At 58.3% G+C, this 42,282-nt stretch carries 39 protein-coding genes and 1 tRNA gene; 5 read left to right on the plus strand and 35 right to left on the minus strand.

Features of this window, described 5'->3' with window-relative positions:
• Nucleotides 1-126 precede the first annotated feature (126 nt).
• The 12 genes from H6A20_RS10975 to H6A20_RS11030 form a co-directional block, all read right to left on the minus strand.
• Complete coding sequence (locus H6A20_RS10975; RefSeq protein WP_204907168.1) at nucleotides 127-588, minus strand: MarR family winged helix-turn-helix transcriptional regulator; 462 nt, start codon at nucleotides 586-588, stop codon at nucleotides 127-129.
• A gap of 25 nt (nucleotides 589-613) precedes the next feature.
• Nucleotides 614-1,723 carry an NAD(P)H-dependent flavin oxidoreductase gene (locus H6A20_RS10980; RefSeq protein WP_204907169.1) on the minus strand — a complete coding sequence of 370 codons (1,110 nt, stop codon included), beginning with the start codon at nucleotides 1,721-1,723 and terminating at the stop codon, nucleotides 614-616.
• 9 nt (nucleotides 1,724-1,732) lie between these two features.
• Nucleotides 1,733-3,427, minus strand: coding sequence for an acetyl-CoA carboxylase carboxyltransferase subunit alpha (locus H6A20_RS10985; protein WP_338106689.1), 1,695 nt, complete (start codon nucleotides 3,425-3,427; stop codon nucleotides 1,733-1,735).
• A gap of 18 nt (nucleotides 3,428-3,445) precedes the next feature.
• Nucleotides 3,446-4,807 (minus strand): acetyl-CoA carboxylase biotin carboxylase subunit, encoded by a 1,362-nt coding sequence (locus H6A20_RS10990; protein WP_204907171.1) that lies wholly within the window; start codon nucleotides 4,805-4,807, stop codon nucleotides 3,446-3,448.
• A 24-nt stretch (nucleotides 4,808-4,831) separates the two neighbouring features.
• Entirely contained in the window at nucleotides 4,832-5,260 is a 429-nt protein-coding gene (gene fabZ / locus H6A20_RS10995) for a 3-hydroxyacyl-ACP dehydratase FabZ (protein ID WP_204907172.1), read from the minus strand.
• 15 nt (nucleotides 5,261-5,275) lie between these two features.
• Complete coding sequence (gene accB / locus H6A20_RS11000; RefSeq protein ID WP_204907173.1) at nucleotides 5,276-5,749, minus strand: acetyl-CoA carboxylase biotin carboxyl carrier protein; 474 nt, start codon at nucleotides 5,747-5,749, stop codon at nucleotides 5,276-5,278.
• A gap of 16 nt (nucleotides 5,750-5,765) precedes the next feature.
• A complete protein-coding gene (fabF, locus tag H6A20_RS11005; protein WP_204907205.1) occupies nucleotides 5,766-7,004 on the minus strand; it encodes a beta-ketoacyl-ACP synthase II in 1,239 nt (412 codons plus the stop codon).
• Entirely contained in the window at nucleotides 7,004-7,744 is a 741-nt protein-coding gene (gene fabG / locus H6A20_RS11010; RefSeq protein WP_204907174.1) for a 3-oxoacyl-[acyl-carrier-protein] reductase, read from the minus strand. The genes fabF and fabG overlap by 1 nt, the downstream gene beginning before the upstream one ends.
• Before the next feature lie 51 nt (nucleotides 7,745-7,795).
• Nucleotides 7,796-8,728 (minus strand): ACP S-malonyltransferase, encoded by a 933-nt coding sequence (fabD, locus tag H6A20_RS11015; RefSeq protein ID WP_204907175.1) that lies wholly within the window; start codon nucleotides 8,726-8,728, stop codon nucleotides 7,796-7,798.
• Nucleotides 8,721-9,659 (minus strand): enoyl-[acyl-carrier-protein] reductase FabK, encoded by a 939-nt coding sequence (gene fabK / locus H6A20_RS11020; protein ID WP_204907176.1) that lies wholly within the window; start codon nucleotides 9,657-9,659, stop codon nucleotides 8,721-8,723. The genes fabD and fabK overlap by 8 nt, the downstream gene beginning before the upstream one ends.
• Before the next feature lie 51 nt (nucleotides 9,660-9,710).
• Nucleotides 9,711-9,935, minus strand: a complete 225-nt coding sequence (gene acpP / locus H6A20_RS11025) for an acyl carrier protein (protein ID WP_204907177.1) — start codon at nucleotides 9,933-9,935, stop codon at nucleotides 9,711-9,713.
• 77 nt (nucleotides 9,936-10,012) lie between these two features.
• Nucleotides 10,013-10,978, minus strand: a complete 966-nt coding sequence (locus H6A20_RS11030; protein ID WP_204907178.1) for a beta-ketoacyl-ACP synthase 3 — start codon at nucleotides 10,976-10,978, stop codon at nucleotides 10,013-10,015.
• Between the two features lie 252 nt (nucleotides 10,979-11,230).
• On the opposite strand from H6A20_RS11030, the gene H6A20_RS11035 reads away from it, so the two are divergent.
• On the plus strand, nucleotides 11,231-12,076 hold the full coding sequence (locus tag H6A20_RS11035) for a DUF368 domain-containing protein (RefSeq protein ID WP_204907179.1): 846 nt from the start codon (nucleotides 11,231-11,233) through the stop codon (nucleotides 12,074-12,076).
• 93 nt (nucleotides 12,077-12,169) lie between these two features.
• Here the strand turns inward: H6A20_RS11035 and sdaAA are convergent, their stop codons facing one another.
• Together sdaAA and sdaAB are read right to left on the minus strand one after the other, a co-directional pair.
• Complete coding sequence (gene sdaAA, locus H6A20_RS11040) at nucleotides 12,170-13,045, minus strand: L-serine ammonia-lyase, iron-sulfur-dependent, subunit alpha (RefSeq protein WP_204907180.1); 876 nt, start codon at nucleotides 13,043-13,045, stop codon at nucleotides 12,170-12,172.
• 22 nt (nucleotides 13,046-13,067) lie between these two features.
• Nucleotides 13,068-13,739, minus strand: coding sequence for an L-serine ammonia-lyase, iron-sulfur-dependent subunit beta (gene sdaAB / locus H6A20_RS11045; protein ID WP_204907181.1), 672 nt, complete (start codon nucleotides 13,737-13,739; stop codon nucleotides 13,068-13,070).
• 169 nt (nucleotides 13,740-13,908) lie between these two features.
• Between sdaAB and H6A20_RS11050 the strand changes: the two genes are divergently transcribed.
• Nucleotides 13,909-13,991: transfer RNA gene (locus tag H6A20_RS11050), tRNA-Leu, on the plus strand.
• A gap of 188 nt (nucleotides 13,992-14,179) precedes the next feature.
• Here the strand turns inward: H6A20_RS11050 and H6A20_RS11055 are convergent.
• The 15 genes from H6A20_RS11055 to H6A20_RS11125 form a co-directional block, all read right to left on the minus strand.
• Nucleotides 14,180-15,904 carry a [FeFe] hydrogenase, group A gene (locus tag H6A20_RS11055; RefSeq protein ID WP_204907182.1) on the minus strand — a complete coding sequence of 575 codons (1,725 nt, stop codon included), beginning with the start codon at nucleotides 15,902-15,904 and terminating at the stop codon, nucleotides 14,180-14,182.
• Nucleotides 15,898-17,730, minus strand: coding sequence for an NAD(P)-binding protein (locus H6A20_RS11060; protein WP_204907183.1), 1,833 nt, complete (start codon nucleotides 17,728-17,730; stop codon nucleotides 15,898-15,900). The genes H6A20_RS11055 and H6A20_RS11060 overlap by 7 nt, the downstream gene beginning before the upstream one ends.
• Nucleotides 17,711-17,884, minus strand: a complete 174-nt coding sequence (locus tag H6A20_RS11065) for a hypothetical protein (RefSeq protein ID WP_204907184.1) — start codon at nucleotides 17,882-17,884, stop codon at nucleotides 17,711-17,713. Before H6A20_RS11065 ends, H6A20_RS11060 begins: the two co-directional genes overlap by 20 nt.
• Nucleotides 17,885-17,899: 15 nt before the next feature.
• Nucleotides 17,900-20,191, minus strand: a complete 2,292-nt coding sequence (locus tag H6A20_RS11070) for an adenosylcobalamin-dependent ribonucleoside-diphosphate reductase (protein ID WP_204907185.1) — start codon at nucleotides 20,189-20,191, stop codon at nucleotides 17,900-17,902.
• 88 nt (nucleotides 20,192-20,279) lie between these two features.
• Entirely contained in the window at nucleotides 20,280-20,915 is a 636-nt protein-coding gene (locus H6A20_RS11075) for an endonuclease III domain-containing protein (RefSeq protein ID WP_204907186.1), read from the minus strand.
• A 21-nt stretch (nucleotides 20,916-20,936) separates the two neighbouring features.
• The gene (locus H6A20_RS11080) at nucleotides 20,937-22,028 is read right to left on the minus strand and encodes a DUF3878 family protein (RefSeq protein WP_204907187.1); all 1,092 of its coding nucleotides are present in this window, start codon (nucleotides 22,026-22,028) and stop codon (nucleotides 20,937-20,939) included.
• Nucleotides 22,025-22,684 carry a YkgJ family cysteine cluster protein gene (locus H6A20_RS11085; protein WP_204907188.1) on the minus strand — a complete coding sequence of 220 codons (660 nt, stop codon included), beginning with the start codon at nucleotides 22,682-22,684 and terminating at the stop codon, nucleotides 22,025-22,027. The genes H6A20_RS11080 and H6A20_RS11085 overlap by 4 nt, the downstream gene beginning before the upstream one ends.
• Before the next feature lie 18 nt (nucleotides 22,685-22,702).
• Nucleotides 22,703-25,846, minus strand: a complete 3,144-nt coding sequence (locus tag H6A20_RS11090; protein WP_204907206.1) for a UvrD-helicase domain-containing protein — start codon at nucleotides 25,844-25,846, stop codon at nucleotides 22,703-22,705.
• Between the two features lie 116 nt (nucleotides 25,847-25,962).
• Nucleotides 25,963-26,811, minus strand: coding sequence for an Rpn family recombination-promoting nuclease/putative transposase (locus H6A20_RS11095; protein WP_338106691.1), 849 nt, complete (start codon nucleotides 26,809-26,811; stop codon nucleotides 25,963-25,965).
• Between the two features lie 293 nt (nucleotides 26,812-27,104).
• Nucleotides 27,105-27,287, minus strand: coding sequence for a type II toxin-antitoxin system antitoxin (locus tag H6A20_RS11100; RefSeq protein WP_204907190.1), 183 nt, complete (start codon nucleotides 27,285-27,287; stop codon nucleotides 27,105-27,107).
• A 39-nt stretch (nucleotides 27,288-27,326) separates the two neighbouring features.
• Nucleotides 27,327-28,316 carry an SPFH domain-containing protein gene (locus tag H6A20_RS11105; protein ID WP_204907191.1) on the minus strand — a complete coding sequence of 330 codons (990 nt, stop codon included), beginning with the start codon at nucleotides 28,314-28,316 and terminating at the stop codon, nucleotides 27,327-27,329.
• Nucleotides 28,317-28,468: 152 nt separating this feature from the next.
• A complete protein-coding gene (locus tag H6A20_RS11110; protein WP_204907192.1) occupies nucleotides 28,469-28,663 on the minus strand; it encodes a hypothetical protein in 195 nt (64 codons plus the stop codon).
• Nucleotides 28,664-28,739: 76 nt separating this feature from the next.
• Nucleotides 28,740-29,228: a prolyl-tRNA synthetase associated domain-containing protein gene (locus H6A20_RS11115; protein WP_338106692.1), complete on the minus strand. Its 489-nt coding sequence runs from the start codon at nucleotides 29,226-29,228 to the stop codon at nucleotides 28,740-28,742.
• Nucleotides 29,225-29,452, minus strand: a complete 228-nt coding sequence (locus H6A20_RS11120; RefSeq protein ID WP_204907194.1) for a hypothetical protein — start codon at nucleotides 29,450-29,452, stop codon at nucleotides 29,225-29,227. The genes H6A20_RS11115 and H6A20_RS11120 overlap by 4 nt, the downstream gene beginning before the upstream one ends.
• 4 nt (nucleotides 29,453-29,456) lie before the next feature.
• Nucleotides 29,457-32,519, minus strand: a complete 3,063-nt coding sequence (locus H6A20_RS11125) for a SpaA isopeptide-forming pilin-related protein (protein ID WP_204907195.1) — start codon at nucleotides 32,517-32,519, stop codon at nucleotides 29,457-29,459.
• 287 nt (nucleotides 32,520-32,806) lie between these two features.
• Between H6A20_RS11125 and H6A20_RS11130 the strand changes: the two genes are divergently transcribed.
• Entirely contained in the window at nucleotides 32,807-33,712 is a 906-nt protein-coding gene (locus tag H6A20_RS11130; protein WP_204907196.1) for a DegV family protein, read from the plus strand.
• Nucleotides 33,713-33,718: 6 nt separating this feature from the next.
• Here H6A20_RS11130 and H6A20_RS11135 read toward each other — a convergent pair whose 3' ends face one another.
• The 3 genes from H6A20_RS11135 to H6A20_RS11145 are packed head-to-tail and all read right to left on the minus strand — an operon-like array spanning nucleotide 33,719 to nucleotide 35,988.
• On the minus strand, nucleotides 33,719-34,084 hold the full coding sequence (locus H6A20_RS11135; RefSeq protein WP_204907197.1) for an MGMT family protein: 366 nt from the start codon (nucleotides 34,082-34,084) through the stop codon (nucleotides 33,719-33,721).
• Nucleotides 34,085-34,117: 33 nt separating this feature from the next.
• Entirely contained in the window at nucleotides 34,118-34,951 is an 834-nt protein-coding gene (locus tag H6A20_RS11140; protein WP_204907198.1) for an HAD hydrolase family protein, read from the minus strand.
• Nucleotides 34,952-34,953: 2 nt separating this feature from the next.
• Nucleotides 34,954-35,988, minus strand: a complete 1,035-nt coding sequence (locus H6A20_RS11145) for a threonine aldolase family protein (protein WP_204907199.1) — start codon at nucleotides 35,986-35,988, stop codon at nucleotides 34,954-34,956.
• Nucleotides 35,989-36,168: 180 nt separating this feature from the next.
• On the opposite strand from H6A20_RS11145, the gene H6A20_RS11150 reads away from it, so the two are divergent.
• Entirely contained in the window at nucleotides 36,169-38,463 is a 2,295-nt protein-coding gene (locus tag H6A20_RS11150) for a glycoside hydrolase family 3 C-terminal domain-containing protein (protein ID WP_204907200.1), read from the plus strand.
• Between the two features lie 454 nt (nucleotides 38,464-38,917).
• Here H6A20_RS11150 and H6A20_RS11155 read toward each other — a convergent pair whose 3' ends face one another.
• The 3 genes from H6A20_RS11155 to H6A20_RS11165 are packed head-to-tail and all read right to left on the minus strand — an operon-like array spanning nucleotide 38,918 to nucleotide 40,767.
• Nucleotides 38,918-40,198, minus strand: coding sequence for a glycoside hydrolase family 3 protein (locus H6A20_RS11155; RefSeq protein ID WP_204907201.1), 1,281 nt, complete (start codon nucleotides 40,196-40,198; stop codon nucleotides 38,918-38,920).
• A 14-nt stretch (nucleotides 40,199-40,212) separates the two neighbouring features.
• Nucleotides 40,213-40,407: a DUF6472 family protein gene (locus H6A20_RS11160; protein ID WP_204907202.1), complete on the minus strand. Its 195-nt coding sequence runs from the start codon at nucleotides 40,405-40,407 to the stop codon at nucleotides 40,213-40,215.
• A complete protein-coding gene (locus H6A20_RS11165) occupies nucleotides 40,408-40,767 on the minus strand; it encodes a molecular chaperone Hsp90 (protein WP_204907203.1) in 360 nt (119 codons plus the stop codon).
• Nucleotides 40,768-40,987: 220 nt separating this feature from the next.
• On the opposite strand from H6A20_RS11165, the gene H6A20_RS11170 reads away from it, so the two are divergent.
• Nucleotides 40,988-41,848: a phosphoribosylaminoimidazolesuccinocarboxamide synthase gene (locus tag H6A20_RS11170; protein ID WP_204907204.1), complete on the plus strand. Its 861-nt coding sequence runs from the start codon at nucleotides 40,988-40,990 to the stop codon at nucleotides 41,846-41,848.
• Nucleotides 41,849-42,282: the final 434 nt, after the last annotated feature.

The raw sequence follows: 42,282 nt of genomic DNA on the forward strand, positions 1-42,282 counted from the left end.
ATCAAACGGATGGTATATATAAAACAAGGGTGAAAAGCTTATTTTTCAAGCCTTTCACCCGTTCTTATCATAGAAGAATCCTATTTACAGACTTTTCTTCACAGGCTCTTTTACACTCATCTTATATCATTTCCTGCCGTCCTGTTTTCCGCTGTATCCACGGAAGAATTCCGCCAGACCGTCCAGCGTCTTCACAAGCACCGGGATCTCGTCCTCGGAGAGTTTATCGAGGATGGCTCCGGTCATCTGCCGGTGATAGTCCTCATGGTGCCGGTAGGCTTTGACGCCTTTCCCTGTCAGTCTCACAAAGACGACCCGCCGGTCCCTCTCGCTGCGGTGTCTCTCCACGTAGCCCTTGTTGACAAGGCTGTTCATGGCGGTCGTAAGCGATCCAACCGTGATATTCAGCTTTTTGGCGATGGCGGACATATTGTTTCCCTCGCCCGGACCGACGGCCTCAATGACGTGCATGTCGTTGTTCGTCAGATCCTTGAATTCCTCTGTGATGATCGCCTTCTCCTCCAGCTCCCAGATCTCGTGGAACAGATTGACAAGGATATCATTGATGGCTCTGTATGCGTCCTCCATGAACATTTTCCTCTCTGAAATCGTTTTACAGGATCGACCGGATCACGTCCCGGACCGTCCGGATCCGGTCTGCCTTCCAGGCGTTTGCCCCACAGAAGAGAAGCGCGTCGTCCACCTCTCCCTTTGCCGCGTGCACAAGTGCGTCTGTGATGCAGTAGGGGATCGCCGCCGGATCGCAGTTTTGCAGGCAGCGGTGGCATGGGCTGTGGGGGATCTTCTCCCCGGCCATGACCCGCTCCATGAACCGGTTGCGGATCGCCCGTCCCGGCATGCCAACCGGGCTTTTCACGATCACAATATCGTCCTTTCCTGCCCGGATATAGGCCTCCTTATAGCGGATATCCGCATCGCACTCCAGGGTTGGGACAAGACAGCTGGCCACCTGCACGGCGTCCGCCCCCAGGGCAAACGCGCGGTCCGCGGCCTCCCTGCTGTCAATGCCGCCAGCCAGGGCTACGGCAATCTTCTGTCCATATTTTCCCTCATAAGAGCGGACTGTGTCAAGGATTTCCCGGATCTCTTCCTCATAACTCTCCGAAACGCAGGCGTCCCCCCGGCCGCTCTCCTTCGTATATCTCTCAAGCTGTTCCCTGTCAAAGCCCAGATGCCCGCCGGCCAGCGGTCCCTCTGCCACGATAAGCTCCGGCATACGCCCGAACTTTCTGTCCCAGTATCTGAGGACCACACGGGCCGCCTTTCCGGTAGATACGATCGGCGCAAGAGCCGGCGCATCTGCCCTGCCGGCTTCCCTTGCCGCCTCCCCGGCGATCCGGGGCAGCTCCATGGGGAGCCCTGCCCCGGAGATGATGAGGTCGGCCCCGGCCTGCACCGCGGCTTTCACATACGCCTCATACTCTCTGGACGCGACCATGATGTTAAATCCAATGACGCCGTCAGGGGAGAGGGCCCGCGCCCGGTCAAACTCTTTCTTTACAGCCCGCAGGTTCGCCGCCAGGGGATCCCGGTCAAAATCCGGCTCCCGGTAGCCGATCTGGGCAGTGGAGATGATCCCTGCGCCGCCTTCCTTTGCCACAGCGCCGGCCAGGCCGCCCAGGCTGATGCCAACGCCCATGCCGCCCTGGATGAGCGGCAGCCGGGCCTCTTTCGCCCCGATCTTCAAAGGTTCTCTTTCCATCACTTTCTCCTACATCCGGCGGAACCGCTCATACCGCCTCTGTGTCCGTTCTCCGGTCTCCATGGCGCTGTAAGTCTCCAGGAACCGCTCCATCGCATCCGCAAGGGGCGCGGTCACCTCCCCAAGAGTAAGCACCGTATAATGTTCCGGCTCAGGAATGACCTTCTCGACGATCCCGGCCCTGCACAGATCCCGGGCCGTCAGCTTCATGACGCCCGCCGCCTCCCTGGCCCTGGAGCTGTCCTTCCACAGGATGCTGGCAAAGCCTTCCGGCGAGAGGATGGAGTAGATGGAATTCTCCAGCATCCACACCTCGTCCGCCGTGGCCATCGCCAGAGCGCCGCCGCTGCCGCCCTCCCCGATGATGACGGAGAGGACCGGCACTTTCAGGCCGGACATCTCACAGATATTCCGCGCAATGGCCTCGCCCTGTCCTCTCTCCTCGGCCTCCAGGCCGCAGAAAGCTCCCGGCGTATCCACAAAGCAGATGACCGGGCGGCCAAACTTCTCTGCCTGCTTCATAAGACGCAGCGCCTTCCGGTATCCGTCGGGAGAAGGCATACCGAAGTTTCGCTCGATGTTCTCTTTTGTGGTCGTCCCCTTGGCCTGGGCGATCACGGTCACAGGCCGGCCGCGGAATCTGGCGATGCCGCCGATGATGGCCCTGTCATCCGCATAGTACCGGTCCCCGTGGAACTCCATGAAATCAGTGAACAGACTTCCAATATAGTCAGAGGCAACCGGCCGGTCCTTCATGCGGGAGATCTGCACCCGATCCCATGCGGAGAGCCCGCCCTCTTCGTCCTTAACCGTCTCCTGCCGTTCCTCTCCGGCAGAAATCCCGCCGGCAGGCGCGCTCCCTTTCTGATGCATCTTCAGGATCTCGGCAAGGACTGTCTTCATCTCCTCCCGCTCTACGATCCGGTCAAGGAAGCCGTGCTCCAGAAGGAACTCCGCTCTCTGAAATCCTTTGGGCAGCTTCTGCCCGATAGTCTGCTCGATGACCCTCGGGCCCGCAAATCCGATGAGCGCCTTCGGCTCCGCCAGGATGATGTCCCCCAGCATGGCAAAGCTTGCCGTCACGCCGCCGGTGGTAGGGTCCGTAAGCACGGAAATATAGAGAAGCCCTGCGTCGCTGTGCCGTTTGAGCGCAGCGGACGTCTTCGCCATCTGCATAAGAGAGGTGATCCCTTCCTGCATCCTGGCTCCGCCGGAACAGGCGAACAGGATGACCGGCAGTTTCTCCTGCGTGGCGCGCTCCACAGCCCTTGTGATCTTCTCGCCTACCGCCCAGCCCATGCTGGACATGAGGAAACGGCCGTCGCAGACGCCCAGTACAGTCTCCATGCCGTGGATCTTCGCCTTCCCCGTCACAACAGCTTCCTTCAGACGGGTCTTCTCCTGCACAGCATGCAGCTTCTCCGGATAACCCCTGTAGTCCATGGGGTTTTCGCCCGCCAGATCGTGATCCCACTCTTCAAATGTTCCCTCGTCCGCGACCATCTCAATGCGGCGGTATGCGTGGACCCGGAAATACCCGCCGCACTTCGGGCAGATATAGTACCCCTTCTTCACATCCTCCGCAATGATGGCAGCGCCGCATTTATTGCACTTTCGCAGCAGCCCTTCGGGCACTTCAGGCCGCCTGTCCCGCAGGGAAATGTATCCTTTTCTCGAAGACAGGGCCGCTGTCTTTTTAAACATATTTTCTAATTTCATTTTTTACGCTTCTCTCCTGGCCTTCTCAAAGGTCCCGATAAACTCAATGTCCGTGTTTCCCGCGATAAAATCCGGATCGCTCAGTATCTCATACTGGTAATCCACGTTTGTGTCAATGCCCTCGATGATGACCTCCCCCAGGGCGCTTTGCATCTTGCGGATGGCCTCGTCCCTGTTCTTCGCCCAGACGATGAGCTTGGCGATCATGGAATCATAGTAGGGCGGGATCGTGTAGCCGCTGTAGATGGCGGAGTCGATGCGGATCCCCTTGCCCCCCGGCAGATACATGTCTGTGATGGTGCCGGGCGAGGGACGGAACCCCCTGGCCGGATTTTCCGCGTTGATCCTGCACTCGATGGCATGGCCGGTCAGCTTCACATCCTCCTGACGGTAGGAAAGCTCCCTTCCTGCCGCAATGCGGATCTGCTCCTTGATGAGGTCGATGCCGGTCACCCACTCGGTCACCGGATGCTCCACCTGGATCCTTGTGTTCATCTCCATGAAGTAAAAGTTCCCGCTCTTCTCCAGCAGGAACTCAATGGTCCCCGCATTCATGTAACCCGCCGCTTTCGCCGCCCGCACGGCCGCCTCGCCCATGCGGTTCCTGAGTTCGTCCGAGATGGCTTCGCAGGGGGATTCCTCGATCATCTTCTGGTGGTTCCTCTGGATGGAGCAGTCCCTCTCCCCCAGATGGATCACATGGCCGTGGCTGTCCGCCAGGATCTGGAACTCGATGTGGCGCGGGTGCTGTACGAAGTGCTCGATGTACATAGTGTTATCCCCGAACGCCATCTGCGTCTCCTTCTGGGCTGTCCGGAAACTGTTCTCAAACTCCTCCGGCGTCTGGGCCACGCGCATCCCCTTGCCGCCGCCGCCGAGGGCCGCCTTGACGATGACCGGATAGCCGATCTCGGCCGCGATCTTCGCGCCCTCCTGCGCGTCGTAGACCGGCTCTTTGCTGCCCGGGATCACCGGGACGCCGGCAGCCATCATGGTATTTCTCGCCTCCTGCTTATTGCCGAGTCTGGCGATCACGTCCGAACCCGGTCCGATGAAGGTGATGTGGCACTGTTCACAGAGCTCTGCGAACTTGCTGTTCTCGGACAGAAATCCGAACCCGGGGTGGATGGCGTCCGCGCCGGAAATGATGGTGGCGCTGATGATCCGGTCCATGCTCAGGTAGCTCTCCGCGGAAGCCGCAGGCCCGATGCAGATTGCCTCGTCCGCGAGCTGCGTGTGGAGCGCTTCCCGGTCCGCCTCAGAGTAGACGGCCACTGTCTCAATGCCCATCTCCCGGCAGGCCCGTATGATCCGGACCGCGATCTCGCCCCGGTTGGCGATCAGTACTTTCTTAATCTGACTCATTTCTATCCAATCCTCCTGTCCGGCCTACCCGACCATAAAGGTCAGCTCCGCGCTGACAACCACCTTGCCGTCCACGCTGGCCACTGCTTCGCCGATGCCCATGGGGCCTTTGGCCTTGATGATCTTCGTCTCCAGCCGCACCTTGTCGCCCGGCACGATCTTTCCTTTGAACTTGCACTTGTTGATGCCGCCGAAGTAGGCGATCTTTCCCTTGTTTTCCTCCCTGCTCAGGATGGCGACCGCCCCGACCTGGGCCAGCGCCTCCACAGTCAGCACGCCGGGCATCACCGGCTCCTGGGGAAAATGTCCCCGGAAGAAATCCTCCCGGTATGTGACGCACTTGTATCCCACCGCATACTGTCCCGGCTCGTAATCCTCGATGTAATCCACCAGGAGGAAGGGATGTCTGTGGGGGATGATCTCCTTGATCTGATTGATATCCAAATGGTTCATACTACCTTCTCCTTTCTAGGAAAGGCGGAACAGAGGCTGCCCGTACTCCACGGCCTGGCCGTTCTCCACAAAGACCTCCTCCACTGTTCCGTCATAGTCGCTCTCAATCTCATTCATCAGCTTCATGGCCTCTACAATGGCAAGTACCTGGCCCTTCTTCACGGTGTCGCCCACAGCCACATAGGGATCTGCGTCCTCGGCCGGCGCCGCATAGAAAGTGCCCACCAGGGGGGATTTCACGATCTTGCCTGCAGGTGCGGCCGCAGCTGCGTCTTCTGCCGGTTCCGCGCCGCCCTGCGCCGGCTCCTGTGCAGGAGCGGTCCGGGCTGCCGCACAGGCGGCTGCACCTTCCGCTGTCTGCAGCGCTGTGACGATCGTTTCCTTTTCCTTTGTCAGGTGCAGCTTCACACCTTTTTCCTCATATTTCAGTCCGGTCAGCTCTGAGTCGGAGACTGCCTGGATCAGCTTTAACAGATTCTCAAATTCCATGACATATGCACCTTTCTTACTCTTCATATTTTCTGACCAGCAGGGTGGCATTGTGTCCGCCAAAGCCCAGGGAGTTGGTCATGCCATACCGGATCTCCTTCTCCACGGGCGCGCCGATAGCATAGTTCAGGTCGCACTCCCCGTCCGCCTCTGCCGTTCCCATCGTCTGGTGGATAAATCCTTCCTCCACAGATTTCACAAGGACGATGAACTCAACGCCGCCGGCTGCTCCGAGAAGGTGGCCGATCATGGATTTCGTAGAGTTGATGACCACATCCTTCGCCGCCTCGCCGAAGGCCCGCTTGATGGCCCGCGTCTCAAAGAGGTCGTTGTGGTGCGTGCTTGTGCCGTGAGCGTTGATGTACTCCACCTGGGCAGGTGCAACCCCGGCCTCCTCCATGGCTAGCTCCATGGCTTTGGCCGCGCCGGCACCGTCCTCCGCCGGGGAAGTGATGTGGTAGGCGTCTCCCGTGGCGCCGTAGCCCACGACTTCCGCGTAGATCTTCGCGCCGCGCGCCTTCGCATGCTCCAGTTCTTCCAGGACGACCACGCCTGCGCCCTCGCCCATGACAAAGCCGTCCCGGTCCTTGTCAAACGGGCGGGAAGCCGTGGCCGGATCCGGGTTGGCGGACAGCGCGGTCAGCGCTGTGAATCCCGCCACGCCTGTGGGACAGATGGCACTCTCCGTGCCGCCCGCCAGCATGATATCGGCGTCGCCGTACTGGATCGTCCGGAACGCGTCTCCGATGCAGTGGGTGCCTGTGGCGCAGGCCGTCACCACATTGGTGCATTTGCCCCGGAAGCCAAGCTGGATGGACACATTGCCCGCCGCCATGTTGGAGATCATGAGCGGCACCATCAGCGGATTGACCTTGCCGGGTCCCTTGCTCTTTATCTTCTCATAGCTGGATTCAACCTGCTGCAGGCTGCCGATGCCGGAGCCGATGATCACACCTGCGCGGAAGGGATCCTCCTTCTCAATGTCAAGGCCGGCGTCCTCGCAGGCCTCCCTGGCCGCTGCCACCGCATACTGGGAGAACGCTTCCATTCTCCGGGCAGCCTTGAAATCCATGCGGTCTTTCGCCACAAAATCTTTGACTTCCGCGGCGATCTTCACTTTATACTCTGTCGTGTCAAATTTTGTGATGGGGCCGATGCCCACCTTCCCTTCCCGCACGCCTGCCCAGAATTCGGGCGCCGTGTTTCCGATGGGGGTGACTGCTCCCAGTCCCGTTACAACCACTCGTCTCTTCATCATATTGCCATACCTCCGTCTACCTGGATCACTTGTCCTGTAATATAGCCCGCGTCGTCGGACGCAAGGAACGCTGCTGTCTTCGCGATGTCCTCCGGCTTTCCGAAATGTCCCAGCGGGATCTGCGCCACAGAGGCCTCTTTCACCGCGTCCGGAAGCACAGCCGTCATCTCCGTCTCGATAAAGCCGGGCGCGATGGCGTTCACCGTGATCCCCCTGGATGCAAGCTCGCGGGCCACCGCCTTTGTCAGGCCGATGACGCCCGCCTTGGATGCCGCGTAGTTGGCCTGGCCGGGATTGCCGGCAATGCCCACAACAGAGGACATATTGATGATGCGTCCGCTCCGCTGCCTGAGCATCTGCCGGGACGCAAAGCGGATCGTGTGAAACGTTCCCTTCAGGTTCGTCTCGATCACCCGGTCAAAATCCTCCTCGGACATTTTCATCAGGAGCCCGTCCCTTGTGATCCCCGCATTGTTCACGAGGATATCGATCCGCCCGTGCTCCTTTATCACATCCTGGATGAAGGCCTGGCATGTCTCGAAATCAGACACATCGCACTGGTATGTCTGCGCCTTCCCGCCGGCTGCCTCGATCTGAGACTTTACTTCTTCCGCCCGGTCCTTTGAGCCGTTGTAGTTGATCACCACAAAGGCGCCCCGGGACGCAAGCTCCAGGGCGATCGCTCTTCCGATCCCCCGGGACGCTCCTGTCACTACTGCAATCTTTCCCTCTAACATGATTCCTACAGGGCGCCCGCATCACGCCCCTGCCTCCTTCTTTCTTTTCTTCTATTTCAGGGCCTGCGCAACCTTCTCCACATCTGCCCACGCCCCCACATTATACACGGTCACGTCCCGGCTGATCTTGCGCATGAAGCCGGCCAGCGTCCTGCCCGGCCCGATCTCCACGAAGGTGTCCACGCCCTCCGCGATCAGGTTCTCCATGCTCTGCTGCCAGCGCACGGAGGAGCTTACCTGCTCCGCGAGAAGGGCCTTTGTCTGCCCGATGTCTGTCACCTGCTGCGCAGTTACGTTCGTCACGTAGGGTACTGCCAGCGGGGAAAGCTCCACACCCTCCAGCACCTGCGCAAGTTCCTCCCCCGCTTTCTTCAGCATGGGGGAGTGGAACGGGCCGCTGACATTCAGCATGACCGTCCGCTTCGCCCCCGCCTCTTTCAGCTTTTCGGAGGCGGCCTCCACAGCCCCGGCCGCGCCGGTGATGACGATCTGCCCCGGGCAGTTGTAGTTGGCGACCGATACGCCCTCCACATCCCGGATCACGTTCTCGATCTCCCCGCCCGTCATACCCATGACGGCGCACATGGCTCCCTCTCCCGCAGGCACTGTGTTCTGCATGAGGAGCCCTCTCTTTCTCACCAGACGGACCGCATCCTCCTCCTTCATGCCGCCGGCCGCCGCGATGGCGCAGTACTCGCCAAGGCTTAAGCCCGCTGTCACATCCGGGCGGACGCCCGCTTCCACAAGGGGCCGAGTCATGGCCAGACACGTGGTCACAAGGGCCGCCTGCGTGTATTCCGTCAGGTCCAGTTTATCATTCTCGTGAAAGCACAGGTCTCTCACGTCTATGTCCATCTCATCTCTCAGCGCTTCCGCAGCCATGTCGTACACCGCTCTGGCCGACGCGCTGTTCTCATAGAAATCCTGGCCCATGCCGCATTTCTGCGCGCCCTGGCCCGGATAAATAAATGCAATCCTACTCATAAAAGCCCGCTCCTTTGATCAGTGAGTCTGTCTCGCTCACCAGTCTGTCGATGAGCTGCTTACAGGACAGTCTGTCCTTTACCATACCTGCAATCTGTCCTGCCATGACGCTTCCGTTCTTCACATCGCCTTCCACGACCGCTTTGCGCAGGCCGCCGAGCGTCAGGAGCTCCAGCTCCTCGAAGCTTGCCCCCTTGTTCTCCAGCTCCAGATATTTCTTCGTCATATCGTTCCGGAGAGCCCGCACCGGATGGCCGGTGGTGCGCCCTGTCACGCGGGAATCGATATCCTTTGCCTTGAGGATGCGCTCCTTATAGTTCTCATGTACCTGGGACTCGTCTGTGACAACAAAGTGGGTTCCCATCTGCACGCCCTTTGCGCCCAGCATGAACGCAGCCGCGATCCCTCTGCCGTCGGCGATGCCGCCTGCGGCGATGACCGGAATGCTGACAGCGTCCACAACCTGGGGAACGAGCACCATCGTTGTGTTCTCACCGATGTGTCCGCCGGCCTCTGTCCCCTCAGCCACGAGCGCGTCCGCGCCGCAGCGCTCCATGCGCTTTGCAAGGGCAACGGAAGCAACGACAGGGATGACCTTCACGCCTGCTTCCTTCCACATCTTCATGTACTTCTCCGGGCTTCCGGCTCCGGTGGTGACCACCTTCACGCCTTCCTCCACGATCACCTTCGCGACGTCGTCCGCGTGGGGGCTCATGAGCATGATGTTGACGCCGAAAGGCTTGTCTGTCAGTTTTCTTGCTTCTTTGATCTGTTCGCGTACCCAGTCTGCCGGAGCGCTTGCTGCCCCTATCAGCCCAAGCCCACCGGCATTTGATACGCCGGCTGCCAAGTGATATTCAGCGACCCAGGCCATACCGCCCTGGATGATCGGGTATTCAATTCCAAGTAATTCTGTTACTTCTGTTTTCATATTGACAACCTCTTTTTTCTTTTCATTCCTGCTTTTTGTGTACGGTTTTTCTTATTTGTGGGACTCGATGTAGGAGATCACGTCGCCTACTGTGGCGATCTTCTCCAGATCCTCTGTGGGGATCTCCACACCGTACTCTTCCTCAAGCGCCATGACAAGCTCAAACAGGTCGAGGGAATCTGCGCCGAGGTCCTCTTTGAAGGAAGTCGCCTCTGTGATCTCACAAGCGTCTACTCCTAATGAATCTGCTACCATTTCTTTGATCTTTTCCAGCATTGTCTGTTTCTCCTTTTCTTCTTTTCATTCTTTTTTGATTGATCTATGCCATCGCCGCCCCTGGCGGCGCTGCATGCTTACTTTGTCCAGTCCAGGATGGCGGCGCCCCATGAGAGGCCGGCTCCAAACCCGGCAATGACGATCTTCTGCCCTGCCTTAAGCCTGCCGTCCCGCCTCATCTCATCCAGCAGGATGGGGATGCTCGCCGAGGACGTATTGCCATACTCCTGCAGGTTCATGGGGAATTTCTCCAGCGGGGCCTTCAGCCTTTTGGCCACCGCCTCCACGATCCTCCTGTTCGCCTGGTGCAGGACGAACCAGTCGATATCGCCGATGGGGACCTGGTTCTTCTCCAGCACTTCCCCGATCACCTCCGGCACCCTGCGCACGGCGAACTGGAACACGCCGCGGCCGTCCATCTGCATGTACAGCTCCTCTTCCGGGAGCTGCGCCGCATTTCTGGCGTGGCGGCTTGTGCAGGTCAGGGCGTCCCCGAGGCTTCCCGCAGAGTGGGTCACCGGCTGGTAGAACGTCCCTTCCTCAGCCTTCACTACCGCAGCGCCGGCCCCGTCTCCAAAGAGGATGCAGGTGCCCCGGTCCTTCCAGTTGGTCAGGTTGGAGAGGCTCTCGCTTCCGATGACCAGAATGGTGCGGTACATGCCGCATGACAGGTAGGCGAGCGCCGCGCAGTAGCCGAACACAAACCCGGTGCAGGCCGCGCTCATGTCGTAACAGGTGGCGTTCACCGCGCCGATCTGGCGCTGCACCTCGCAGGCCGCACAGGGCAGGATCACGTTGGAGGAGATGGTGGACACAAGGATCAGGTCCACGTCCTCCGGCGCCGTGCCGCTGTCCGCAAGCGCCTTCCTGGCCGCATCGGCCGCCATGGAGACAGTCGTCTCTTCCTCTATGATATGGCGCCGCACCACGCCGGTCCGCTCCCGGATCCACTCATCGCTCGTCTCAACCAGCTTCGCAATATCGTTGTTATCCATTGTATGTACAGGGATACTGGATCCTGTACCGCATATCACTCCGGTCATGTTCTTGCTTCCTCGTTTCTTTTCTATCTTCAAATATTTTTAGTCTGAAATATTTTGACTCTCAAAGTATATAACAGCCCTCCATTCCTGTCAAGCTGTTTTCTCCTAAAATTTGTCCGGTCGTCCCATCTGTGCATTGTCATCAAAAAACAGCGGATCCGCATATATTTTTTCATGAGTTTCTCTATTGAAATACAGCGGAAAACATAGTATAAGTAGATGAATACTGAATGGAAAGGAAGCTGTAGAAATATGAATAAAAGCGAATCTGCATCCATAAATCCGGCCCGGCTTCTTCTCCGCGTGGTCCAGGGCGCGCTGATCGGCCTGGGCGCGGTGCTGCCCGGCATCTCCGGGGGCGTGCTCAGTGTCATCTTCGGCATCTACAAGCCAATCATGGAGCTTCTGTCGCACCCCGCCAGGCACTTCCGGACGCATGTTCCAAAGCTGATCCCCGTCTTTATCGGCGGAGCCATCGGCTTCCTGGGCGTCGCCAACATCCTGGCCTTCTTCCTGAACACATACCCGGACCCGTCGGTCTGCCTTTTCATCGGCCTCATCGGCGGCATGCTGCCCTCCCTCTTCCGGGAGGCGGGCGAACAGGGCCGCACAAAGGGCTCCTGGATCTCACTGATCCTTTGCATGTGTGTGATCTTCGCCCTGCTCATCGGTCTGGATATGGCCTCCTACGAGGTGACGCCGAACTTTGTCTGGTACCTGTTCTGCGGGTTCTGCCTGGCTCTCAGCATCATCGCGCCGGGCATGAGCTTCTCCACCCTGCTGATGCCCCTGGGCCTGTACACGCCGTTCGTGGACGGCATCGGCCACCTGGATATGTCGATCCTCGTTCCCGCCGGCATCGGGGCGCTGGTCACCGTCATCCTTCTTGCGAAGGCCGTCAACGCCCTCTTTGACAACTACTACTCCATTGCCTTTCACGGCATCATCGGGATCGTCATCGCGGCAACCGTTATGATCATTCCCGTGTCCGGCTTCACAAGCCCCGGCTCCGCCGTCGTAAATCTCATCTGCCTGGCCGCTGGCATCGTGATCGCCCTGGCGCTCGACAAGTTCAACAGCAGCGTGGAAGTGGAATAGCAGTAGAATGAAGAGAGGACGTCCCCCAGGTCATTTCATGACCTGGGGGACGTCCTCTTTCTCTTATGTCCGCCGGGACCATCCCGGTCCCGTCTAGTCTGTCTGGATCATGCGCTCGGCCACTTCCATGCCCTTCAGGCTGGCAGCCACGCCGCCTGCGCCCGTCTCGCGCAGGGTCACATCCATCTTGTCGCCCACTTCCCGCATAGCGTCGATGACCTGATCCACCGGGATCTGGCTCACAATGCCCGCCAGGGCCATATCAGCCGCTGCAAGCGCGTTGACCGCGCCGCCCACGTTCCGTTTCACGCAGGGGACTTCCACCAGGCCTGCCACCGGGTCGCACACAAGACCCATCAGGTTCTTGAGCGCCATGGCGGCCGCGTGTCCCATGGTGTCCACGTCCGCCCCGCACACATGGCAGATGGCTGCTGCAGCCATCGCCGAGCCGGAGCCGATCTCCGCCTGACAGCCGCCCGATGCGCCGGCCAGGAACGCGCGGTTGGCGATCACCTGTCCCACGCCGGCAGCTACATACATGGCCTCCACCATCGTCTCCTCCGGCACCTCATGCTCCATAAAATAGGGGATGAGCACCGCCGGCAGCACCCCACAGGCCCCCGCCGTCGGCGCGGCAAGGATACGTTTCATGCAGGCATTGTTGCAGCCCATCTTCAGGGCCACGGTCATGACCTTCGCCATGAAGTCCCCGCAGATCGTATCCCCCTTCTTCTGGTACTCCTCCATCAGGCCTCCCTCGCGGCCCACAAGCCCGCTCCTGGATATGCGGTCCGGCTCATAGGCCTCCACATTCTCCAGCATGATCCGCCACATGCGGGTCATCTCATTCCAGGACGCCTCCTCCGGCACGTCCCTCTCTGTGCAGTCCTCAACCTGAACCGCTTTCCAGAAGGGGATGCCGTCCTTCTCGCATCTTGCTTTGATCTCTTCTATTGAACGATATGACATAGTCCTTATGCTCCCCCTTTCCCTACACCGCGGCGTTCACATTGAGGAACGTCACTTTGATGATGCCCTCCAGGCTCGCCAGCCAGGATGTGGCGCTGTCCGGGATCACCTGGTCGATCTCGATGACCATGACTGCGCTGCCGCCCCGCTTGTCCCGGAAGAGCTGCATGGTCGCGATGTTGATCTTCTTCTGGCTCAGGATGTTCGCCACCTGGGCCACATGCCCGGGCTGATCCTGATTGTGTACGATCAGCGTGTTGCTCTCCGCGTTAAAATTCACATCAATGCCGTCCAGCTTGGTGACCACGATCCGGCCGCCGCCGATGGAACAGGCCTGGATATCCAGCTTGTCCGTCCCGTCGGCCTCCAGGATCATCTCCGCCGTGTTCGGATGAGCGCCCCGGATCTCCTTGTGCTGGATCGTAAAGTCAAGCCCTTCCTCCTTCGCGATGCGGAAGCTGTCCGGGATCCTCATATCGTCCGGCTTCATCCCCAGAAGCCCGGCCACGATGGCCCGGTCCGTGCCATGCCCCTCGCCCGTAGCGGCAAAGGATCCGTGCAGATAGATCGTGGCTTTCTTCGGCTGTTTCCCCAAAAGCTGTCTGCCGATCAGCCCGATCCGGTCTGCCCCTGCCGTGTGGGAACTGGAAGGTCCTACCATGACAGGCCCCAAAATGTCAAAAATACTTGCCATACTGCTATACCTTTCCTTTCTCTTTATTCTTTTTTGTCACGACACAGCATGTTTTACATCTTCCTCTATTATACCATAGCCGTCCTGCGGCCGCCGCAGAAAAATTTTTTAATTTTCACAAAAAGTGTTTGCAATTTACCCAGGGATATGATAATATACTTTTTGTCGAGCGGAGATGGCGGAATGGCAGACGCGCTAGATTCAGGTTCTAGTGGGAGCAATCCTGTGAGGGTTCAAGTCCCTTTCTCCGCATTGGTTGTGAAGAGCGGAAATCCTTGATATTACAAGGGTTTCCGTTCTTTTTTTGTTGTCTTTACGCCGGTAAAATTTGATTACCTTTGATTACCTTTTTAGGGACAAACCTACAAAAAACAAAGGCTAAAAATAAATCAGGCGCCGAAATAAATCTGCGCCTGATTTAACTCATACGATTTAAAACCCTACTCGTGCTGTGTATGCAGCAGCATATGCGCCTTGTGGGAATTGGGCTTCTCCATATACTCTTCATAGAGCTGCAGGACATCCTGGTTCTCATGGGAGAAGCGGATCTCGTAGTCGCGGTCCAGACGGTAGAGCTGCTTTCCTCTCTCAAACGCCAGCTCCTCCCCGTCGTGGATGGGCTGTCCGCCGCCGCCCACGCAGCCGCCGGGACAGGCCATGACTTCCACAAAGTCGTACTGCACCTCGCCCCTGTCCAGTTTTTCCAGGAGCCTTCTCGTATTGCCAAGTCCGCTCACCACAGCGGTGCGCACCTTGATGCCGTTGATCTCAAGTTCTGCCTCCTGCACGCCGTCATTGGCGTTAAAGCCGCTGCTGCGCACTGCCTTGAAGGCATCCGCCTCCGGATTCTCGCCGGTGATGATGGCGTAGGCTGTACGCAGGGCCGCCTCCATCACGCCGCCGGTGGCGCCGAAGATAACGCCCGCGCCGGTTCCCGCGTGCATGGGGGAATCGCTCTCCCTGTCCTCCAGAGTCTCCGGGCTGATGTGCGCGGCGCGCATCATCTTCACCAGCTCTCTTGTGGTGATGACCGCATCTATGTCATGTCCCGCATACTCCTCATAGAACAGCTCCATCTCCCGCTCCGCCTTCTTGGCCACGCAGGGCATCACGGACACGGTAAAGATATCCTCCGGCTTCTTTCCGATCTTCTCCGCAAAGTAGGTCTTCATCACCGCGCCGAACATCTGCTGCGGGGATTTGGCCGTGGACAGGTACTTCACCCTGTGGGGAAACTGGGATTTGATGAACCGGATCCAGCCGGGACAGCAGGAGGTGAACATGGGGTTCCCCTTCAGCTCGCCGGATGTGAACCGGTGCACGAACTCATTGGCCTCCTCCATGATGGTGAGGTCCGCAGAGAACACGGTGTCAAATACGTAGTCCGCTCCCATCCGCTTCATCGCATCCAGGATCTTGCCGATGGTTGCCTCCTCGGCCTTCATGCCGAGCTGCTCGCCCCAGGCGGTGCGGACAGCAGGCGCCACCTGCACGACCACCGTCTTCGTCCCGTCTTCGATGGCATCCCATACCTTCTCCGTGTCATCCCGCTCGCGCAGCGCGCCCACCGGACAGTGTGTGATGCACTGGCCGCACAGGGCGCAGGGCGCGTTCTCGATGGTCATGCGCTTGGATACATTGACATTGGAGCGGGAGCCGGTCCCTTCCGCATCCCACACGGACAGCCCCTGCACCTTGTCGCAGATGGCGACGCAGCGCATGCACTTGATGCACTTGGCTGAATCGCGGATCAGCGGGAAGTTCTTGTTCCAGGGCTTGTGCTCCACCTGCTTCTCAAAGGGGATGTCAATGATGTTCAGGTCGTTGGCAATGCTCTGCAGGCTGCAGTTGCCGCTGCGGGCGCAGGTCACGCACTGGCAGTCGTGCTGGGAGAGGAGCAGTTCCACATTGATGTGCCTGTCCTTTCTCACCTTCGGGCTGTTGGTGTAGATGACCATACCCTCCTCCGCCACATTGTTGCAGGATGTGATGAGCCGGTTCTTGCCCTCCAGCTCCACCACGCAGACACGGCAGGCCGCGATCTCGTTGATCCCCTTCAGGTAGCACAGGCTGGGGATCGGGATCCCGTTCTGTCTGGCGGCTTCCATGATCGTCGTATTCTCTTCCACGGAAATCTTTCTTCCGTCAATTGTCAGATTTACCATATTCTCTCACGCCCTCCTTTGAATATTCCGTATCCGAAATGATCGCAGCGAAGGCATCTTCCGGCCTCCTGCTTCGCCTCCTTCTCCGTCATGCAGTTCTCCACTCCCTCGAAGTCCTGCACGCGCAGGCAGGCCTCGCGCTCTGTCAGGTTGACTCTTCCGCAGGGCGAGCGGTCTGAGAGGTTCGGCTCCGGGATGTCTACGTCACAGGATATCTCATGGTGATATCCCAGGTACTCGTCAATGTTGGCCGCCACTACTTTGGCCGCCGCGATGGCCGTGATCACGGACGCAGGTCCGCTCGCGCAGTCGCCGCCCGCAAATACGCCCGGCATATTTTCAAAGGTACCCGTGCTCTTGGTCACGATCTTGCCTCTCTCAACCGGGATGCCCGCCTCCTCAAAATGGCGGGTCTCAATGTTCTGTCCGATGGCTACGATCAGCACGTCGCAGGGGATGTAGATATCCTCCTCCCCGGTGGGGCGGATGCTTGCCCTGCCGTCCTTGATGGCGCTGACCATCTGGGGCGTCACGTAGATGCCGCGCACGTGGTTGTTCTCATCCACATCAATGCCGGCGGGCGCCTTGAGTGTGCGAAGCTCGATGCCCTCCGCAACAGCTCCCTCGATCTCCTGGGGAAGCGCCGTCATGTCCGCCGTGCGCCGGCGGTATACGATGCTGACTTTCTTCGCGCCCAGGCGCTTCGCTGTGCGCACCGCGTCCATGGACACGTTGCCGCCGCCGATGACCGCTACTTCCTTACCGGTCAGGTCCATGATGATATTCTTGCCCACATTGCGCAGGAACTGGACCGCAGAGTATACGCCGTCCGCGTTCTCCCCCTCCAGGCCCAGCTTCTTGTCCGTGCTGGCGCCGATGGTGATCAGCACCGCGTCGTACTCCTTCCGAAGCTCCTGGATGGTGATGTCCTGGCCGATCTTCAGCCCGTACTTCACCTGCACGCCTGTCTTCAGGATGCAGTTGATGTCGTCGTCCAGCCGCTCCTTTGGCAGGCGGTAGTTGGGGATGCCGTACCGCAGCATACCGCCCAGCTTCGGCAGCATCTCGTACACAACGGTCTGGTGTCCCATAAGCTGCAGGTAGTAGGCCGCGCTCAGGCCGCCCGGGCCGCCGCCAAGCACGGCGATCTTCTTGCCCGTGGAGGGCGCGCATGCCGGCGGGTCCACCTCGCCCGCATAGTCGGCCGCCATCCGCTTCAGGCCGCGGATATTGATGGAGTCGTCCACCATGTTCCGGCGGCATCTCGCCTCACAGGGATGCTCGCAGATAAAACCGCAGGTGGTCGGGAAGGGGTTGTCCTTGCGGATGAGCCGGATGGCGTCCGCGTATCTCCCTTCGCCCACAAGCGCTATGTAGCCGGGGATGTCCACGTGGGCAGGACATAAGGCCACACAGGGCACAGGCTGGTTGTAGCTGCATGTACATCTTCCGTGTTCGATGTGCTCGATATAGTCGTCGCGGTATCCGATCAGTCCCTTGTAGACCATGTTCGCAGCCTCATATCCGATGGCGCAGTCCGCTGACTCCATAATGGCGAGCGCTGTCTCCTCCATATAGTCCAGCGTCTCCATCGTCGCTTTCCCGTCCAGCACGTCCTTGATGAAATGGTTCAGTTGCCCAAGTCCGATCCTGCAGGGCACGCATTTGCCGCATGTCTGGGCATGGCACAGTTCCAGGAAGGCCCGCGCCATGTCTACAGGACATAAGCCCGGAGGACTGGACTCGATCCGTCTCTCCAGATCCTTGTAGAGACCTTCCATCACGATCTTCGCTCTGTCGGGAGTTTTAATCTCTAATCTGCTCATGTTCTCTTTTCTCCTCTCGCATTTTTTCCCACAGTATTTTGTCTATTATACCATTTGTGCCGCGAGAAGTAACTAGTTTTCCGAGAAGTAGTTTTTTTAACGAGAAGAAGAGTTCCTCTGATCCCTGGATCTTCGGAACTCTTCCTTTATTCATATATTCTTCCTGCTATTAATGGCACTTGCTCCATCCGCAGCTCTTGCAAATATTGCAGCCCTCCTCAAAGACGAGGGGTTCGCCGCACTCCGGGCAGTATGTCTTGTCCTTGTCGGGCTCGGAGGTCACTGCCTTCGGCTTTGGCACCTTCTTGACCTTCTTCACCGGCTGCTCCGCCTCGCTGTCCTTCTTCGCTTCCAGCTCTGCCTGCATCTCATTGTACATATCCAGGAGGGCGTTGCCCACAGCCATGGGGCAGCATGCCCCTTTGCTTGTATCCTTTCTCGTCACGCGCCTTGCCGTGTAGGACGGGCAGGAGCCGCTGGAATTGAGCTGGTCCACAATGGTCTCGATGCTGATGCCGCCGCGGGCGCTGATGGAGATCATACGGGACAGGCCGACCATGAAGTTGTTGCAGCCGCCGGTGGAACCCTTGCTCAGATAGGTCTCCAGGAGCGCGCCTGTATTCGGGTCGAACAGGGCGATACAGTGGAGGCTTCCGCAGCCCGTCACCAGCTTGCGCTTCTTGCCGACCACGTCGTCCGTCACAAGAAGGATCTCGCCCCGCTTCAGGCCCTCGCCTGCCGTGACTTCCTTCTTCTCCTTCTTCATGTCCGTGTTGAGGATGCCGATGCGCTTGCAGCCGTCCCGGAAGATGGTGATCCCTTTGAGGCCCTTCTCGTAGGCGTACATGTAAAGGCCTTCCGTCTCCTCCACCGTGAAGCCGTTGGGCACGTTCACCGTGGAACTGATGGACGCGTCGATGTGCTTCTGCCAGATGGACTGCATGTCGATCCTCTGCCGGTAGTCCAGCGTCATGGCTGTCACGAAGTAGTCCGGGAGTTCCGCGTCGCTCTTCAGGCCGAAGAGCTTCATGTAAGCCTCCACGATCTTCGTGTACACTTTATAGTAGACGTCCGTCCCGTGGAGGGACTCGGTCTTTCTTTCATAGTAGTTGGCGTACACAGGCTCAATGCCGCCGGAGATGCCCAGCATGGTGGACAGTGTGCCTGTGGGGGCGATAGTCAGAAGCTGGGAGTTGCGGATGCCGTACTTTTTCACCAGCTCCCGCGTCTTCTCTGTCGTGTTGGCCAGGAAGTAGGGCGTCTCCATCACTTCCTCGATGTTGCAGGCCGGGTAGGCTCCCTTCTCCTTCGCCAGCTTGGCGGAGGCGGCGATGGCAGAATCCGCCATGGCGAATCCGATCTTGTCGCACATCTCCACTGCCTCCTCCTCGCCGTAGGCAAGGCCCAGCTTGATGAGGCAGTCTGCAAGTCCCATGATGCCAAGGCCGATCTGGCGCCATTTGGAGACGCTCTCCTGCTGCTCTTCCAGCGGATGGAGGGGAAGTCCCTCCTCCAGCACCTCGTTCAGGGCGTTCACGGACACTTCCACGCAGTGCTTCAGTCCCTCGAAGTCAAACTGCGCGTGATCTGTGAAGGGGTCGTTCACGAAGGCGGACAGGTTGATGCTTCCAAGAAGGCAGCTACCGCCCGCCGGAAGGGGCTCCTCCGCGCAGGGGTTCACGCCCGCATAGGAGAATTCTTTCGTGTTGCTCAGAAGGTTCCAGCCCTCGATGCGGTCCCAGAACAGGGCGCCCGGCTCCGCATAGTCCCAGTTGGTCTCTGCGATCTTGTGGAACAGTTCCCTGGCGTTGACCACCTTCTCGATCTTCTGCCCGGTCGCCTCGCGGGTATAGTGGAGCGTATAGTCCTCGTTCTTCTTCACTGCCTCCATGAAATCCTCATGGATGCGCACGGAGATGTTGGCCTTTGTCACCTTCTCCAGATCTGTCTTCAGGTCGATGAACTCCTCCACATCCGGGTGGGAGCAGTCAATGGAGATCATCAGCGCGCCGCGCCGTCCGTTCTGGCCGATCAGCGCCGTCACAAGGGAGTAGAGCTCCATGAAGGACACGGATCCGCTCGTCTCCTTGGCCGCGTTGTTGATGCGCGCCCCCCTTGGGCTGAGGCGGGAGATGTCCACCCCGCAGCCGCCGCCGTAGCTGTACGTGCGGGCCAGCTTCTTGGCGCACTCAAAGATGCTCTCAATGTTGTCCTCCGGCGGATCCACCACATAGCAGTTGGAGTAAGTCACCTTGCGGCCTTCCTTGTCCAGTCCCCGGTTGGAAAGGATCCGGCCGCCGAAGAGGAATTTCTTCTCGCGGATGTAGCGGGCGATCTCCTCATTGCCGCCGCTGATGCGGCCCACCCACTCGTCAAATGACTCTCCTTCATTACAGTATTTCTTTGTCCATATGTCTGTGCCGAGCTGATTCTCTTCGCCCAGCCATTCTTCTACTGTCATATCCGTTCTCCTTTTTGTTTGATGGCAGATATCACTATACCACTATATGATGTGTTTTTCAAGTGCACATTATACATTATCTGTACATTTATACGCCGGCCTTCTTACACACATCCGCCAGGCAGCACCGGTCGCAGTAGGGCTTTGTCCGCGCCGTGCACACGTCGCGCCCGTGGTACACCAGCCTGTGGCACAGGTCGCTCCCCTCCTCCGGCGGGATGATCTTCCAGAGCGCCATCTCCACCTTCTTCGGCTCCTTGATCCCGTCCACCAGACCGATGCGGTTGACGAGCCGGATGCAGTGGGTATCCGTCACGATGGCCGGCTTGCCGAACACATCGCCCATGATCAGGTTGGCGCTCTTCCGGCCCACGCCCGGAAGTTTTAAAAGCGCGTCAAAGTCGTCCGGCACGTTCCCGCCGTACTCTTCCTTCAGGATCTTCATGCAGGCGCTGATATCCCGGGCCTTGCTTTTCCCCAGGCCGCAGGGGCGCACGATCTCCTCGATGTCCGCCACGTCCGCATCCGCCAGGGCGTCTACCGTGGGATATTTCTCATACAGCACTTCCACGATCCTGTTGACCCTCTCGTCCGTGCACTGGGCGGCCAGCCGCACGCTCACAAGGAGCTTCCACGCCTGGTCGTAGTCCAGGGTACAGCCGGCGTCCGGGTACTCCTCCTTCAGTCTTGCGATCACCTCCAGGGCTCTCTGCTTCTTTGTCATCTGTCTTCTCCTTTTCTTCTGTTATTCCTCTTCCAGTTCCGCAAGCAGCAGGTCCAGATCCTCCGCGACCCGGCCCTGCCTGCCTCTGCCGCTGAAGAACCCGCAGCAGCGGCCCATCTCTTTTTCCTTCCTGCACCGGGACACAAGGAAACGGATGCGGAATGTAAAGTCCTCCGCCTCCATGGTGGTGAAGGGGTGCTCCTCCGCTGCCACGACCTGCACCGTGCCTCTTGTGTACACCGGATATTTCCCCTCGAAGCCCGCCCCGTGCAGTCTGTGGTGCACCTGTTTTCTTTCCCGCAGGATCTGTCCGTCCAGAGGTTCGCCGTAGACCCGCTTCGGGTAGGCCAGGGACGCACGGCGGATCTTCTCATAGAGCAGCTCGTAGAGCGTCTGCCTGCCGGGATCGCACAGCCTGCGCGCCAGCTTCTTTTTCAGGAAGCCAACGGGGAAGCGCCCGTAGAGGCCGGCCAGCCGCGCGTAGCGCTTATCCCCTGCTTCCAGCGCCAGTTCCCGCATGCACAGCGCGCCCTCCCGGGTGGAGGGATAGCGGTCGTCCAGCGGCTCATGTATGGGCGACCAGTACCGGAAGGGGGCGAATTCGATCAGGCGCAGGAACGCCTTCTCCGCCTCGCTGCAGGCCGCGTCTCCCAGGTACTGGTATTTCTCGTAGACCGTCCCCACCATGTAGACGAGCTGGCGCCACTGCTCCTGCCCCTCCACCCAGAAATGGCCGATCCGGTGGTACTGGTAGCACTGGAAGACTTCCGCCAGTTCCGCGAACCAGATGGTAAATACGTTCTCTCTTCCCTGCTTCACGATGAGGGCCGCGCGGTCATCCTTCCAGGCCAACTGCCCCTGGATGGGGTACGCCCCGGGATCCAGATCCAGGTAATCCCCCGTCATCCAGGCATCCCGGAGCACAAGGTAGCATTCCAGGGCATCGTTCATCATGTAGGGAATATAGTAGTCCCGCTTCCTGCCCCGCTCCTCGCCCGGATACAGTTCAAATACGTGAAGCCGGAAGACCTCCGCCAGTCTGCCGTAGCTGTCCGGCATCTCCCGCTGCAGGCCCGGCAGGGCTTCCCGCAGTTCCTCAAATCTCTCGATCATAATCCCAGTCTCTCCTTTACCTGTGCCAGGCGGGCGTAGAATTCACTGTAAAAATCTTCCCCGAGCCAGGGCGTTTCGTAAAATGTGCGCAGCAGATAGGTCTGCAGGATGCGCAGGCTGTCCCCGTCCAGGTCTTTTGATTCCCTCTCGCAGACCTGCAGGAACCGGTGCCATGTCAGGATGTACTCCTCGTAGATCTCCAGATCCGGGATGTCCAGCCACTTCCGGACACGGATCTTGCTCCGGTCCTTCTTCGGGCACTCGCGGGTCTGCAGGAAGTAGCGAAAGCCGCTCTCCTCATAGTACCGGCCCAGCGGGAACAGACGGCAGATCCCGGGGCGGAAGGCGTGGACGCTGCAGCGGCCCTCTCCGTCCAGGAATGTGCAGGCTTCCTCATCTCCCGCCATCTTAAGGCATGGCAGCACGATCCCGTCCGCCACGCAAAGCTCGATGTGAGCCGCCAGAAGGCCGGCGAAATCCTTCCCGGTCCCGCGCTCCAGCATCCGGACGTCCAGCGGATCCAAAAGGACAGACTGCCCCATACCCCGGCAGCACGCGCTGCAGCCTTCGCAGCCGCGGCAGTCCGCCTTCACCAGATCCTGCGCTGTGTAAAGCTTTCCGTCGGAGATCTCCTCCAGACTTACTTGTCTCCTCATCCACTTATCCTCCCGTCCTCAGTTTCCCATTTCAAAGAGGCTCATCTGATGGCAGGCCTCCTCCTTTTTCCTGTGCGTCTCCCTCTCCCGGCTAAGGACCGTCTCCGGCAGAGCGGCCAGGAACCCGGACTCCTTCCCGGAGCAGGTGAGGATCAGCTCCTCCTTCGCCCGGGTCATGCCCACATAGAGAAGCCTTTGCTCCTCCGCTTCATCCGACGGCTGCTTCCCGTTTTCCAGCGGGATGTTCCCCTCCCTGGCCCCGTAGATGAATACGGCCGGGAACTCCAGCCCCTTGGAGCCGTGGAGGGTCATCAGGGTGACCGCCCCTGACGCGTAGGTTTTCCCGCCGCAGCGTTTCAGGTCACTCTCCACGCCGAGCAGCAGATCCTGCAGAAGTTCCGGCATGGTCCTGTAGAAGACAGTCATGGCCGCCAGCTTCTTCACGGCCTCTCCCTGAAGCCCCTGGTCCTCCATCCACAGCTCCAGGAATTTTGCCGGCTTCTTCTTTGTATAGAGTGGGCGGTACTTCTCCCCCATGGTACGGATCAGCTCCGCCGTCAGATCGTTCCAGGCAAGTCCCTGGAGAAGCTCCGCCGCCGTCTGCGCGAAAGACACATTCTCCGGGTTCTCCAGGTACTGGAAGAAGCAGATGCTTCCCTGCACCTTCTCATCCTCCAGGAAACTCTCCCTGCCGGCCACGGTATAGGGGATCCCCTCTTTTCGCAGGCACAGCTCCACCAGGTCCGCCTGCCGGTGGGTCCTGGCCAGGACGGCGATCTCGTCAAAGGACCTTGTCTGCCTCTCCCGACTGCCGGACAGTTCCTGGGCCTCCAGCATGCCGATGCCTCCGGTCATGCGCCCGATCTCCCGGGCAATGAAAATGGCCTCTCCCAGCTCGCTGTCCGCCTGCAGGAGGCGCACAGGCGCTCTCTCTGGACGGTTGGGATGCAAAAGCCCGCAACCCTGCATCCTGCAGGCCGCCTCCAGGATCTGGGGCGTGGAGCGGTAGTTCTCCTTAAGTTCCACCAGGCACAGCTCCCCGCCAGCTTCCTCCACATCCGCCCGCAGCTTCTCAAAGCAGCCCGCGTCCGCTCCCCGGAAGCCGTAGATGGACTGGTTCGGATCCCCGATCACAAAGAGTTCCCTGGCCTCCTTGTCCCAGGCCCTCACAAGCCTGTACTGGAGAGGATCAATATCCTGGAACTCATCGATGAGCAGGCAGGTGAACTGCTTTCCCGCAGGGACGCCGCTCTCCAGAAGCCGCAGCGTCTCCAGGAGCAGGTCGTCAAAGTCAAGGAGCTTCCTCTCCCGCTTCTTCTCTTTGTAGAGTTCCTCCGCGCGCCGGAACGGCTCCTCCTCACACACGGACAGGCCCGCCTGCCTGCGTGAGAGGTTCTCCAGGAATTTCCCCGCGCCGACAGAAAGCCCCGCCTCCGACACGGCCTCCCCTGCTATCTTCCGGCGCTGCGCCTCGCCTGCCAGAGTGAATTCCACGCCCGACTTCTGCAGGAAATGCAGGCAGATGCTGTGGAAGGTGCCTATCTGCAGGCCGCTTATCCGCCGGCTTCCCAGTTCCTTTTTCAGCCGCTCCCGCATCTCCCCGGCGGCCTGGTTGGTGAAGGTGACCGCTGTGATCTCGGAGGGCTTTACTTTCCTGTGCTCCAGAAGATACTGGATCCGGGACACCAGTGTCTTCGTCTTGCCGGTGCCCGGTCCGGCCACCACCGCCAGATGCCGGCAGATCTTCTGCACCGCCTCCTGCTGCTTGGGATTGAGCGTGGGAGAGCCGCCTGCATCCTTCTGCTCCTGCCGTTCTGCCGCCTCCCGCTCCGGGATGCTGTGCTTTTCCTTTCTTTCCTCTTTCCCAAGGGTTTCCGGTTCCACGCCGATGAGGCTGAAGAAATCCATCTGCCCGTCCGTATTCTCAAGCTCGTCCGCCGTGAAGAGCCGGATGGTCCCGTACTCCCCGTCAAACCCGGGTATCCGCTCCACCTTTCCCTGCCTGAGCCGCATGATGCCCTGGGCGATCCGGCGTCCCGCCGCCTTTTGGATCTCTTCCTCCGGGATCGTCCGCAGGATTTCAAACTCCGGCCCCAGCTTGCCAAGCATCTCCTCATACTCTCTTTGCACCTTCCGGCTGGCCGCGGAATGTCCCAGGGACGCGCCGATGACCTCCGGAAGGGGAACCAGGCTCTCAAAGGCGGCTCCGCCCGGCTTTACAAAATCCTCCGGACGGTCCGCCAGCTCCTCCACCCGGTGGGAGACGCCGATGGTGATCTTCCGGCCGCACACCGGACAGACGCCGCCGTATGTCTCCGTCTCAGAGGGCGTCAGGCACAGGCCGCATTTCCGGTGCCCGTCCAGGTGGTACTTCCCCTCCTCCGGGAAAAACTCGATGGTTCCCTGCAATCCTTCTCCCTCCTGGATGGCACGGCGCAGCCCCCCGTAAGACATCTCAATATCGAGGAGGTTGGCCTCCCGCCCCAGCTTAGCCGGGGAGTGGGCGTCCGAGTTGGAGATGAGATGGAACCTGTCCAGGGCTGACACCCGCCAGTTCATGGGCGGGTCTGAGGAGAGTCCCGTCTCCACCGCGTGAATGCAGGGCGTCAGATCCTCAAAGCACTCCTCCACTGTATCAAATCCCGAAAAAGCCCCGAACAGGGAGAAGTGGGGCGTCCAGATATGGGCCGGCACGTAAATGCTCTCCGGGCAGGAGGTGAGGAGGATCTCCAGCAGGTCATGACAGGAGAGCCCCAGGATCGGCCGCCCGTCAGAGTGGATGTTACCGATCTCCTCCAGTCTGCCCGCGATCTCTTCCGCCGCCTCCAGGCCCGGCAGAAGGATCAGGCTGTGGACCTTGCGCACGCGCCAGTCTTTTTTATAGATGGAGCTTATTTCCCCCGTAACAACAAAACGAGGAGTCATACTGCCCCTCACTGTCTCATCCTCTATCCTGTATTCATCTTTCAGCACGTACAGCCCGTCCTCCGCAGGCTTCAGCTTTTCCCGCAGTTCCTCCCTCCAGGCCGGATGGGTGAAATCTCCGGTTCCCACAAGGTGGATCCCTTTCCGCCTGGCCCACAGATCCAGGTGCTCCGGCGTGCAGTCCCGGCTGGTCGCCCGGGAATACCGGGAATGTATATGAAGGTCTGCTATGTACATGATCATCCCTCTTCCGTATTCCATTCACACCTCTGCCAGGGAAAGCGCTGCCGTCTTCCCGGCAGAGGTTTATCCTGTTTATTATAATATGAATGACTGGAAAATACAATTCCCGCCTATATATCCCGGGCCTTCTCCACTTCCTCCTCCGTGACACCGGTCAGACGAACGATCTCTTCCGGGCTGGCGCCACCCTCCAGCATGCTTCGGATCATGGACTGTCTTTCCTGTTGTATTCCTTCCTGCAGCCCCCTGTTCCAGGCGCTGCTCATGATGGCCTCGTGGTCCCGGATCGCCTTCTGCCGGGCCTCATACTCCAGCCTGGCTCTCTCGTCCGCGCTCATCCTCTCCGATTCCCTGTAGGCTTCTTCTATATATTCACTTCTGCCTGCCATGTCCTCAAACTCCTCCCGCGTCTTCCCGGCCAGAAAACGCATCCAGCGGATGACCTCGTCATCCTCCCGCAGATCCCTCGGCAGCTTCATCAACTCCAGGATCTGCAGCTCAAGAAGGTCTGTGTACTTCTTTCCTGTCTGCTCATCGCAAAGGCGGATCGTCCGATAGCATCTCTCATCATCCGCAAATCGGATAAAGTTCAATATGCTTACATGGATACACTTTTTCAGCTTCGTGTATGGATCTCCCTTTCCGATCTGCTCTGTGTACATTTTGCTCAGGTAGAACAGGGATCTGGCGTCCCACTGCTCAAATGAGTCCACCTGCATCTCCATGTTAACCTGTGCCCCGTCCTCCATCATGGCCCGGACATCCAGTATCCCCAGCTTGTCATCCGGATATTCCTGCCTCAGCGCCGTTGGGAGCAGGACCGTCTCCCGCACATCCTTTGGATCCGTCTTCAACAGTGCTGCGATGAAGCCCTTTCTCACCTTTGGGTTGTACATCAGTCCCTTGAAACATACGTCTACGGTGGGAAGCATGATAAAATTATTGTTTCTCTTTGCCACAGTCTTCTCCTTTCCTGTAAAGCTGTGCAGGAAAGGGGCATGTCTGTCTTTTTTTTGCATACCTGGTCCGGATATCGGAGGCACGGCCCGCATTTCCTGCTCTGTTCAGTTGTGTAACAATCGGGTCATGCCTGGAAATCAGGCTCCGAATAGACAGATGCCGCCGCATAGATTTAGCAGCGCGCTTGATATGTATGCCGGACGGCAGATGTGCCGCCCTAGCATATTTAGAATAACATAATTTACTTTCAGCCGCAATAAGAAATTAATTTTTTATCCCCTTATACTCTTCCTCAGTCCTTTTTCCCCTTTCTGTGCTTCACACACTCTGTCAGCAGATATTCGATCTGCCCGTTCATGGAGCGGAAGTCGTCCTCCGCCCACTGGGCGATCTCATCGTACAGCTTTTTTGACAGGCGGAGGGGCACCTGTTTTTTCGCCTTTGACTTGTCGGCCGCTTTGCTTTCCTTTTCCACAGGCTCCCCTCCTTTCGCGTTTCTCTCTTTTCAGTCAGTTTAATACAAACTTCCGCTGTTCACAATAGGCTGCGCGTCTTTATTTCCGCACAGGACCACAAGGAGGTTGCTGACCATGGCCGCCTTCCTCTCTTCGTCCAGCTCCACGATGTCGTTCTCATTGAGCTTGTGAAGCGCCATCTCCACCATGCCGACCGCGCCTTCCACGATCTTCTGCCTCGCATCGATGATGGCCGCCGCCTGCTGCCTCTGCAGCATGGCGGATGCGATCTCCGGCGCGTAGGCCAGATGGGTGATCCGGACATCCAGGATCCGGATCCCCGCATCCTCCGTCCTCTCCTGCAGCTCCCGGCTCATGATGGCTGCGATCTCCTGGCTGCTGCCACGCAGGGACTTCTCATCCGCGCCGTCGCCCTCGTTCATATCATACGGATACTGGCGGGCCGTGTTCCGGATGATGGAATCGCACTGGATAGAAAGGTAGTTCTTATAGTTCTCCACATTGATGACTGCCTTGGTGGGATTGACCACTTTCCAGATCACCACTGCGCCGATCTCCACCGGGTTGCCCAACTGATCGTTGACTTTCTGCAGCTTGTTATCCAGCGTCATCGTCCGCATGGACACCTTCTTCTCCTTCTCGCCCATGGATACGGAGACAGACCGTCCGCCTCCCGATGCCGCCACTACCGGCGCCGCCTTCACCGTCGGATTGATGGCGGAGCAGAACGGGTTGACCCAGTAGAAACCGGCCTTTTTCAACGTGCCGTAGTAATTACCGAACACGGTAAAGACATAGGCCTCATTGGGATTGAGGACTTTCAGTCCGCACAGTACAATGACAGCCGCGATAAAGACAATGATCCCGGCGATGAGACCTGCCGCTGCAGCGCCGCCGCTCTCGCCCAGGACAAATCCGCCGACGGCCAGCCCGATCCCTGCCGCCAGGCCCAGGAGGCCTGCGAGCAGCATCAGATAGCCGCTGATGGGATGCAGTACTTTTTCTTCTGTGATCTTCTCTCTGTTCATTCTCTTTTCCCCCTTTTGATCATTTGGAATCAGATATTTTATTGATATCATTTTGATATCATCATAGTATCGCATCCACAAGAGAATGTCAAGAAAAAACGGACGGGAGATTTTTTTCTTCTCCCGCCCGTCACACAGATCCGTCTGCCGGCTTATCCGGTCTGATACACATCGTAATAGCAGCGCCCGCAGAGCTGTCCGGCCCCTTCCACATAGTATCTCCTTCCGGCAATATGGCTGTCCCGTTTCACCGGCGTAAGCCGGCCGCAGAGCACGCACCGCTCCAGAACATCTTTTTTTCTCCGCCCCCTGCAGCCTGCGCCTGTACGGCGGCCTGTCTTTCCCACCTGCAGTTCCTCCTTCCCCTGTCCTTACGACCGTCTCTGCTTTACAGTCTATACCGAACAGCGGAAAGATATACCGTCATGACCGGCTTAGTTTCACCGCGATATACCCGTGGTGCACAGCCTCCAGAAATCCGCCGAACACATCTGCTGTCCTCAGCTTGATGCTGGATGTGTTGACGCAGGGATGGCAGGCATAGTACTCCTGTCCGAAGAGCTCCTCGTCCACAAGAAGCTGCACTTTGTTGTCCGGATCGAAGATCAGCCCCATGATCGTAGCGGAGCCCGGCGTGACATTCAGATACTTCTCCATATCCTCACCGGATGCAAAAGAGAGCCGGGAAGAGGGGATCTGAGGAGAGAGTTCCTTTGTCTGCAGGCTCTTGTTCCCGGGCATGACAAGCAGATAGTAGTCCGTCTTCTGCCGGTTGCAGAGGAAGAGATTTTTACAGATCTCGATCTGCAACGCTTCGTCAACCTCCCGGCACGCCTCTATCGTCATCACAGCCTCGTGATCCACCCGCTCGTACGGAATCCCGAGTCTGTCCAGCAGGTCGTACACTCTCATCTCTTTTTCCGCTCTTCCCTCCTCTGAAACGGGACGTCCTTTATATATCTCCATGGCGTTCTCTCCTGTCGTTTTGATCTTGTTCCATTATAACCGCTTTTTTCTTCCCTGACAACGCCCCCTGCCGTTTCTTCCGGCGGTTTTGCCAGTACCGCGCGTCTGCAGTTCAAACAGACGTGCGTGCCCTCGGGAATCATCTCGCCGCACATAACACAGTAATCCATGGCATCACTTCCTTTTCTTTCTGATCCTGCCGGCCGCAGCCAGACATACAACAGCCGCAGAAAGAACGGCAGTCAGAGCCGGAACGGAAGGCGCGGACAGATCGCCGGTCTTCGGGATCCGCACTTCCGGTTTGTCTTCCATCTCTATCTTCTGTTCTTCGCCTGTCTCCCGAAGAGTAAAGGAAACCGGCTGCGCTGTTTCATATCCATCCGGCGGCGCCTCTTCTGTGAGGATGTATTCTCCCGGCGCAAGACGGTCAAACCGTTTTTCTTTTTCGTCTGATATCCATCGTTCGATGAGTTCTGTGCCGCCGTCCTCCGTTTTCCGCTCCAGCCTGAGTTTTGCCCCCGCCAGAAGACTGTGGTCCCCCGCATCCAGTTTGACAATGCGCAGCTTTGTGTAGTCATTCACACACTTCAGCACAGCGACTGCTTCCCCGTCAATATGTCCTTTTTCGTCGACCTGTATTTCATGCACTGTTTCATCCCGTATGTATCCTTGAAGCGTATCCTCTTCCTGAACGCAGTAGGTACTGCCTGGAAGCAGATACGGAATTTCAATGCAGCCGTCCTCATCCGTTTCATACACCTCCTCCATGGTATAGGTGGGATCCGGATCCTTTTCATCCTGTTTCAGCCACACGCGGAACGTCACGCCGGCAAGAGGCTTCTCATCCTGCGTTCCTTTTTCATATTTGAGGATGCGCAGCCTGGTCGGCTCATTGTATACCGTGAGATCTTGCGTCACAAGGGGCGTCTCCTGATCCCTGTATGCAAGCTCCACCTCCACCGGTTCCTCCGCCAGGGCAAATCCGGGCACCTGCTTCACCTCCGTCACGGCGTACGTCCCGAGAAACAGTTCCTTCGAGAGAACCGGCTCCTGTCCGGTCGTCAGCGTATCTGCAAGTTCCCCTTTCCTCAGACGGACTGTTCCGTCGGGCGTTGTGATATCCTCCGCCGCGCGTATCTCAAAAACCGCGCCTGCAAGGAGTTCCTCCCCGCCTTCTTCGTATTTTGCAAGGCTGAACCTGCCCATGGCGTTCTCATCGGCAAACCGCACCACAAGCGGACTGCTCCAGTCCCTGTCCTCTTCCACCGTAAACGGCAGATCTTCGCCGTTTAACAGATATCCTTCCGGCGCTTTTACTTCCCGCAGATAATAAGTCCCGTATTGCAGCTTCTCCGGGAATGTGAAACGCCCTTCTTCATTTGTAGTAAAAGTCTCGTATTCCTGGTTCTCCGGATAATGCGCCGTCATGGTCACGACCTGCTTATCCGCGTCAAGGAGCTGAAACCTCGCTCCCGCCACAGGGATCACTTTCCCGGTGGACGCATCCACCTTCAGCACCTGGATCGGACTTGTAAGCAGCGTATCCTGCCTGTATATGCCGCCCAGCGTCACCTGTTCCTCTGCGATCGTCACCTCAAAGGGCTCGATCGGATTATACCCTTCCGGCGTCTTTGTCTCGGATACAATGTATGTATCGTACACAAGCGCGCCCCTTGGCTGTTCTTTGCTTTTCGTGGTGGCTTTTCCTTCCCTGTCCGTCACGATCTTTAGGACTTCCTCCCCCGTCGTCCTGGATGTGATCGTAAACTCCACACCGCAGATGCCGTCCAGCACATCCTCCTTCTCATCCTCGTTCTGGTAGACTTTGATGATTTCCAGATCTCCCCGGATAATATCCTCCGGAAAATCCGGAGCGGCATACGTTTCCACATACTCTGCCTCTCCCTCTCCCGTGATCCGGCAAAGCTGCACCTCCCCGCTTAAGTTGTACCCTTCCGGCGCTTTTGTCTCCTCGATCGTCAGGGTGCCGAGGGGCAGCACAAAAGCGCCTTCCTGATTCCTCCACACAGGGTCGCCGCTCACAAAGTATGCATCCTCTGTCGAGACAATGCCTTTCTCATCAGACCGGAAAACCCAGGACCGGGCCGGCCGGACTCCTTCCAGCTTATCCAGGCTGTCGTAATCTCCCGCATAAAAACGGAATGTAAATTCCGCGCCGGCAAGAGAGGCGGCTCCCTGCGGCCGGTTTCCGTTCTCTCCGGCTTCCAGTTCACCGTCATATTTCTTTAAAAGCACGCCGGTCCGGTCGGTCTGCGGCACTTCCCTTGCAGTTACCTGCGCGGTCTGACCGCTCAGCGCATTTACGGTATAGACCGTACCGTCCAGGGCATATCCCCTGGAAGCCGTCTTTTCCTTTACGTAATAGGTCCCTGCTTTCACGGAAAGAGTACCGGTACTTCCATCCTCTCCGGTCACCAGCTCGCCGATCTGATCCCCGCATTCCGGGTCCGTATACACGCCGTACACCGCGCCTTCCAGACTGTAGCAGTTGTTCCCGTCCGTCACCTCCGTCTGCGCGGACACTTTCTGCAGCCACACGTCCCCCTCCTGCTGCTCCTCAAGCCAGACGATATCCTGCTGGTCATTATAAGCGATATACACTTCGTAACGGTCCAGATTGGCATGGACTTCCGGCGCCCAGGACCCTTCAACCGCCGCGTTGGCAAACATGATCATATTCTTGATCCCCGCCTGCATACTCTCGCTCAGCCCTGTCAGGCTGCCTTCATAGGCGTAGCTCAGAGCCGCGTGCGCATAGGCGTATGTGTTATTGCGGGCCTCGTCGTAGATGATCCTGCCGTAGGAATCAAAATAGGGATATCCCGGAGCCATCATAAGAAGCGCTTTGATCAGATCATTGTCCAGTTTTGAGACCTGATAACTCCCCGAAGGAGGCGGACTCAAAGGCTGCACACAGTATCCGGTATAATTCCCCGTCTCTGCCGCCACATAGAACTCCCTTGTAAACCAGCTCCCATAGCTGTGACTTGCCCCGTAGGAGATCGTGCACATGGATCCTACCGCAGAACGGGGCACGATACCTCCCTCCGCCACGCCAATACGGTCCGTCCCCGTCGTCACGCTGTCTTTCCCAAACATATGGACCGCGTCATCCTTTCCCGCAGGGTCTGCGGCCTGAATCCGGAGCGCCGCCACGCAAAAAAACACTGCCAGCATACACGCTGCCCCCATCCGTACAAACAATTTCCGTTTCAATTATGTTTACCTCCATTTTCGTAATAAAAGACACCTGAAGCAACAAAAACGTTTTGAACGACCACCTCCCGACCACGTATTACAGAACACAATTTCCGGTAATTCTCTGGCGATACGCCTGATCTGAATAAAGAAAAAATGAAAAATCAAGAATAGCAGAACTGCTTTCTGTACAGATAAAGTTAACATAGCCTTTCCGAAAATGCAAGACAAATTTTTATGAAAATAGAGCGGGCATTTTGTGCTATGATAGATATATACAAGATTTTGAAAAAGGGGGCTTTCATATGCATGCAGCATTTGCAGTCGTAAGCGACGGCTCCTGCGATCTTCCCGCAGCAGAGGCCGGGAAAAATAACATTGACGTCGTGCACTTCCTCGTCTCCTTTGACGGTCAGGACTACCGCCGGGAAGGACTGGAGATCCCGCTGGAGGCATTTTATCAGAAAATGGTGGATGAGCCCGGGCATTACCCGAAGACCGCCGCGCCGTCCCCGGAGGATTTCTGCGAAGTTTTCAGGGCGCGCGCCGCAGAGGGCCTGGATATCCTGTGCATCTGCATCTCCACCAAACTCAGTTCCTCCATGCAGTCCGCGCAGATCGCCGCGAAGATGCTGGCGGACGACTATCCGGACACCCGCGTCATCGTCCAGGACTCCCTGTGCGCCACCCTCATGCAGAGCGCGTACGTACTGGAAGCCTGCCGCCTGCGGGATGCCGGCTGCACCCTGCAGGAAGCGGCGGACACCCTGGCCGGACTGCAAAGGACCGCCCGCATCCTCTTCACGGTGGGCAGCCTTGACTATATCCAGCACGGCGGGCGCATCGGCCGGATGACGGGCCTGGCCGGCGAACTGCTGCAGATCAAGCCCCTCATCACCCTGCAGGACGGCGAGATCCACTCCTCCGGCATCAAACGGGGCCGGCGCCGCTCCATAGAAGGAGTGATCGGGCTCCTCGTCTCCTACCTGAAAGACAATCATCTCACCCCTTCCGACTGCCGCATCCTGGCCGGCTACGGATATGACCGGGCGGAGGGCGTGCGCTTCCGCGACATGACCGTCTCCCGGCTCTCGGAGGAGTTTGGCGGGACGGCCGACCTTCCGCTGTTCCAGATCGGCGCCACCATCGGCGTCCACGCCGGCCCCACCTCCATCGGGTTCGGCGTCATCCAAAAGGCAGATCTGCCCTGACGGGCCCTAGATCCCCCTCTCTTCAAAGCGGGCGCGAAACCCCTCCGCGTCCGCCAGGGTGGTCTTCCAGCCGTACCGACCCATATCCGTCTGCCAGCCTTTTCCGGTCTGCCGCACCTCTACGCCCTCCCCCTGCAGGAGGGTCTTTTGCATGTCAAAAGTCTCAAATGCCGCCGCGCCGCTTAAGAACCCCTGTCCGTTCACCACCCGGTGGGCGGGGATATCCGCGCCCAGTTTCCCCTTGTTCAGCGCATACCCCACCTGTCTGGCATGCTTCGGCTTCCCGCAAAGGAGCGCGATCTGTCCGTAGGAGGCCACGCGTCCCACGGGGATGCTCCGGCATACGATCGCTGCCCGCTCATAGAAATCCATACGCTCACCCCTCCGTCTTTGCCTTCTGCGCTCTTACAGCTCCAAAAGCCATCTGATCCCCTCCGCGACGCCGTCTTCATCGTTGGATCCGGCCATGTGGTCCGCCGCGCGGATGCACGCCTCAGAGGCATTGGCCATGGCGATCCCGATCCCGGCCAGCCCCAGCATCCCGCTGTCATTGTCCCCGTCCCCGAAGGCGGCCGCACCCTGCAGCTTCAGTCCCAGATGCTCCAGGAGAAAGCCAAGAGCCGGTCCCTTGCCTGCCTCGCTGTGGGACACTTCCAGAAGCTGGGGCACGGAGGACGTCACATAGATGCCCGGCACCTCCTTTTCAAGGAGCCTCCAGAGCCGTTTCTTCTTCTCCTCGCCCCTGACCACCACATCCAGGCAGTCCAGTTCGTCTGCCCCGGCATGTTCCCGTATAAAGGACTCCATATCGTCCACCGGCGTTCTCGTCCGCCTGATATAGCCGACTGCCGCCGGCATGGCGCCGAACCGGACCGGATCCTCCACATATGCTTTCTGTGCGTAGGCCTTCCCGTCGACAAACGCCTCGTAGGCCACATTCTCCGGCCCTGTCAGCCCAAGGACCGCTTCGCACGCCGGCTCCGGCAGTGTATATTTGCGCAGGTATCTGCCTGTATACAGATCCACCACGGCGGTCCCGTTGGATGTGATGGCGTAGCGGATCCCCGGGATTGCAAGGATCTCCTCCGGCAGGGAGCCAAGCGGCCGCCCGCTGGCCGGGATCACACAGATCCCCCTCTCCAGCGCCTCCGCGACAGCCCGCCTTGTCCCTATGCTCAGTTCCCCCCTGCTGTTCAGCGCCGTGCCGTCCAGATCCAGGGCAATACTTGTGATCTTCATATCTACAGCGCCCCGATATCCCGGATCAGCGCCTCCACATCCTCCTCCCGCGTAGCCCAGCTCGCGCAGAAGCGCACGCAGAACCGCCCGTCCTTTGTCCGGAACTGCTTCTCATAGATATGGTTCACAGCCAGCTTCTCCATCTGCTCTTCTGTGAGAAGCACAAACTGCTGGTTCGTGGGGCTCTCGATATACGCCTGGATCCCCTTCCTCTCAAAGGCTTCCCGGATCCGCATGGCGTATATGTCCGCCTGCCTGGTGATGGCAAAGTACAGCCCATCCTGAAAGAGCGTGTAGAACTGCAGCCCCAGCACCCAGCCCTTGGCCAGCAGGCCGCCGTTCTGCTTCATATAATTGCGGAAATGGTCCTTCAGCCCGTCATTGACAATGACCACTGCCTCCCCCATCATGGCGCCGCACTTGGTGCCGCCGATGTAGAAGATGTCCGCCGCCGCTGCGATATCCGCCAGCGTCACATCCGTGGCCCCGCAGCCAAGGCCGTATCCCAGCCTGGCGCCGTCCACCATAAGATACAGGTCGTACTCCCGGCAGACTGCACGGATCTCCTCCAGCTCCCGCTTCGTGTAGACTGTCCCGAACTCCGAGGGGAACGACAGAAAGACCATCTTGGGCTGGGTCACGTGCTCCGGCACGTCGCTTGTCCGGTATCCCTCCGCTTCTTTTCTCACAGCCTCCGCCGTGATCTTGCCGTCCACACCAGGCACCACATGGATCTTGTGCCCGGTATTTTCCACCGCCCCTGTCTCGTGCACCTGGATATGCCCGGAATCGGCGCAGATGATCCCCTGGTAGGGCCGCAGCGCCGCCGCGATCATCGTGTAGTTTACCTGGGTGCCGCCCAGCATGAAATGGATGTCCGCGTCCGCGCCGCCCAGATATTTCCGGATCTCATCCGCCGCTTTCGCGCACCACTCATCCAGTCCGTACCCCTCAAAGCTCTCCTCGTTCGTGTCGGCAAACGCCTGCAAGATCGCCGGGTGCGCGCCCCGGTTATAGTCGTTGTTCCATCTGATCATACCTTCGTTCCTCCTGCTCCCGGGCGGAATCACCCCGCCCCTTTCCCCACCATTGTATACGATAAAAAAAATCCTGACAACCTCCGGCGCAGCCTCTACCCAATTTCACCGCTTTGTGCTATGTTAGAAGCAGCGCCGGCCATGCCGGCAACCGTTTAAAAGAAAGGATAGGGAAACACTATGGAACGAGACATCAGATCCATCGTAAAACAGATGACGCTGGAAGAAAAAGCCGGCATGTGCTCCGGCAGTGACTTCTGGCACTTAAAAGGCGTAAAGCGCCTTGGCATCCCGGAGGTGATGGTGAGCGACGGCCCTCACGGCCTGCGCAAACAGAACGACAAGGCGGACCACCTGGGCGTAAATGAGAGCATCAAAGCCGTCTGCTTCCCGACCGCCTGCGCCACCGCCTGCTCTTTTGACCGGGACCTTCTGCAGGAACTGGGCGAGGCGCTGGGCGACGAGTGCCAGGCAGAGGACGTGTCTGTCATCCTGGGCCCCGCTGTAAACATCAAGCGCTCCCCCCTTTGCGGGCGCAACTTTGAGTACTTCTCCGAAGATCCCTACCTGGCATCCCAGATGGCGGCCGCCCATGTAAAGGGCGTGCAGTCGAAGAACATCGGCACCTCCCTCAAGCATTTCGCGGCCAACAACCAGGAATTCCGCCGTCTGTCTGTAGACGAAAGGATCGACGAGCGGACACTGCGGGAGATCTACCTGGCCGCCTTTGAGACGGCTGTCAGGGAAGGGAAACCTGACACCGTCATGTGCTCCTACAACCAGATCAACGGCGAGTTCGCCTCCGAAAGCCACTGGCTCCTCACGGAAGTCCTGCGGGATGACTGGGGCTTTGAAGGCTACGTGATGTCGGACTGGGGCGCCGTCAACCGGCGCGTGCCGGGACTGGCCGCCGGCCTGGATCTGGAGATGCCCGCAAGCGGCGGCGCCACAGATGCGGAGATCGTCTCTGCCGTAAAAGACGGCACCCTGGATGAGTCCGTCCTCGACACGGCGGTGGAGCGGATCCTGCGCATCATCTTCAAATACACGGACGGACGCCGCGCCGGCGACTTTGACCTGGAAAAACATAACCGCCTGGCGGAGCGGATCGCCGAGGAATCCATGGTCCTTCTTAAAAATGACGGCGTCCTGCCCCTTCCAAGAGAGGGCAGACAGATCGCCTTTATCGGCTCCTTTGCCGAGAAGCCCCGCTTCCAGGGCGGCGGCAGCTCCCACATCAACCCCTTCCGGATCACCGGCGCGCTGGAAGCAGCAGAGAACATGCCCCAGATCACGTGCGACATCCGCTACGCACAGGGGTATGATGTGAAGGAAGACCGGACGGACGCGGCGCTTCTTGCGCAGGCGGTTCAGACGGCGGCGGCGGCGGACGCGGCGGTGATCTTCGCGGGACTCCCGGACTCCTTTGAGTCCGAGGGATACGACCGCAGCCACATGCGGATGCCGGACTGCCAGAACGAGCTGATCCGGGAGATCCTCAAGGTACAGCCCAACACCGTGGTCGTCCTCCACAACGGTTCCCCGGTGGAGATGCCCTGGGCGGACGATGCGCCCGCCATCCTGGAGTCCTATCTGTGCGGCCAGGCCGTGGGAGAGGCCCAGGTGCGCCTCCTCTTCGGTCTGGCGAACCCCTGCGGGAAACTGGCGGAGACCATCCCCTTCAAACTGCAGGACAATCCGTCCTACCTGAACTTCCCCGGGGACGGACACACCGTCGGGTACCAGGAGGGCGTGTTCGTCGGCTACCGCTACTATGACACAAAAGAGATGGCTGTCCGCTATCCCTTCGGCCACGGCCTGTCCTACACCACCTTCTCCTACAGCGATCTGACTCTGTCCGCGGATCAGATCAAGGATACGGACACGCTGCGCGTGTCGCTGAAAGTGAAGAACAACGGGAACATGGCCGGCAAAGAGATCGTGCAGCTCTACGTGGCAGATCACACAGGCTGCATCTTCCGCCCCGCCAAAGAGCTGAAGAACTTTGTGAAAGTCTTCCTGGAACCGGGGGAGGAAAAGACGGTATCCATGGAGCTGGACAAGCGCAGTTTCGCCTGGTACAACACAGACCTCCACGACTGGTACGCCGCGCCGGGCGAGTACGAGATCCTGGCCTGCGCCTCCTCCCGCGACATCCGGCTGCGGGCAGCCGTGCGTCTGACGACCAGGACCCGGCTGCCCCTTGCGATCCACCGGAACACCACGGTGGCGGAACTTCTGGCCAACCCGAAGACGGCAGCTGTCATCAGCTCCATGACCGATGCCCTGGCCGCGAATATCAGCGGGGACGCAGAGAACTCCTCGGAGGCCGCGGCAGAGGCCATCACGAAAGAGATGTCTCTTAAGATGCTGGAGAACTCCCCCTTACGCTCCTTCAAGAGTTTTGTGGGAATGGACGAAAAGGAGCTGGCAGAGCTGATCGCCAGACTGAAGGACGCCCTGGAAACAGAATAGGATCCTTTCCGGCACGGATCACGGCCGGCGCACAAAAGTATGCGCCGGCCCTTATTTTGTCTTATATTTTCAGAATTTATTATTCTTTTTGATTAAGTTAAAAATTTTATTGTGTATATACATCTTATATGTCAGTTATATCAAAAAATATTTTTATTTTTTCTGATTTTTATATTGACATTTCCTCTGGCATGCGGTATTATAATGACATCAAAAGAAAAGGAGGACGGACCACCGAAGACTTAATCTTAACCCCAAATTTTAAACGAAACTAACAGAAAGAGGTAAAGACCAATGGGAACGATATTTTAAAACGAAAATTCACTATTTGAAAAAATAGTTTCAAATAGATATCAAATGAATAAGGAGGTAAATTCCAATGGATGGAATAAGCTGAAAATCCACTGTACCTTTAAAAATCAAAAGATACAGTGGATTTTTCTTTTGTCCTTTTTTATTCCATCTCAAGCTTGATCTTCAGGATCCGGCTGACGGATTCGTTGATCCTCTCTTCCGTCAGCGTCCCCGCGTTCACCGCGTCGATCACGCCCTGGTAGGCGCTGCCGAAATCTTCCGGCATGAGCAGCATGTCCGCCCCGGCCTGCAGGGCCTTCACCGCCGCGTCGCCGGAGCCGTACTGCTCCGTGATGGCGCCCATATTCAGGGCGTCCGTGATGACCATCCCGTCAAATCCCATCTGCTCTCTCAGCACATCCGTGATCAGCATCTGCGAGAGTGTGGCAGGTGTATTGTCCCCCGTCACGTTCGGGCAGGCGATATGGCTCACCATGATCACGCGTATCCCGTTGTCGATTCCGCTCTGGAACGGCACAAGGGCGCCGCTCTTTAACTGGTCCAGATTCTCTTCCACATAGACATAGCCCTCGTGGGAGTCCGCCGTCGTTCCCCCGTGCCCCGGGAAATGCTTGTACATGCCGATGATGCCCTGCTCGTTCAGACCCTGCAGCTCCGCCTGCGCCATGGAGGCCACAAGCTGGGGATCCGAGCCGAAGGAGCGGTACTTCACCACTTCGTTGGCCGGGTTGGTCAGCACGTCCGTATCCGGCGCCGCATCCATATTGAACCCGAGATCTTTCAGATAGGCGCCGATCTGGCTTCCGATATCGTGCGCCTCCTGGGTGTCACCCCGCTGCCCCACCTGGTTCAAATACTCAAAGACCGGCACCTGGAACGCGGAGTTGGAAGCGATCCTGGACACCTGGCCTCCCTCCTCGTCCACGGACAGGAACACGGGAAGACCACTGATCTGTCTGGCATACTGGCTCGTGTTGGAGAGCATCTGCCTCGTCTGATCCGGGTTTTGCAGGTTCTTCGCAAAGTAGATCAGCCCGCCCACCGGATGGGCCTCGTAGGCGCTCCTCGTCGCGTCCCCCGCCTGCACGGCAGTCTCCACGCCCGTGAGCTGCTCCGGCGTGAGCATGAAGAGCTGGTTCACCTTCTGCTCCAGCGTCATGCCATCCAGCGTCTCCTGCACCTTCTGCGCCAGCAGTTCCTCAGGGGAGGGTTCTTCCTTTTCTTCTTCCTGCGTCTCCTGTGCGCTGCCCGCCTGGCTGTCCTCCTCAGATGCCTGCGTATCCGCCGGCTCCTCCCGGCCTGTGTCCCGCAGGATCATGTACGCCAGCGTTCCCAGCGCCAGCACAAGCACCACGCACAGCACAGCCAGCAGGCCCTTCCCGGACGACTCTGCCCTCCGTCCGCCCCGTCTCTTCTTCATCGCTTCTACTCCTCCTACATCTGTTTTCTCACAATCTTATATTCGTCCCCATTGCGGTAATAGGGGCATACATAGTGGCTGTCCGACAGGAAACGGACATACTCGTCCTCATCCATGTCCACATCGCAGACATAGCAGTCGTACTCTTCATCGTAGCTGTAATACGTACAGCTCTCACAACTGCCGGCAGACTTTCCCTGTGCCGGCATCTACAGCATCTCCTCTTTCTTTGCGAGGATCGCTTCCACCGCTGCGCAGGCAGGGCAGTCGCAGTATTTCGCGCCGGCCGCCTTGATCTCCTCCGCATGCTTCGCAACGCCCGCGGCCGCCTCGGCGCCGCCGAACACCTTCGCGCCGGCCTCGGATCTCGCAAACGCCGCAAGGCCGTCCACTGTCACGATGTCCTCCTCCAGCTCGGCGATATATTTCTTTGTCTCCTCAGCCTCTCGGTCCGTTCCCGCCGCATCCAGCCATGCCTGCGCGGCCTCCCTCGCCTCCCGGCTGCAGGTCGCAGCCCCGATCAGCTCCTGTGTCTTTTCCTTTACATACTCCCTGACTTCCTGTGTCATACAAGAACACCTTCCTTTCAAAAAATAGGTCTGCCTATATAGTAACACACTGTCCGGCCTTTTTCGATATCTGTTTCCGACTCTTTGCACATGAGGCGCCGGATGATAACCGCTTATAACAAAAGCTAATAAAAGAATACATGAAAATTAGGGAAAATTATAATTTTTATGATATAATAGATGAACAAAACAAGTCAAAAAGCAAAGTGAGGTATAAAACATGAAGCCAATCAAAGAAGGTAAGGTACGTGAGATCTACGACAACGGCGACAGCCTGATCATGGTCGCCACAGACCGCATCAGTTGCTTTGATGTGATCCTGAAAAATGAAGTGACGAAGAAGGGCGCTGTCCTGACGCAGATGTCCAAGTTCTGGTTCAACATGACAAAGGACATCCTTCCGAACCACATGATCTCCACAGATGTGAACGACATGCCCGAGTTCTTCCGCCAGCCGAAGTTCGACGGCAACAGCATGCTGTGCCGCAAGCTTGAGATGCTCCCCATCGAGTGCATCGTCCGCGGCTACATCACAGGGAGCGGCTGGGCCAGCTACCAGAAGGACGGCACGGTCTGCGGCATCAGGCTGCCCGAGGGCCTGAAGGAGTCCGACAAGCTGCCGGAGCCCATCTACACCCCGTCCACCAAGGCGGAGATCGGCGATCACGATGAAAATATCTCCTACGAGCAGAGCATCGCGCACCTCGAGAAATACTTCCCCGGCAAAGGTGAGGAGTACGCGCAGAAGCTGCGGGACTACACCATCGCACTCTACAAGAAGTGCGCGGACTACGCGCTGACAAAAGGCATCATCATCGCGGACACCAAGTTTGAGTTCGGACTCGACGAAGATGGCAACATCGTGCTCGGCGACGAGATGCTCACACCTGACAGCTCCAGATTCTGGCCGGCAGACGGCTATGAGCCGGGACACGGACAGCCCTCCTTTGACAAGCAGTTTGCCCGCGACTGGCTCAAGGCCAACCCGGGCAACGACTGGACGCTGCCGGAGGACATCGTGCAGAAGACCATCGACAAATACCTCCAGGGCTACGAGATGCTGACAGGCGAGAAGCTGTAGATCTGCAGTATCAGGCTTTTATATACGGGAAGGGCGGGCAGCATCCACAGAGCTGTCCGCCCTTCCTCTTTGTGACTCTGTCACGGAACATTTCTCCGGTCCGGGTTATACTGAAGTCACAACAAAGCAGAGAAAGGAGCAGTGGCTATGAAGTTTCATCTTGATGCGCGTCTGACCGATTACATGCGGGAGCACCGGAAAGAAAACATCCTCATCTCGCCCCACGTGTGCAGCACATGAGGCGGCCCGATGTTAAACATATCAGCAAGGTTTGTTGATCAGGACGAGGCTGCGGCCTTAAAACAGGAGGGCTTCCAGAGCTTCCCCCAGAGACCGTTTCAAGTTTTGTGTAAATTCAAAAAACTGATATAAGATATGTCATTAGTTACTCTTGGGCAGAGCTGTTTTTTTGAGGTTCTGCCCTTGCTTGTATT

This window comes from Mordavella massiliensis, from assembly GCF_016901695.1.
GTDB lineage: Bacteria > Bacillota > Clostridia > Lachnospirales > Lachnospiraceae > Claveliimonas > Claveliimonas massiliensis_A.

What these genes read in the sequence shown, in the direction of transcription:
- fabG (WP_204907174.1), bottom strand. Translation starts at nt 7,744, where the DNA reads ATGTTAGAGGGAAAGATTGCAGTAGTGACAGGAGCGTCCCGGGGGATC.
- accB (WP_204907173.1), bottom strand. Translation starts at nt 5,749, where the DNA reads ATGGAATTTGAGAATCTGTTAAAGCTGATCCAGGCAGTCTCCGACTCA.
- sdaAA (WP_204907180.1), bottom strand. Translation starts at nt 13,045, where the DNA reads ATGTCATATCGTTCAATAGAAGAGATCAAAGCAAGATGCGAGAAGGAC.
- acpP (WP_204907177.1), bottom strand. Translation starts at nt 9,935, where the DNA reads ATGCTGGAAAAGATCAAAGAAATGGTAGCAGATTCATTAGGAGTAGAC.
- H6A20_RS11030 (WP_204907178.1), bottom strand. Translation starts at nt 10,978, where the DNA reads ATGACCGGAGTGATATGCGGTACAGGATCCAGTATCCCTGTACATACA.
- H6A20_RS11155 (WP_204907201.1), bottom strand. Translation starts at nt 40,198, where the DNA reads ATGAAGAAGAGACGGGGCGGACGGAGGGCAGAGTCGTCCGGGAAGGGC.
- H6A20_RS11135 (WP_204907197.1), bottom strand. Translation starts at nt 34,084, where the DNA reads ATGGATTTCTATGAGCGGGCAGCGATCGTATGCCGGAGCATCCCCGTG.
- fabF (WP_204907205.1), bottom strand. Translation starts at nt 7,004, where the DNA reads ATGAAGAGACGAGTGGTTGTAACGGGACTGGGAGCAGTCACCCCCATC.
- H6A20_RS11145 (WP_204907199.1), bottom strand. Translation starts at nt 35,988, where the DNA reads ATGATCAGATGGAACAACGACTATAACCGGGGCGCGCACCCGGCGATC.
- H6A20_RS11035 (WP_204907179.1), top strand. Translation starts at nt 11,231, where the DNA reads ATGAATAAAAGCGAATCTGCATCCATAAATCCGGCCCGGCTTCTTCTC.
- H6A20_RS10985 (WP_338106689.1), bottom strand. Translation starts at nt 3,427, where the DNA reads ATGTTTAAAAAGACAGCGGCCCTGTCTTCGAGAAAAGGATACATTTCC.
- H6A20_RS11060 (WP_204907183.1), bottom strand. Translation starts at nt 17,730, where the DNA reads ATGAGCAGATTAGAGATTAAAACTCCCGACAGAGCGAAGATCGTGATG.
- H6A20_RS11140 (WP_204907198.1), bottom strand. Translation starts at nt 34,951, where the DNA reads ATGAAGATCACAAGTATTGCCCTGGATCTGGACGGCACGGCGCTGAAC.
- H6A20_RS11165 (WP_204907203.1), bottom strand. Translation starts at nt 40,767, where the DNA reads ATGACACAGGAAGTCAGGGAGTATGTAAAGGAAAAGACACAGGAGCTG.
- H6A20_RS11065 (WP_204907184.1), bottom strand. Translation starts at nt 17,884, where the DNA reads ATGAATAAAGGAAGAGTTCCGAAGATCCAGGGATCAGAGGAACTCTTC.
- fabZ (WP_204907172.1), bottom strand. Translation starts at nt 5,260, where the DNA reads ATGAACCATTTGGATATCAATCAGATCAAGGAGATCATCCCCCACAGA.
- H6A20_RS11160 (WP_204907202.1), bottom strand. Translation starts at nt 40,407, where the DNA reads ATGCCGGCACAGGGAAAGTCTGCCGGCAGTTGTGAGAGCTGTACGTAT.
- H6A20_RS10990 (WP_204907171.1), bottom strand. Translation starts at nt 4,807, where the DNA reads ATGAGTCAGATTAAGAAAGTACTGATCGCCAACCGGGGCGAGATCGCG.
- H6A20_RS11075 (WP_204907186.1), bottom strand. Translation starts at nt 20,915, where the DNA reads ATGACAAAGAAGCAGAGAGCCCTGGAGGTGATCGCAAGACTGAAGGAG.
- H6A20_RS11170 (WP_204907204.1), top strand. Translation starts at nt 40,988, where the DNA reads ATGAAGCCAATCAAAGAAGGTAAGGTACGTGAGATCTACGACAACGGC.
- H6A20_RS11080 (WP_204907187.1), bottom strand. Translation starts at nt 22,028, where the DNA reads ATGATCGAGAGATTTGAGGAACTGCGGGAAGCCCTGCCGGGCCTGCAG.
- fabD (WP_204907175.1), bottom strand. Translation starts at nt 8,728, where the DNA reads ATGAGTAGGATTGCATTTATTTATCCGGGCCAGGGCGCGCAGAAATGC.
- H6A20_RS11150 (WP_204907200.1), top strand. Translation starts at nt 36,169, where the DNA reads ATGGAACGAGACATCAGATCCATCGTAAAACAGATGACGCTGGAAGAA.
- H6A20_RS10975 (WP_204907168.1), bottom strand. Translation starts at nt 588, where the DNA reads ATGGAGGACGCATACAGAGCCATCAATGATATCCTTGTCAATCTGTTC.
- H6A20_RS11055 (WP_204907182.1), bottom strand. Translation starts at nt 15,904, where the DNA reads ATGGTAAATCTGACAATTGACGGAAGAAAGATTTCCGTGGAAGAGAAT.
- H6A20_RS10980 (WP_204907169.1), bottom strand. Translation starts at nt 1,723, where the DNA reads ATGGAAAGAGAACCTTTGAAGATCGGGGCGAAAGAGGCCCGGCTGCCG.
- H6A20_RS11130 (WP_204907196.1), top strand. Translation starts at nt 32,807, where the DNA reads ATGCATGCAGCATTTGCAGTCGTAAGCGACGGCTCCTGCGATCTTCCC.
- H6A20_RS11120 (WP_204907194.1), bottom strand. Translation starts at nt 29,452, where the DNA reads ATGGATTACTGTGTTATGTGCGGCGAGATGATTCCCGAGGGCACGCAC.
- fabK (WP_204907176.1), bottom strand. Translation starts at nt 9,659, where the DNA reads ATGAAAACAGAAGTAACAGAATTACTTGGAATTGAATACCCGATCATC.
- H6A20_RS11070 (WP_204907185.1), bottom strand. Translation starts at nt 20,191, where the DNA reads ATGACAGTAGAAGAATGGCTGGGCGAAGAGAATCAGCTCGGCACAGAC.
- H6A20_RS11085 (WP_204907188.1), bottom strand. Translation starts at nt 22,684, where the DNA reads ATGAGGAGACAAGTAAGTCTGGAGGAGATCTCCGACGGAAAGCTTTAC.
- H6A20_RS11090 (WP_204907206.1), bottom strand. Translation starts at nt 25,846, where the DNA reads ATGTACATAGCAGACCTTCATATACATTCCCGGTATTCCCGGGCGACC.
- H6A20_RS11115 (WP_338106692.1), bottom strand. Translation starts at nt 29,228, where the DNA reads ATGAGAGTGTACGACCTGCTGGACAGACTCGGGATTCCGTACGAGCGG.
- H6A20_RS11105 (WP_204907191.1), bottom strand. Translation starts at nt 28,316, where the DNA reads ATGAACAGAGAGAAGATCACAGAAGAAAAAGTACTGCATCCCATCAGC.
- sdaAB (WP_204907181.1), bottom strand. Translation starts at nt 13,739, where the DNA reads ATGGCAAGTATTTTTGACATTTTGGGGCCTGTCATGGTAGGACCTTCC.